The sequence below is a fragment of the Pseudarthrobacter sp. 902506025 genome (genome assembly GCF_040702325.1).
Classification (GTDB): Bacteria; Actinomycetota; Actinomycetes; order Actinomycetales; family Micrococcaceae; genus Arthrobacter.
Genome location: NZ_JBFBKW010000011.1, coordinates 117,030 through 173,830, shown reverse-complemented (window position 1 = coordinate 173,830; position 56,801 = coordinate 117,030). Strand labels below are relative to the sequence as shown.

The 56,801-nt window shown below is 67.4% G+C and carries 47 protein-coding genes and 2 tRNA genes (1 of these 49 only partly in view); 29 read left to right on the top strand and 20 right to left on the bottom strand.

What is annotated here, in order from left to right; all coding sequences use genetic code 11:
* Window positions 1–90: 90 nt before the first annotated feature.
* A complete protein-coding gene (locus AB0280_RS18340; protein ID WP_366368237.1) occupies window positions 91–723 on the bottom strand; it encodes an isochorismatase family protein in 633 nt (210 codons plus the stop codon).
* Window positions 723–2,051, bottom strand: a complete 1,329-nt coding sequence (locus AB0280_RS18335; protein WP_366368236.1) for a nicotinate phosphoribosyltransferase — start codon at window positions 2,049–2,051, stop codon at window positions 723–725. The genes AB0280_RS18340 and AB0280_RS18335 overlap by 1 nt, the downstream gene beginning before the upstream one ends.
* Before the next feature lie 96 nt (window positions 2,052–2,147).
* On the opposite strand from AB0280_RS18335, the gene clpS reads away from it, so the two are divergent.
* The 6 genes from clpS (at window position 2,148) to rdgB (ending at window position 6,477) form a co-directional block, all read left to right on the top strand.
* A complete protein-coding gene (gene clpS, locus AB0280_RS18330) occupies window positions 2,148–2,531 on the top strand; it encodes an ATP-dependent Clp protease adapter ClpS (RefSeq protein WP_159631668.1) in 384 nt (127 codons plus the stop codon).
* Complete coding sequence (locus tag AB0280_RS18325; RefSeq protein ID WP_366368235.1) at window positions 2,524–3,090, top strand: DUF2017 domain-containing protein; 567 nt, start codon at window positions 2,524–2,526, stop codon at window positions 3,088–3,090. Before clpS ends, AB0280_RS18325 begins: the two co-directional genes overlap by 8 nt.
* Before the next feature lie 105 nt (window positions 3,091–3,195).
* Window positions 3,196–4,227: a glutamate racemase gene (gene murI / locus AB0280_RS18320; protein ID WP_370871833.1), complete on the top strand. Its 1,032-nt coding sequence runs from the start codon at window positions 3,196–3,198 to the stop codon at window positions 4,225–4,227.
* On the top strand, window positions 4,224–5,021 hold the full coding sequence (locus tag AB0280_RS18315) for an MBL fold metallo-hydrolase (RefSeq protein WP_159631670.1): 798 nt from the start codon (window positions 4,224–4,226) through the stop codon (window positions 5,019–5,021). Before murI ends, AB0280_RS18315 begins: the two co-directional genes overlap by 4 nt.
* A gap of 53 nt (window positions 5,022–5,074) precedes the next feature.
* On the top strand, window positions 5,075–5,833 hold the full coding sequence (gene rph / locus AB0280_RS18310; RefSeq protein WP_159631671.1) for a ribonuclease PH: 759 nt from the start codon (window positions 5,075–5,077) through the stop codon (window positions 5,831–5,833).
* Entirely contained in the window at window positions 5,830–6,477 is a 648-nt protein-coding gene (rdgB, locus tag AB0280_RS18305) for an RdgB/HAM1 family non-canonical purine NTP pyrophosphatase (RefSeq protein WP_366368233.1), read from the top strand. Before rph ends, rdgB begins: the two co-directional genes overlap by 4 nt.
* A 106-nt stretch (window positions 6,478–6,583) precedes the next feature.
* Here rdgB and AB0280_RS18300 read toward each other — a convergent pair whose 3' ends face one another.
* The gene (locus AB0280_RS18300) at window positions 6,584–7,378 is read right to left on the bottom strand and encodes a VTT domain-containing protein (protein ID WP_307492663.1); all 795 of its coding nucleotides are present in this window, start codon (window positions 7,376–7,378) and stop codon (window positions 6,584–6,586) included.
* A gap of 82 nt (window positions 7,379–7,460) precedes the next feature.
* Here AB0280_RS18300 and AB0280_RS18295 point away from each other — a divergent pair, with 82 nt between their 5' ends.
* Together AB0280_RS18295 and AB0280_RS18290 are read left to right on the top strand one after the other, a co-directional pair.
* On the top strand, window positions 7,461–8,522 hold the full coding sequence (locus AB0280_RS18295; RefSeq protein ID WP_275181278.1) for an exonuclease domain-containing protein: 1,062 nt from the start codon (window positions 7,461–7,463) through the stop codon (window positions 8,520–8,522).
* Between the two features lie 79 nt (window positions 8,523–8,601).
* Complete coding sequence (locus tag AB0280_RS18290) at window positions 8,602–9,081, top strand: DUF4395 domain-containing protein (protein WP_307492666.1); 480 nt, start codon at window positions 8,602–8,604, stop codon at window positions 9,079–9,081.
* Here the strand turns inward: AB0280_RS18290 and AB0280_RS18285 are convergent.
* Window positions 9,062–10,147 (bottom strand): ADP-ribosylglycohydrolase family protein, encoded by a 1,086-nt coding sequence (locus AB0280_RS18285; protein ID WP_307492668.1) that lies wholly within the window; start codon window positions 10,145–10,147, stop codon window positions 9,062–9,064. The genes AB0280_RS18290 and AB0280_RS18285 overlap by 20 nt on opposite strands.
* A gap of 221 nt (window positions 10,148–10,368) precedes the next feature.
* Between AB0280_RS18285 and AB0280_RS18280 the strand changes: the two genes are divergently transcribed.
* The 4 genes from AB0280_RS18280 (at window position 10,369) to AB0280_RS18265 (ending at window position 17,055) form a co-directional block, all read left to right on the top strand.
* Window positions 10,369–11,301: an MIP/aquaporin family protein gene (locus AB0280_RS18280; RefSeq protein WP_307492670.1), complete on the top strand. Its 933-nt coding sequence runs from the start codon at window positions 10,369–10,371 to the stop codon at window positions 11,299–11,301.
* Window positions 11,302–11,358: 57 nt separating this feature from the next.
* Entirely contained in the window at window positions 11,359–12,537 is a 1,179-nt protein-coding gene (locus AB0280_RS18275) for an exonuclease SbcCD subunit D (RefSeq protein ID WP_307492672.1), read from the top strand.
* Entirely contained in the window at window positions 12,534–15,620 is a 3,087-nt protein-coding gene (locus AB0280_RS18270; protein WP_366368230.1) for an SMC family ATPase, read from the top strand. Before AB0280_RS18275 ends, AB0280_RS18270 begins: the two co-directional genes overlap by 4 nt.
* Window positions 15,621–15,714: 94 nt before the next feature.
* Window positions 15,715–17,055: an MFS transporter gene (locus AB0280_RS18265; RefSeq protein ID WP_425328625.1), complete on the top strand. Its 1,341-nt coding sequence runs from the start codon at window positions 15,715–15,717 to the stop codon at window positions 17,053–17,055.
* 57 nt (window positions 17,056–17,112) lie between these two features.
* Here the strand turns inward: AB0280_RS18265 and AB0280_RS18260 are convergent, their stop codons facing one another.
* Complete coding sequence (locus AB0280_RS18260; protein WP_159631679.1) at window positions 17,113–17,847, bottom strand: IclR family transcriptional regulator; 735 nt, start codon at window positions 17,845–17,847, stop codon at window positions 17,113–17,115.
* A 249-nt stretch (window positions 17,848–18,096) separates the two neighbouring features.
* Here AB0280_RS18260 and AB0280_RS18255 point away from each other — a divergent pair, with 249 nt between their 5' ends.
* On the top strand, window positions 18,097–19,431 hold the full coding sequence (locus AB0280_RS18255; protein WP_366368229.1) for an MFS transporter: 1,335 nt from the start codon (window positions 18,097–18,099) through the stop codon (window positions 19,429–19,431).
* 125 nt (window positions 19,432–19,556) lie between these two features.
* On the opposite strand, the gene AB0280_RS18250 is transcribed toward AB0280_RS18255, so the two are convergent.
* Window positions 19,557–20,384: an alpha/beta fold hydrolase gene (locus tag AB0280_RS18250; protein ID WP_224026448.1), complete on the bottom strand. Its 828-nt coding sequence runs from the start codon at window positions 20,382–20,384 to the stop codon at window positions 19,557–19,559.
* A gap of 81 nt (window positions 20,385–20,465) precedes the next feature.
* The gene (locus AB0280_RS18245) at window positions 20,466–21,863 is read right to left on the bottom strand and encodes an amino acid permease (RefSeq protein WP_366368227.1); all 1,398 of its coding nucleotides are present in this window, start codon (window positions 21,861–21,863) and stop codon (window positions 20,466–20,468) included.
* Between the two features lie 293 nt (window positions 21,864–22,156).
* Between AB0280_RS18245 and AB0280_RS18240 the strand changes: the two genes are divergently transcribed.
* From AB0280_RS18240 to AB0280_RS18220, 5 genes are read left to right on the top strand one after another with little or no spacing between them, the layout of a single operon-like run.
* The gene (locus AB0280_RS18240; protein ID WP_159631683.1) at window positions 22,157–22,867 is read left to right on the top strand and encodes an NUDIX hydrolase; all 711 of its coding nucleotides are present in this window, start codon (window positions 22,157–22,159) and stop codon (window positions 22,865–22,867) included.
* On the top strand, window positions 22,864–24,168 hold the full coding sequence (gene nadA, locus AB0280_RS18235) for a quinolinate synthase NadA (protein WP_224026446.1): 1,305 nt from the start codon (window positions 22,864–22,866) through the stop codon (window positions 24,166–24,168). Before AB0280_RS18240 ends, nadA begins: the two co-directional genes overlap by 4 nt.
* Window positions 24,168–25,940, top strand: a complete 1,773-nt coding sequence (locus AB0280_RS18230; protein ID WP_224026445.1) for an L-aspartate oxidase — start codon at window positions 24,168–24,170, stop codon at window positions 25,938–25,940. The genes nadA and AB0280_RS18230 overlap by 1 nt, the downstream gene beginning before the upstream one ends.
* Window positions 25,933–26,850, top strand: a complete 918-nt coding sequence (gene nadC, locus AB0280_RS18225; protein ID WP_224026444.1) for a carboxylating nicotinate-nucleotide diphosphorylase — start codon at window positions 25,933–25,935, stop codon at window positions 26,848–26,850. Before AB0280_RS18230 ends, nadC begins: the two co-directional genes overlap by 8 nt.
* 7 nt (window positions 26,851–26,857) lie before the next feature.
* Complete coding sequence (locus AB0280_RS18220; protein WP_224027170.1) at window positions 26,858–28,024, top strand: cysteine desulfurase family protein; 1,167 nt, start codon at window positions 26,858–26,860, stop codon at window positions 28,022–28,024.
* A gap of 13 nt (window positions 28,025–28,037) precedes the next feature.
* Here AB0280_RS18220 and AB0280_RS18215 read toward each other — a convergent pair whose 3' ends face one another.
* Together AB0280_RS18215 and AB0280_RS18210 are read right to left on the bottom strand one after the other, a co-directional pair.
* Entirely contained in the window at window positions 28,038–28,526 is a 489-nt protein-coding gene (locus tag AB0280_RS18215; RefSeq protein ID WP_159631687.1) for a GtrA family protein, read from the bottom strand.
* Between the two features lie 25 nt (window positions 28,527–28,551).
* Window positions 28,552–29,214, bottom strand: coding sequence for a DUF1684 domain-containing protein (locus AB0280_RS18210; protein ID WP_224026443.1), 663 nt, complete (start codon window positions 29,212–29,214; stop codon window positions 28,552–28,554).
* Between the two features lie 180 nt (window positions 29,215–29,394).
* On the opposite strand from AB0280_RS18210, the gene AB0280_RS18205 reads away from it, so the two are divergent.
* Together AB0280_RS18205 and AB0280_RS18200 are read left to right on the top strand one after the other, a co-directional pair.
* Window positions 29,395–30,222, top strand: a complete 828-nt coding sequence (locus AB0280_RS18205; protein ID WP_366368225.1) for a hypothetical protein — start codon at window positions 29,395–29,397, stop codon at window positions 30,220–30,222.
* Between the two features lie 71 nt (window positions 30,223–30,293).
* Window positions 30,294–31,100, top strand: a complete 807-nt coding sequence (locus tag AB0280_RS18200) for a transglutaminase-like domain-containing protein (RefSeq protein WP_224026441.1) — start codon at window positions 30,294–30,296, stop codon at window positions 31,098–31,100.
* On the opposite strand, the gene AB0280_RS18195 is transcribed toward AB0280_RS18200, so the two are convergent.
* The 8 genes from AB0280_RS18195 to bcp all read right to left on the bottom strand — a co-directional run bounded on the left by AB0280_RS18195 (window position 31,097) and on the right by bcp (window position 41,151).
* Window positions 31,097–31,558 carry a MarR family winged helix-turn-helix transcriptional regulator gene (locus AB0280_RS18195; protein ID WP_224026440.1) on the bottom strand — a complete coding sequence of 154 codons (462 nt, stop codon included), beginning with the start codon at window positions 31,556–31,558 and terminating at the stop codon, window positions 31,097–31,099. The genes AB0280_RS18200 and AB0280_RS18195 overlap by 4 nt on opposite strands.
* On the bottom strand, window positions 31,558–32,667 hold the full coding sequence (locus AB0280_RS18190) for an LLM class flavin-dependent oxidoreductase (RefSeq protein WP_366368223.1): 1,110 nt from the start codon (window positions 32,665–32,667) through the stop codon (window positions 31,558–31,560). Before AB0280_RS18190 ends, AB0280_RS18195 begins: the two co-directional genes overlap by 1 nt.
* 190 nt (window positions 32,668–32,857) lie before the next feature.
* Window positions 32,858–36,088 carry an efflux RND transporter permease subunit gene (locus AB0280_RS18185; RefSeq protein WP_366368221.1) on the bottom strand — a complete coding sequence of 1,077 codons (3,231 nt, stop codon included), beginning with the start codon at window positions 36,086–36,088 and terminating at the stop codon, window positions 32,858–32,860.
* A 69-nt stretch (window positions 36,089–36,157) separates the two neighbouring features.
* Window positions 36,158–37,660, bottom strand: a complete 1,503-nt coding sequence (locus tag AB0280_RS18180) for a malate:quinone oxidoreductase (protein WP_366368219.1) — start codon at window positions 37,658–37,660, stop codon at window positions 36,158–36,160.
* A 79-nt stretch (window positions 37,661–37,739) separates the two neighbouring features.
* A complete protein-coding gene (locus AB0280_RS18175; protein WP_366368218.1) occupies window positions 37,740–39,407 on the bottom strand; it encodes an ABC transporter substrate-binding protein in 1,668 nt (555 codons plus the stop codon).
* A gap of 164 nt (window positions 39,408–39,571) precedes the next feature.
* Window positions 39,572–40,264: a fasciclin domain-containing protein gene (locus AB0280_RS18170; RefSeq protein ID WP_366368216.1), complete on the bottom strand. Its 693-nt coding sequence runs from the start codon at window positions 40,262–40,264 to the stop codon at window positions 39,572–39,574.
* A 235-nt stretch (window positions 40,265–40,499) separates the two neighbouring features.
* Window positions 40,500–40,581 (bottom strand) — tRNA-Leu (locus tag AB0280_RS18165).
* Window positions 40,582–40,677: 96 nt separating this feature from the next.
* Complete coding sequence (gene bcp, locus AB0280_RS18160; RefSeq protein ID WP_224026435.1) at window positions 40,678–41,151, bottom strand: thioredoxin-dependent thiol peroxidase; 474 nt, start codon at window positions 41,149–41,151, stop codon at window positions 40,678–40,680.
* 96 nt (window positions 41,152–41,247) lie between these two features.
* Between bcp and AB0280_RS18155 the strand changes: the two genes are divergently transcribed.
* Window positions 41,248–41,706, top strand: coding sequence for a MarR family winged helix-turn-helix transcriptional regulator (locus tag AB0280_RS18155; RefSeq protein ID WP_159635391.1), 459 nt, complete (start codon window positions 41,248–41,250; stop codon window positions 41,704–41,706).
* 207 nt (window positions 41,707–41,913) lie between these two features.
* Here AB0280_RS18155 and AB0280_RS18150 read toward each other — a convergent pair.
* The 3 genes from AB0280_RS18150 to AB0280_RS18140 all read right to left on the bottom strand — a co-directional run bounded on the left by AB0280_RS18150 (window position 41,914) and on the right by AB0280_RS18140 (window position 44,393).
* Window positions 41,914–41,989: transfer RNA gene (locus AB0280_RS18150), tRNA-Lys, on the bottom strand.
* Between the two features lie 114 nt (window positions 41,990–42,103).
* On the bottom strand, window positions 42,104–43,303 hold the full coding sequence (locus tag AB0280_RS18145; RefSeq protein WP_366368214.1) for a PQQ-dependent sugar dehydrogenase: 1,200 nt from the start codon (window positions 43,301–43,303) through the stop codon (window positions 42,104–42,106).
* Entirely contained in the window at window positions 43,257–44,393 is a 1,137-nt protein-coding gene (locus tag AB0280_RS18140; protein ID WP_366368212.1) for a hypothetical protein, read from the bottom strand. The genes AB0280_RS18145 and AB0280_RS18140 overlap by 47 nt, the downstream gene beginning before the upstream one ends.
* A gap of 257 nt (window positions 44,394–44,650) precedes the next feature.
* On the opposite strand from AB0280_RS18140, the gene ilvD reads away from it, so the two are divergent.
* From ilvD to metG, 8 genes are all read left to right on the top strand, one after another.
* Entirely contained in the window at window positions 44,651–46,369 is a 1,719-nt protein-coding gene (ilvD, locus tag AB0280_RS18135) for a dihydroxy-acid dehydratase (protein ID WP_366368211.1), read from the top strand.
* A gap of 405 nt (window positions 46,370–46,774) precedes the next feature.
* Entirely contained in the window at window positions 46,775–48,682 is a 1,908-nt protein-coding gene (locus AB0280_RS18130) for an acetolactate synthase large subunit (protein ID WP_366368209.1), read from the top strand.
* Window positions 48,683–48,684: 2 nt separating this feature from the next.
* Entirely contained in the window at window positions 48,685–49,197 is a 513-nt protein-coding gene (gene ilvN / locus AB0280_RS18125) for an acetolactate synthase small subunit (RefSeq protein ID WP_141160110.1), read from the top strand.
* Between the two features lie 85 nt (window positions 49,198–49,282).
* Window positions 49,283–50,308 carry a ketol-acid reductoisomerase gene (gene ilvC / locus AB0280_RS18120; RefSeq protein WP_159631698.1) on the top strand — a complete coding sequence of 342 codons (1,026 nt, stop codon included), beginning with the start codon at window positions 49,283–49,285 and terminating at the stop codon, window positions 50,306–50,308.
* A gap of 125 nt (window positions 50,309–50,433) precedes the next feature.
* Window positions 50,434–52,023, top strand: a complete 1,590-nt coding sequence (gene serA / locus AB0280_RS18115) for a phosphoglycerate dehydrogenase (protein WP_018768338.1) — start codon at window positions 50,434–50,436, stop codon at window positions 52,021–52,023.
* A gap of 216 nt (window positions 52,024–52,239) precedes the next feature.
* A complete protein-coding gene (locus tag AB0280_RS18110) occupies window positions 52,240–55,038 on the top strand; it encodes an ABC transporter permease (RefSeq protein ID WP_307492706.1) in 2,799 nt (932 codons plus the stop codon).
* Window positions 55,035–55,790 (top strand): ABC transporter ATP-binding protein, encoded by a 756-nt coding sequence (locus tag AB0280_RS18105; RefSeq protein ID WP_159631700.1) that lies wholly within the window; start codon window positions 55,035–55,037, stop codon window positions 55,788–55,790. Before AB0280_RS18110 ends, AB0280_RS18105 begins: the two co-directional genes overlap by 4 nt.
* A 37-nt stretch (window positions 55,791–55,827) precedes the next feature.
* On the top strand, window positions 55,828–56,801 hold the 5' portion of the coding sequence (metG, locus tag AB0280_RS18100; RefSeq protein WP_224026430.1) for a methionine--tRNA ligase. It continues 583 nt past the right edge of the window; only the first 974 of its 1,557 coding nucleotides appear in the window; the start codon lies at window positions 55,828–55,830; its stop codon lies off the right edge, out of view.

The window sequence follows — 56,801 nt, the reverse complement described above, 5'->3', positions numbered from 1 at the left end:
CTAAACTTCTACAACAACCACCGGCCACACGGCAGCCTCGGAGGCAAACCACCTATCAGCAGGTGCAACCAACCTACTGACTGAGTACACCTAGGCGATGTCCGCCCCGCCGAGTTCCATCTCGGCAACGGCGTCTTCCAGGTCCTCGGCGATACCGGCGGTCAGCGACCGCACCACGGTGACGCCGTAGCCGGCCTGGATGGCGTCCAGGGCTGTGGCCTTCACGCAGTAGTCGGTGGCGATGCCAACCACCACCACGTCCTCCACGTCATGGCTCTGCAGCCAGTCGTCGAGGCCGATGGCGTCCTCGTCGGCTTCCAGCTGTGCCTGGGCGCCGGGCAGGCCGCCGGGCTGCCGTTCCCCGGTGGGGACGGCGTCCTCAGGGGCCAGCAGGCCCTCGAAGCCTGAGTAGGCGGCGGCGAACTGGCCTTTCCGGAAGTACGCATCGACGTACTCCGTGTCCAGGTCCGGATGGAGTTCGGCTCCGCGGGTGCCTGCCACGCAGTGCCGGGGCCAGCTCTCCTTGTAATCGGGCGTATCGGAAAAGTGGCTGCCGGGGTCGATGTGCCAGTCCTGGGTGGCCACCACATGGTCGAATTCGCTGTGGTGGGCGTCCAGGTACTCGCTGATGGCGCCCGCAACGGCGGCTCCGCCGGGAACGGCGAGCGAGCCGCCCTCGCAGAAGTCGTTCTGCACGTCCACGATGATCAAAGCGCGCGACATCAGTGCTCCTCGTAGATGGTGGGGATCGCGGCCTCGCCGCGCTGCAGGCGGTTGACCACCGGCGGCAGCTCAGCCATGGAATCTGCGTGGCGCTGCCGTGCGCGCAGAACGCCTTCGTGCCCGGTCCAGCCCGGCAGCAGTTCGCCGTTCTTCATGAACTGCTGCAGCAACGCACGGTCGTTGCCGTCGTCCTCGGGCCGGTGGCCCACTCCCACTACCTCGGCGGTGGCGGTACCGCGTTCGTCCAGCTTCCGCAGTGCGTACTTGCGGCCGCCCACGCTGGCCTTGTTCTTGGCCGCCTTGGCAACGGAGACGAAGTTGCCGTCGTCGTCGGTGCGGCTGACGAGTTTGTAGACCATGCTCGCCGTCGGGGCCCCTGACCCGGTCACCAGCGAGGTGCCCACCCCGTAGGAGTCCACAGGGGCCGACTGCAGGGCTGCGATGGCGTACTCGTCCAGGTCCGAGGTCACCACGATCTTCGTGTGCTCGTTCCCGAGGTCGTCCAGGAGGCGGCGTACCCACTGGGCCTGGGCCACCAGGTCGCCCGAGTCCAGCCGGACGGCGCCCAGCTGCGGCCCTGCCAGCTCGACGGCCGTGCGGACGGCCTTTTCGACGTCGTACGTGTCCACCAGCAGGGAGGTGCCCGCGCCGAGCGAGGCAATCTGGGCCTCAAAGGCCTCCCGCTCGGTGTCGTGCAGAAGGGTGAACGAGTGGGCTGCAGTCCCCACGGTTTTCACGCCGTAGCGGATGCCCGCCTCAAGGTTGGACGTGCTGTCAAAGCCGGCAATGATCGCCGCCCGCGCCGATGCGGTGGCAGCCTCCTCGTGGGTGCGCCGGGATCCCATTTCGATGCAGGGACGGCCGCCCGCCGCGCTGACCATCCGGGACGCGGCGGAGGCGATGGCGGTGTCGTGGTTGAGCACGGACAGCAGGTAGGTCTCCAGCATGCAGGCTTCGGCGAACGAGGCCTCCACCACCAGGATGGGGGAGTTGGGAAAATACGCTTCCCCCTCGGCGTAGCCCCAGATGTCGCCGGAGAATTTGTAGTTGGCCAGGTACTCCAGCGTTTCCTGGTTGACCACCTGGGTGCGTTCCAGGAAATCCAGTTCCGCCTCGCCGAAGCGGAAATTCGCAATGCCTTCCAGGAGGCGTCCAGTGCCCGCAACAATGCCGTAGCGCCGGCCGTCGGGCAGGCGCCGTGCAAACGCCTCGAACACGGACCTGCGGTGTGCCGCCCCCGAATGAAGGGACGCCTGCAGCATGGTCAGCTCGTAGTGGTCGGTATAAAAGGACGTGCGGGGATGGTCCCAGCCGGCTGAGGTGCTCACGAAAATCACTCTAGTCCCCACCGGCTCCCTCGTCTCGCTTCGCTTCCCCGTGGGGCCCTCGCCGGCGTGGGCCCAACCCCAACATAGAATGGACAGATGACCATAAGCGTTGCGCCCGGCCCTGATACACAGGAGGGCATCCGGACCGGCACAGCAGAGTCCACCGACTCCCTGACCGCCCCGGACATCCCCTGGAACCTGGTGATCTGGAACGATCCCGTCAACCTGATGAGTTACGTCAGCTACGTTTTCCAAAGCTACTTCGGCTACCCGGAAAGCAAAGCGAACAAGCTCATGATGGAAGTCCACAAGAAGGGCCGTTCCATCGTTGCTTCGGGCAGCAAGGAACAAGTGGAGCGCCACGCCGTGGCCATGCACGGGTTTGGGCTCTGGGCCACGGTGGAAAAAGCCAGCGGCGGCACCGGCGGCAGTTCAGGCAAGTCCGGCGGGCCGGGCCAAGGTAAGGGGAAGCGTGGCTAAGGCATTCAAATACGGGCTCAAAGGCATCACGGGCTACCTGGAACCTGCTGAACGGGACCTGCTCCGCAGCCTCATCGATGACGTCATCTCCATGCTCCAGCCCGAGGACCGCACGGGTCAGGACCCGCTGGCGGCCCTCATTGGCCTGGACATGGATGTGGCCGAACCCACGGACCGTGCGGTTAAGCGGCTGCTCCCCAAAGTGGTGAAGGACGACGGCGCCGCGTCCCTTGAGTTCCGCCAGCTCACCGAGCGTTCACTGCGGGAAACAAAGATCGGCGCCCTCCGCGCGGCTGCTTTGGACCTGGACAAGGACGAGATCGTGTTGACCCCCGAGGGGGCCCGGCACTGGTCGATGGCGTTGAACGACGTGCGGCTGGTCCTGGCGGAGCGGCTGGACATCCGCGATGAGGCAGACGCCGAGCACGTCCACCGCATGCAGGACTGGTCCCAGGCCGAGGATGTGGAGAGCTACCTGGCGCTGGTGTACAACTTCACCACCTGGCTGCAGGAGTCACTGGTCCAGGCCATGCTGCAGTCCATGGAACCCCGGCGGTGAGCTCCGGCGGCCCGGGGGAGGCCGTGCGCTGTGACACACCAGACATGAGTTACCGGACACAAGATGATGGCTGACGGTTCCGGGACCCCCTATCCTCGAATAATCATGACAACAGCCCCGAGCATGGAACCACCGGCAGAAACGCAGCCTGACTCCGGCGAAGGCGAGCTGCCGGCCGCTGCCCCGGAAGCCCGCCCCATCGGCGTCTTCGATTCCGGTGTCGGCGGCCTCACCGTGGCCCGCTCCATCATTGACCAGCTTCCCAATGAGTCCATCCTCTATGTGGGGGACACCGCCCACGGGCCGTACGGCCCGCTTCCCATCGCCGAAGTGCGGGCCAACGCCCTGGGTGTGATGGACGAACTGGTGGACTCCGGCGTCAAGCTGCTCACCATCGCCTGCAACTCGGCGTCGGCCGCTGTCCTCCGGGACGCCCGGGAGCGCTACACCGCCAAGTACGGCATCCCGGTCATCGAGGTCATCCAGCCTGCCGTCCGGCGTGCCGTTGCCGCCACCCGCACCGGAAAGGTGGGCGTGATCGGCACGTCCGCAACCGTGGGGTCCCGCGCGTACGAGGACACCTTCGCCGCGGCGCCTGACCTGGACATCACGTCGGTGGCGTGCCCGGAGTTCGTCAGCTACGTGGAAGCCGGCATCACCACGGGCCCGGCGCTGCTCGCCGTCGCCGAGGAATACCTGGCACCGCTGAAGGCCGCCGGGGTGGACACCGTGGTCCTGGGCTGCACCCACTACCCGCTGCTGACGGGCGTCATCTCCTACGTCATGGGCGCCGACGTCACGCTGGTTTCCAGCGCGGAGGAGACCGCCAAGGACGTCTACCGCGCCCTGGCCACCCACAACCTGCAGCGCACCTCGGAGGCGCCGCCCGAGCACCACTTCGTCGCCACCGGTGACGCCGGGCAGTTCGAGGCGCTCGCCCGGCGGTTCCTGGGACCGGAAGTCTTGTCAGTCCGGCACGTGGACCATGTGGCCGCGCAGTACCCCACCGGCAGCCTGGCCCGGATAACCCCTGAGATGATCGCCGCCGCCCAAAGCGCGCGTAACCGTCCCCGGATCTCCAACTTCGTGGGCGGCGGTCTAGCCGGGGCGCGCCGCGGCGGAAGGTCCGCCCAGTGAAGCTGACCATCGTGGGATGCACGGGCTCATTCCCCGGACCCGGCTCCCCGGCGTCGTGCTACCTCCTGACCGCCACCGACGGCGAGCGGACCTGGAAGGTGGTGATGGACCTCGGCAGCGGGGCACTGGGGGCCATCCAGCGCTACACGGACCTGGAGGACATCGACGCGATCTTCCTCACCCACTTGCACCCTGACCACTGCATGGACCTGTGCGGGCTGCACGTTGCCATCCGCTGGAAGCCGGGCGGCTGGGGCCGTGGCCGGATCCCCGTGTGGGGGCCCGCCGCCACGGCAGACCGGATGGCCACCGCCTACGGCCTTCCCCTGGACCCGGGCATGCACGAAGAATTCGACTTCACCAACTGGACCGAACGCGAGCCCGTGACCGTGGGGCCGTTCACCATCACCCCGTTCGCCGTCAACCACCCCATCGAGGAGGCCTACGCTCTCCGGGTGGAAGTGGTGGAACCCGGCAAGGACGGCAGCCCGGTGTCCCGCGTCCTGACCTATTCCGGGGACACCGATTCCTGCGCCGGGCTCGAGGAAGCCGCCAAGGACGCGGACCTCTTCCTGTGCGAGGCAGCCTTCGAAGAGGGCCGTGATGACGGCATCAACGACGTGCACCTGACGGGCAAGCGGGCCGGGGAGGCCGCAGCGGCAGCGGGCGCGCGGCGGCTCCTGCTGACCCACATCCCGGTGTGGACGTCCCAGACCACCGTGATGGCCGAAGCCCGCCCGGTGTTTCCCGGCGACGTTGCGGTTGCCGTGGCGGGCGTGCACTACACGATCTAGCCGCGCGTATCCCGGCGCCTGCCTGCCGCACCGGCACTCGATAAGCTAAAGGCATGACATCTGAAGCAACAGCAGTACCCATTGTGCGCGCCGACGGCCGCGCAGCCGACCAGCTCCGGCCCATCAGCATCACCCGCGGATGGTCCAACCAGGCTGAGGGATCGGCGCTGATCGAATTCGGCAACACCAGGGTCCTGTGCACGGCATCACTGACCGCCGGGGTCCCGCGCTGGCTCAAGGGCGAGGGCCGCGGCTGGGTCACGGCCGAGTACGCCATGCTGCCGCGCGCCACCAACACGCGTTCGGACCGCGAATCCGTCAAGGGAAAGATCGGCGGCCGCACGCACGAGATCTCCCGCCTGATCGGGCGTTCGCTGCGCTCCATCATCGACACCAAGGCACTGGGCGAGAACACCATCGTCCTGGACTGCGACGTCCTGCAGGCCGACGGCGGCACCCGCACCGCAGCCATCACCGGCGCCTACGTAGCGCTTGCCGACGCCATCCGGTTTGCCCGCGACACCAAGCTCATCGCCAGGAATGCCCAGCCGCTCATCGACACCATCGCGGCGGTATCGGTGGGAATCATCGATGGCGTCCCCATGCTTGACCTGCCCTACGTGGAGGACGTCCGGGCGGAGACCGACATGAACGTGGTGGTCACCGGCTCCGGCAAGTTCGTCGAAGTGCAGGGCACTGCGGAGGGTGCGCCCTTCGACCGGGACGAGCTGAACCAGCTCCTGGACCTCGCGCTGCTGGGCACGGCCCAGCTGGCCGCCATCCAGCGCGAGACCCTCGCGGACACCCTGTGACCGGTGTGGCTCCCCGGCTGGTGCTCGCCACGCACAACAAAGGCAAACTCAGCGAACTCCGTGAGCTGCTGCGCGGACAGGTGCCAGGGCTCGACGTCGACACCCAGGTGGTGGACGCCGCTGCGGCGGGTGCGCCGGACGTCGTCGAGACCGGCGTGACGTTCGCCGAGAACTCCCTGCTGAAGGCGCGTGCGGTGGCCGGGGCCACCGGCCTGGTGGCCATCGCCGACGACTCCGGCCTTGCCGTGGACGTCATGGGCGGGGCCCCGGGCATCTTCTCCGCCCGCTGGGCGGGGCGGCACGGTGACGATGCCGCCAACCTGGAACTCCTGCTGAACCAGCTGTCCGATGTTCCCGACGAGCACCGCGGTGCCGCGTTTGTGTGCGCCGCCGCCCTGGCCATGCCCGCGGACGCGCAGGGCCCCGGGCGCGAGGTGGTGGAGTACGGGCAGCTGGAGGGCATCCTCCTGCGTGAACCGCGCGGTGCCGGTGGTTTCGGCTATGACCCCGTGCTGCAGCCGGCGGGCGAGGAACGCAGCTGCGCCGAGCTGTCCGCCGAGGAAAAGAACGCCATCAGCCACCGCGGCAAGGCCTTCCGGGCGCTGCTGCCCTCCATCGTGGCGGCACTGGAAGCCGCAGGCTAGGACAAGGCGCCGGGCCGCGGGAACCCGCAAATCGGACCCAGCAAAAAAGGTGCGCACCCCGGCGGGGTGCGCACCTTTTTGGGTGTCGGGAGCGGGCGGAGGACTGCTACTCCGGCCGGCCGCGATGGATGTTCCGGGGAGTCTTCTGCTCCTCTTCCGGTTCGTGTTCCTCGATGTATTCGTCAACGGCGTCGGTGCCGTAGGCACCGGCCTGGCGCCGTGCGGACAGCCCGCGCAGGAGCTCGATGCCGATGGGGACCACCGAGACCAGCACGATGACGATGAAGATAATGTCAAGGTTGTCGCGGACCCACGGGACCTTGTCGCCCAGCAGGTAGCCGAGGAGCGTGACGCCGCCGCCCCACAGCACGGCGCCGATGACGTTGTAGATGAAGAACTTTCGCTTGCTCATTTGCGCCACGCCGACGATCACGGGCACGAAGGTACGGATGATAGGCACGAAGCGGGCCAGGATCAGTGCCTTGCCGCCGTGCTTTTCGAAGAATGCGTGGGCGCTCTCGACATTTTCGCGTTTGAACAGCTTGGAGTTGGGCCTGTTGAAGATGGCGGGGCCGGCCTTGGATCCGATCAGGTAGCCGGCCTGGTTGCCAATGATCGCGGACACCACGATCAACGCGGCGAACGCGAAGATGTTGAACTTGATGGTGCCCGTGGCCACCAGCAGGCCCGCCGTGAACAGCATGGAATCGCCCGGCAGGAAGAAACCGATGAGCAGGCCGGTCTCGGCGAAGATGATGCCGCACACCAGCAGGACCACCCAGGGGGCCAGCGCGGGATCGGCCAGGAAGACCTGGGGGTTCAGCCAATCGGGCAGGAAGGAAGCCATTTTCGGCTGGACCGGTCCCGCACCGCCCAGCATGGACACAGCGAGGTCATTCATCACAGGAAAGTTCACCCCTCAAGGGTACTTGACGGGCCTGTGCTCCCCGGGGCCGGGGGTCCGCGGCGGTAAGGTAGGGGCCGTGGGTTTGGACTTTACGGCGATCGACTTCGAAACGGCCAACGGCTTCCGTGGCTCCCCGTGCTCGGTGGGGCTGACCAAGGTGAGGGGAGGCCGGATCGTTGAGGAGGCCTCCTGGCTGATGCGTCCGCCGGCGGGATACGACTCCTTCGACCACAACAACGTCAGGATCCACGGCATCACTGCCGCTGACGTCGCCGGCGCGCCCCGCTTTGGCGACCTGTTCCCCGAAATCGGCGCATTTATCGGCGACGACGTGCTGGCCGCGCACAACGCCGCCTTCGACCTCGGCGTGATCCGCTCGGCGCTGGAAGTCTCCGGCCTGCCCGGCCCGGCCTATGACTACGTCTGCACCGTCATGCTGTCCCGTCGCTGCTATTCGCTGGTGTCCAATTCCCTGCCTTTCGCCGCCGAGGAAGCGGGCGTCCCGCTGGTCAACCACCACGACGCCGCGGAGGATGCCCGCGCCTGCGCCGGCATCCTCGTCGACATTGCCGGCCGCAACGGTGCCAACAGCATCGCCGAACTCTACCTGTCCCTGGGGCTGGCCATGCCACGGCAGCAGGCCTTCGACCCCGCCACGGACGACCTGTCCAAAGCCAGCCTCGCGGCGCTGGCAGGCAACTCCGGCAACGGGGCCACCCTGGTCCGCCGGTTCCAGTCCGGCTGGCCGGAGGAAGGACTGAACCCGGAGCCCAACCTTGACGCCGAGCCCGGGCACCCGTTGTACGCCCAGACGGTGGTGTTCACCGGGCAGCTCTCCATCAACCGTCCGGATGCCAAACTGCGGTCGGCCCGGTGCGGGGCGCGGACCGAGAGCCGGGTCACCGCGCGGACCACCGTCCTGGTGGTGGGGGACGGGTTTGTTGCCTCGGACCTTCGCTCGGGCAGGCTCACCGGCAAGGCGCGCCGGGTCCTGGAGCTTCACGACCGGGGGCAGGCCATCGAAGTGCTGTCCGAGGGGGAGTTCCTGCAGATGGTGGGCGGCGCGGATGCCCGGGGGCCGCTCGATGGTCCCGGGGAAGCCTGGGCCGGCGCCCGCGCACCCGCCGTCAGCGCCTGATCCCCGGGCGGGGGCTGCGCACAGTCATCCGGCGCAATAAAGCTTGGCCGCTCCGGCGGGTGGCTCCTACCCTGGCGGGATGGCCTCCCTGTTCACTTTCCCCAACCCCGTCAATGAATACGCCGCCCGCACCACGGCAGCGCTCGTGGTGCTGCTCGCCGTCGTCACCGCGGTGGCAAATTCAGGCTGGGGGCTGGCAGCGATCGCCGCCGGATTCTGGCTGCGGCTGCTCTTCGGCCCCCGGATTTCGCCCCTGGCGCTGCTGTCGGTCAAGGTGATCACCCCGCGGCTGGGAAAGGTGAAGCTGGTTTCCGGGCCGCCCAAGCGTTTCGCCCAGGGAATCGGTGCGGCAGTGTCCACCGGCGCGCTGCTCCTCTTCGCCGCCGGCGCGGCGCCGGCAGCCTGGACGCTGCTGGGCATCCTGGTGATTGCTGCCTCGCTGGAAGCCTTCGCGGGTTTCTGCCTTGGCTGCACCATCTTCGGGTTCCTGCAGCGCCGCGGAGTGATCCCGGAGGACGTCTGCGAAGCCTGCAACAACATCAGCCTTCGCCGGTCGTAACCTTCACCAGCTGATCGGCCATGCCGCGGACCACCTCCGGCGCTTCCAGGGCCCCGAGCCACTGCGCCGGGAGGCAGTCCTCACCGTACAAGGCTCCCAGAATGTTTCCTGCCAGCGAACCCGCGGTATCGCTGGGGCCGCTGTGGTTCACGGCAACGGCCATGGCACGACGGAAATGGTCAACGGGCTGTGTGTCCGCCCCGTCGGCCGGGGCTGTGGCCATGACGGCATAAAGCGCGACGGCGAGGGCTTCCTCCGCTGTCCGGCCCCCGCCCAGCACCTGGAGCAGTTCTTCGGGCCCGACAAGCGCCTTGTCCGCGAGCCGGAGGGCCGCCTCAAGGCGTTCCGGCAGCTCCGGGGCGACGTCCACAAGGTCGCCGGCGTGCGCCGTAACCCCGGCGGCGGCGTCCCGCAGCCCCACACCGGACACCAGCCGGTGGATCAGGAGGCTGAAGATGCCCGCACTCTGCCGGGCTGAAGGGTGCCCGTGCGTCAGGGCGGCGGCGTCGGCACTTAGCTTATAGACGGCGTCGGGCGTGATGTGCGGCACCAGCCCAAACGGTGCCGAACGCATCACCGTGCCGGCGCCCCTGGCTCCGGGGTTCACCGGGCGGCTGATGGTTCCCATTTCACCGCTGGCAAGCCCGGAAATGCATTCCTCCTCGGGGCGCCTGCGCTGCCGGAGCACCTCGTTGCCGTCGATCCAGCGGGGCTGGGGTGCCGGTGCGGACGGCCCGGCCTCCTCACCCTGGGTGGCCAGCCAGCGCAGGTACGCCAGCCAAAGGCAGGCGTTCACGTCCGCGCCCACGCCGGAGTTGGCCCATTCCAGCGCCTCCACCAGCCCATCCACCGTGTACAAGGTCAGCTGGGTGTCGTCGGAAAAATGGCACGGGCCCTGCAGGTCCTCAAAGCCAGCCAGGCCCTGCGCCCCGAAGCGCTGCCGGATCGCCGCGATGGAATCGGATTCCACGGCGTAGCCCAGGGCGTCGCCCAGTGCCCCGCCCAGCAGGGAGCCGTGGATGCGGGACTTGAGGGTGGGCGCGGGGATGCCGTGGTCGAAGCTCATGGAGTAAATTTACCGTCCGCAGCCCGGAGGCCCGCGCTGCATACCGGGGTCCGGCAACCCGACAGACAGCTGCCGTCCAGCAAACGCACAGCCGGGACTGGCATACTGCTCGGGTTGCCCGGCGCCACCATCGACGGGAAGCAGCACGTCGCTGGACGGCCGCGGCGCCCGAGCCACCCCGGCAGCCCGAACCCCAGACCCCCACAAGCAAAGGTCCCATCATGAGCACCCCTGTCCCAGCCCGCGACGCACTGCAGCCCGGCGGCACGCCTGCCGCACCCACCGGCCTGCTGCCCCGCCTGGCGGCCGAGGCCTTTGGCAGCCTTTTCCTGGCGGTGGCTGGCCTGGGCGTGCCTCTGTTCAGTATTCCGCAGTCCAGCCCGGTCCCCTCCGCACTGGCTGCCGGCCTGGCCGTTACCGCCGCCATGCTGGCCTTCGGACATATCTCCGGCGGCCACTTCAACCCTGCCATCACCCTGGGGCACCTCCTGGCCGGGCGGATCCGGGCCGGCGCGGCCGCCGCCTACGCTGCCGCCCAGCTCGTCGGGGCCCTGATGGGCGCCCTGGCCCTGTTCGGCATCCTGCGCACGCTGCCCAGCATCCCGGACAGCCGCACCGCCTTCGATACCGTGGCCGCGGGCTTCGGTGAGCACTCCATCATCCAGGCGCCCCTCGCCGCCGTCGTCCTCCTGGAACTGCTGGGTGCCGTCATCATCGTGGCTGTCTTCCTGGGAGCCTCCGGCCGTGACGGAGGCGCCCGCACGGTGGCGCCCGTCGCCGTCGGCCTGTCATTTGCCGCCCTGCTGCAGGTGGGCCAGTCGGTGGGAAACCTGCCGTTCAACCCCGCACGTGCCGTTGCGTCCGCCGTCTTCAGCTCCGGCTGGGCCGTGGAGCAGCTGTGGGTCTTCCTGGTGGCGCCGCTGGCCGGCGCTGCCATCGCGGGGCTGGTGTTCCGGATCGGCGAGGTGACCGGTTCCCCTGCACCCGTTGCCGACGTGGAGGCTGCCGGGCATGACACCGGCGCTGACGATGACGCCGATGATGACGCCGACGCTGTTGCCGTGAATGAGCCTGCCGCTGCGGCGGCTGCCCGCCAGGAGAAAGCCCGCGGTGTCAGCGAGGCACAGGAGTTCTTTGACGGCAAAAGGTCCTGAGCGCTGTTTGCCGCGGCGTTTTTCTGCACTGTCAGTGGCTGCCGATAGCTTAGGAACATGCGGTTACTTCACACCTCGGACTGGCACCTGGGCCGTTCCTTCCACGGCGTCGGAATGCTGGATGCCCAGCGGGCCTTCGTTGACCAGTTGGTGGCGGCGGTTGAACGGGACAGCGTCGACGTCGTCCTGATCGCCGGCGACGTCTATGACCGGGCGCTCCCGGGCGTGGACGTGGTCCACCTTCTTGACGACGCCCTGGTCCGGCTCACTGCCGCAGGCGCGAAAGTGGTCCTCACCAGCGGCAACCACGACTCCGCCATCCGCCTGGGGTTCGCCTCCCGGCTGCTGGAACGCGGGGGAGTGCACCTGCGCACCAGGGTGGAGGACCTGGACCAGCCCCTGCTGCTGCCGCTGGGAACGGATGCGGCCGGGAAGGAGGCGACGCTGGCGCTCTACGGCATCCCGTGGCTTGAGCCCAGGATGGTCGCCGAACAGCTGGGGGTGGAAACGGCAAGCCATTTCGAGGTCACCCGCGCCGCAACCGCGCTGATCCGGGAAGACATCGCCCGGCGCGCCGCGTCTGGCACCGTCCACTCAGTGGTCCTGGCCCATACCTTCGCCAGCGGAGGCATCAGTTCAGACAGCGAGCGGGACCTCAGCATTGGCGGCGTGGGAGCTGTTCCGTTGGACCTCTTCGACGGGTTCAGCTATACCGCGCTGGGCCACCTGCATGGCCGGCAGAAGCTGTCCGGTTCCGTCAGGTATTCGGGGTCGCCGCTGGCCTATTCCTTTTCGGAGTCCACGCACCAGAAGGGCGCCTGGCTGGTGGAGATCGGTCCGGAGGGCGTCGCGTCGGTGGCGGAAGTCCTCTGGGAGGCGCCGCGTTCGCTGGCCGTTCTCCGCGGACCGCTGGAGGATCTCCTGGGGAATCCGGCATATGCATGGGCTGAAACCGCCTATTGCCAGGTCACCCTTACCGATTCCCAGCGCCCCACCCGTGCCATGGAACGGCTGCGCGCCAGGTTCCCTGACACGCTGGTCCTTGCCTTTGATCCCCAGGGCGCCACTGCCGCCACGGAGGCCAGCTACAGCAGCAGGCTTGCAGGCGCCCCGGACGACCTCGCCGTCTGCTGCGGATTCCTGGACCACGTGCGGGGAAGGAGCGCCGACCCGGCGGAAAAGACCGCGCTCGCGGCCGCGCTGGAGAACGTCAGGCTCCTGGAGGTGTCGCGGTGAGGATCCACCATCTGCGCATTTCGGCGTTCGGGCCCTTTGCCGGAACCGAGGACATCGATTTTGACCGGCTCAGCGCACACGGACTGTTCCTGCTGAACGGGCCCACCGGCGCCGGCAAAACCAGCGTGCTTGATGCCATCTGCTTTGCGCTCTACGGCTCCGTTCCGGGGGCACGGCAGGACGGCAAGCGGCTGCGCAGCGACCATGCCGAGCCCGGGCAGGAACCCGCCGTCACCTGTGAATTTTCCGCCCAGGGCCGCCGCTTCGAAGTGACCCGGTCCCCGGCGTGGGAGAAGCCCAGCACCCGCGGGAAGAACGGCTTCACGGGCCAGCAGGCCAAGACGCTGCTCCGCGAACGGGTGGGCGGGGCCTGGGTGGAGAAGTCTGCCCGCAATGATGAAGCGGGCGCGGAGATCATGGCCTTGTTGGGCATGGACCGCGAACAGTTCACCAGGGTGGTGATGCTGCCGCAGGGTGATTTCGCTGCCTTCCTTCGCTCCAAGGCTGCTGACCGGCTGGACCTGCTGCAGAAGCTTTTCGGTACCCAGAGGTTTGAAGCCCTGGAACAGGAACTGTCCCGGCAGGCCGCCGCCGCGCGGGAGGACGTGGCCGTGCTGTCCGGCCAACTCGGCATCCTGGCCGCGCGTGCCGAAACCGAGGCCGCCCCGCTCCAGCTTCCCGAGGAGGAGGCGCCGCCGGCGGACGATATTCCCCGCCGCCTTGATTGGCTGCAGGCGTCTGCTGCCGTGCGCCTGGCGGAACTCACGGAGCAGGCCGCCGCCGCTGAGGCTCTGAACCAGGCGCGCCGCACAGAGGCTGAGCAGGAGGCTGCCCGCCATGAACGGCACCGCAAACTCGCAGCCGCGACAGCACGGCAAAAGGCCGTCGAGGCAGGGGCGGCGCAGCGGGAACAAACCAGCGCCCGGCTTGGGCGGCACCGCCAGGCAGAGGTTCTTCACGGGCAACTGCAGGCTGTGGACGCTGCAGCTGCCAAAGTCCGTGCCGCCGCCGCGGCCGCCGAATCAGCCATGACGTTGCTCCGCCTGGCCGCCGGGGACGGCGGCGAACTGGCCCAGCTCGGCAGTGGACCGGCAGAGAGTGCCGATGCCAGCCCCGGAACCGCAAAAGACGCTTGGGGGAGCATGCCGGGGGCTTCGGAGGAACTGGGCCGCCTGCGATCGCTGCTGGCCGTCGTCGAGGCACGGCTGCCCGACGAGGACAGGCTCCAGGAGCTGCGGAAGCGGCACCAAGGCCTCACCGGCAGGCTGGGTGAGCTGGAGCTCGCCGTGGAGACACTGGGCCGGCGCACCGAGCGCCTGGTGGCGGAACGCGAACAGCTGGCCAACGGCATGGACCAGCTGGAGGCCCGTTCGGTGGAAGCTGCGCTGCGGCGCAAGGAAGCTGCTGCGGCGGCGGAGCTGCTGGACGTCGTCCGGCGGCACGGGACAGCCATCGAACGCAGGGACCGGGTCAAGAGCCGCCACGGCGACTCGCGGGAGAACCTCCTCGAGGCCAAACGCCGCTGGCTGGACCTGCGGGAGGAACGGCTGGCCAACGCTGCGTCGGAACTGGCAGCGGGGCTGGTTGCCGGGGAACCCTGCCCCGTCTGCGGAAGCGGACATCATCCCGGCCCGGCGGATGCGGGAACCGGAGGCCCGGCCCTGGCCCAGGATGAGGAACGGGCCCACGGTCTGTACGAAGCCGCCGAGGCAGCCCATGCCCTGGTCGCCGCAGACCTTGCCGAGGCAGAGCAGGCAGTGGCGGTCCTCGCCGGTCAAGGCGGGACTACGCCCGTGCAGGAAGCCCGCTCCGGCGCGGAGGACGCCCTTGCTGCGGCGGCGGACGCCGAGCAGGCTGCGGAGGAACTGCAGGACAGGCGGCAGCGGCTGGACGCCCTGGACGCCGGCCTTACCCAGGCGCGGGCCACGCTGTCCGAAACGGAAGTGGAGCTGTCCCGGACGGCGGCGTCCCTTGCCGACCTGGCCGAACAGATTGCGTCGCTGGACACGGCGCTTACCGGCCTCCGGGGCGGCCACCGCAGCCTGGAACGCCGGCTGCGGGCACTTGAGGAGGCCGTGGCTGTACTGGACAAAGCCGTCGAAGCGCAGGCGCGGCTGGATGGGGCCAGGCTGCAGGCCGCCGAAGCGCAGGAACACCTGGAACTGGCCCTGCCAGATGCCGGCTTCGCAAGCGCCGACGATGCCCGCAGCCAGCTCCTCGGGCCCGCTGAACTGGCAGCCCTCGAGTCCGCCATCCGTGCAGCCCAGGACGAGGCAGCCCGCGTGGCAGGGCTGTTTGAGTCGGAGGACATAGTGCTCGCCCTGGACGAAGCCGCCGGCGGCTTCACAGCGGATGAGGAGCGGCTGGCGGCGCTGCGCCTGGACGCGGCGACAGCCAGGAATGAGGCGCGGGAAGCCGATCTGGCTGCCGGCATGGCTGCCCGCTGCCTGGCGTCGTTGAAGTCCATCGCCGCCGAATATGCAGCGCTGGCAGGCTCCTCGCGCGAGCCGGCGGAACGTGCGCAGATGCTTGCCGGGTTGGCCGATGCCGCCGCTGGCCGGGGCGAAAACACCTACCGGATGAGCCTGACCAGCTATGTCCTGGCCGCGCGGCTGGAGCAGGTGGCCCTCGCGGCCTCCGAACGCCTGGTGGCCATGAGCGACGGCCGCTACCTTCTCCAGCACACTGACGCCAAGGCAGCCCGCGGAGCAAAGTCAGGGCTGGGCCTGGAAGTAGTGGACCAGTGGACGGGATTCCGCCGGGACACCTCCACGCTGTCCGGAGGCGAATCCTTCATGGCCTCCCTCTCGCTGGCCCTGGGCCTCGCGGACGTGGTCCAGCAGGAATCCGGGGGCGTGGAAATCGAAACCCTGTTCGTTGACGAGGGCTTCGGGAGCCTGGACGACCAGTCCCTGGAGCAGGTCATGGATGCCCTCGAAGGACTCCGCGACGGCGGGAGGGTCGTGGGACTGGTCAGCCACGTGGCCGAAATGAAACAGCGGATCGGCACCCAGCTGCAGGTGGTCAAGAACCGGAACGGCTCAACCCTGCGGATCTCCGAAAGCCTCGACGCCCTCCTCTGACCAACCCCTGACGGGGGCCGATATACTGATCGGTGTTACCGGGTTGCGCGCATCGGGAGGAGGGACGATGCGCACGTACTGAACGAGCCCCGACGTGACACCACAAACGACCCCCTCATCCACCGGCACCGCCCCTGTCCAGGCATCTCCATCCCGGGAAACCCTTGACCCGGACATGGCGGAAGCGGCAGCGCGGGGACGCTTTTCCCGCCTTCCCCAACTGGCCGGCAGGGGTTTCATTCCCCTGGGCCTCTTTGCGCGGCTTCCCTTGGCCATGCTGGCCATGGGCACGCTCACCCTGGCCACATCCGCCAGCGGCTCCTTTGCGGCCGGTGGAGCCGCAGCAGGCGCCGTTGGTATCGGGTCCGCGTTGGGGGCTCCCGTGCTGGGATCCCTTGCGGACAGGCGGGGACAGCGGCCGGTCCTGTTGCTGGCGGCCGTACTCAACACAGTGGCCGTGCTGGCCCTGGTCCTCGCCGCCCATACCGCTGGCGTTTCGGGCGGTTTCCTGCCCGCTGTCCTCGCGGCTGCCTTCGCGGCCGGTGCCACCTGCCCACAGGTGGGGCCCCTGGCCCGGGTCAGGTGGATGTCGCTCACGGCCGACGCCGGAGATCCAACGGCACCATCCGGTGGGGCTGCCCGTGACCTGGACACAGCGCTTTCCTACGAGAGTACGGCCGACGAGGTGACTTTTGTCCTGGGACCGGCCCTGGTGGGGATCCTGGCCAGCCTTGTGGCGCCGTGGCTTCCGCTGGTCCTGGCAGCGGCGATGACCATCATTTTGGTGCCTCTCTTCGCCGTTCATCCAACCCACCGGGCTGTCCCTGCCAGCCGGCCGGCGGCACGCGGGACCCGCAAGGATGCTGCGCAGGGCACCAAGCTGCCGTGGACCGTGGCACTGCCCGTCCTTGCCATGGCCTGCATGGGCACATTCTTTGGTTCCACCCAGGCCGCCCTGAGCGCCTTCTCTGCCGGGCTTGCCGGCGCGGAAATCGCCGGGCTGCTGTATGCCGTCATGGGCCTCAGTTCCGCCGCTGCGGCGCTCTCGGTTGCATACTGGCCGCGCCGTGCGGGACTGGCGCTGCGCTGGGTGTCCTGCGCAGCCCTGATGGCAGGTCTCGCGGTCCTGCTGCTGGTACCGTCATCGCTGCCCATGATGGCGGCAGTCCTGCTGGTCCTGGGACTCCCGGTGGGTCCCGTCATGGTCACTGTCTTCGCCGTGGGCGGGAAAGTGGCACCCGCCGGCAGGCTCGGCACCGTGATGACTGCGCTGGCCAGCGGCATTGTCGCCGGTACAGCCATCGGGTCCTCTGTTGGGGGACAGCTGGCCCAGCTCCAGGGGGCCGGAGCCGCGTTCCTCGTCCCGGTCTTCGCGGCGGCGGCGCTGGCCGTGCTCGGCGCGGGAACCGCCGTCGTCCTCCGCCGCAAAGCCTGACACGGCACGTCCCTGCGGGCGGCGCCGGTCCGCTACGGCGTTACTCCGGCAGAGCGGTTACGCCAGCTGGCGCTCGATCCTCGCCGCACTTTCGGCGATGGCAGCTCCCACGGCATCCGGATCATGGGCGGAACGGATATAGACCACTGCAAGTGCAGCCGGACGCCCACCCGGCACCCGCACCGGTGCTGCCAGCGATGAGACCCCGGCGATCACCTCGTCGTGGCTGGCCGAGTAGCCTTTCCGGCGTGCCTCCGCAGCCTCCGGGCGGTACGGCACGCCGGTGGCCAACCGGTCCCATTCCTCCTCCGAGAGGGCGGACTGGATGGCGATCCCGGGGGCGCCGGCATTGATGGGGTGCCGTGTGCCCGGGTGCTGGGCAACGGTTGCGCCGGAATGCCTCGGCTCGACCGTGACGAGCGTAATGCAGTCATGGTGGTCCCACACCGCCACGAATGCAGTCATGTTCAGGGAGTTCGCCAGCTGGGTAAGTTCGGGCAACGCGGCGCTCTGCAGGTTGCGCGACACGCCCCGTGCCAGGACCGCCAGGCCGGGGCCCGGCTGGACCCGTCCGGCATCATCGCGCACCAGCAGCGAATGGTCTTCGAGGGTGCGCAGGATCCGGTAAGCCACCGACCGGTGGACACCCATGGCATCGGCAAGCTCAGCGATGGTCAGCGGGCCAGGGGCGGCTGCCAGGATTTCGAGGGCGCGGATGCCGCGCGAGAGGGTCTGGGACGGCGAAGCCTGTGCCGCCGCTCCCGTCCCGGCTGCGGCTGCTGGAGGAGTCATGATGTCCATCCTAGGTTGGCGGCCCCGGAGTTCTATGACTCTTGTCCCAGCCACTCGCTGCCGGTAGTGTCCTCTATACGAACTTGCAGTTCAAATATAGAACTTCAGTTCCAGTTGCCGTTCACCGCAAATATTGACCATTCCGTGTCCCGCATCACACTTCCGTAGTACTCTACTAACTAACTGACCGTTCTGTCGGTAATTCTGAAGGCGTACGGGCACCGCTGCCCAATGAACAATGGAGTTTCAATGACCACACCTTCCAAGGTGGATACGCTCGCCGGTCCCAGCAGCAGGCGGGAGGAACGCAAGGTCCTCGCCGGCACCCTCGTCGGCACCACGATCGAGTGGTACGACTTCTTCATCTTTGCCCAGCTGACCGCAACGCTGCTGTCACCGCTGTTCCTGGCACCCCTGAACGAGTCCAACCCGGGCCTGGCGCAGATCCTTTCCTTTGCCCTCATCGGCATCAGCTTCCTGTTCCGCCCCCTCGGCGCAGTTATCGCCGGGCACCTCGGTGACCGCCTGGGGCGGAAGGCAATGCTGGTCTTCACCCTCGTGATGATGGGCGCGGCCACCGCCCTCATCGGCGTGCTGCCCACCTACGCGCAGATCGGCGCCTGGGCCCCCGTGCTGCTGATCCTGCTGCGGGTTATCCAGGGCTTCTCGGCCGGCGGTGAATGGGGCGGAGCCGCCCTCATGGCCGTCGAGCATGCGCCGGTCAACCGGCGCGGCCTCTTCGGTGCCTACCCGCAGATCGGTGTGCCCGTGGGCATGATCCTCGCCACCGGCCTCCTGTTCTTCCTCAACACCGGCATGTCCAAGGAAGACTTCGCTGCCTGGGGCTGGCGTGTGCCGTTCCTGCTCTCCATCGTCCTGATCGTGGTGGGCTACCTCATCCGCCGCGCCGTCGCCGAGAGCCCGGTCTTCCAGGAGATGGCCCTGCGGAAGAAGGAAAGCAAAGCACCGCTGGGTGAGCTGGTCCGGAACCACAAGCTGCCCGTCCTGTACTCCACCCTGATCTTCATCGGCAACAACGCAGCGGGCTACCTGCTGATTGCGTTCTTCATCTCCTACGCCACCAAGACCCTGAAGATGCCCACGCCGCAGATCCTCCTGGCCACCACACTGGCGTCCTTCGGCTGGCTGATCTTCACCCTGGTAGGCGGATGGCTGTCCGACCGCATTGGCCGCGTCAAGACCTTCCTGATCGGCTACGCCATTGTCTTTGCGTGGATGATCCCCATGTTTGCCCTGATCGACACCAAGGACATCATGCTCTACGGCGTCGCCCTGTTCGTCCTGACGATCGGCCTGGGCCTGTCCTACGGACCCATGTCCGCCATGTACGCAGAGATGTTCCCCGCCAACGTCCGGTACTCCGGCATCTCCATCGGGTACGCCTTCGGCGCCATCCTGGGCGGCGCCTTCGCAGCAACCATCGCGGAGACCCTGCTGCAGTCCACCAAATGGACCGGTTCCATCGGTATCTACATCATGATCCTCTGCGTCATTTCCGCCGTCGGCGTGGTGCTGGCCAAGGAGACCAAGGGCCGCCCGCTCGGCGTCAGCAGCCACCACTGATCCCACCGGCACCCTGACCCCGCCAAGATCAGCGAAGCCGCATGCACCAGCAGCCCGGACCGCCAGGTCCGGGCTGCTGGTGCATGCGGGGTAAGTCTGCCGACTGCCCGGGAGGTCCGTGCCGCCTAAACGCCCAGGAATGAAATGGCGGCCTGCTTGAACGCCCTGCTGGTGATGGCGTTGGTGTGGTTCCGGCCGGGCAGGACCAGTTGCTCGGCCATGGAGCCGGCACTTCGGGCCAGTTCGGCGAGCCTGGGCAGGGTGTGGGCCCGCTCGTCCTTGTCGCCCACCACCAGCAGCATGGGAACGTGGGGTACCGCTTCGGAGGGGTCGTAGGGTTCCGCTTTGATGGCCTCCACCAGGGACAGCAGGGCGAAGATGTTGTTGCTCGGCAGCAGCAGGGCCATTTTGAGCAGCTGGGCGGTGGATTCGTCGTTGATCGGCGTGCCGTCCGCCAGGTAGTCCTGGGCGGCCCGAAGGTCGAATGCGGCCAGGGGGTCGGCGTCGTTGGGCCCGCCGAGCACCAGCCGGTGCACCAACTCCGGCTGGGTCGCGGCGAACTCCCACGCGAGCCGGGACCCCAGGGAATAACCCACTACGTCCAGCCCGCTGGCAGGGTCGCCGTCGTGCAGGGGGCGCGCTCCGGCGTCGAACGCTGCCTGGAGCAGGTCCGCCCTGATTTTGCTGGGGGAGTAGGAATCCCGGTCCTCCGGCGCGCCGCTGCGGCCGTGGCCCGGCAGGTCAACGGTAATAACCCGGCGGCCGGCGTCAAGCAGGGCCGACACCCAGCCAGTGTCCTCCCAGTTGAGTTTGGAGGAGGAGGAAAAGCCGTGCAGCAGCAGGACCGGCCGGAGGCCGGCGTCGCTGGCGGGTTCATGGACCGCCACGTACAGCTGCGGGTCGGTCCCTTCAACGGTGTGCGCCTGCTGCTGTCCGGTGTGCCTGCCGCTCATGGTGTCAGTTCCCCAATCAGGTACGGCGCCTGGGCGGGCCCGGCGCGTCGGTGCGTCTTCCTTGGAAAGGTACGCTCCACTCTACCTGTTGGCGGCCCGGTTCCTGGCGGTCAGCCGGGCCCCGGCGGCGCACGCCAGCGCAATTCCGGCGATCAGGGCGAAGGTGCTGAAGAGCTGGATGCGGCTGCCCTCGGCGCTGAAACCGACGGCGAAGATGAGTCCCAGCAGGACCAGGCCCAGGATGGTCAGGCCGGGGAAGCCCCGCATCCGCAGGGGCAGCGCGGTGCCGCCCCGGTCTGCCCGCCGGCGCAGGATCAGCTGGGAGACCAGGGCACTGCCCCACACCACCAGGCACGTGGAACCCACCAGCTGGAAGAGGGCCGGCAGGATCCGTTCCGGGAACAACAGCTCCAGGACCGTGGCGATGAAACCGAAGGCCACGGAGACTGCGACCGCGAGCAGCGGCACGCCGGCATTGTTGAGCCGGGTGAGGACGCGGGGCGCCTCCCCCCGCTGCGAGAGCGAATACACCATGCGGGAGGCGCCGTAGAGGTTCGCGTTCAGCGCCGAGAGGAGTGCGACGACGGCCACGAGGGTGATGGCGGTGGAGGCGCCGGGGATCCTGGCAGCGTCCAGCACGCCGGCGAAGGGCGAGGCAAGGCTCTTGGACGTGGCGGGAAGCACGGCGGCAATGACAAAGACGGAGCCGATGTAGAACACCAGGATTCGCCACACCACGGTCCGGATGGCCTTGCCGACGCTGCGCTCGGGATCCTCGGTTTCGGCCGCGGCCACGGAGACGATCTCCGTCCCGCCGAACGCGAAGATCACCACGAACAGGGCCGCAGCAACCCCACCCAGGCCCTGGGGGGCGAAGTTTCCGGTCAGGTTTTCCGCCCCGGGGGAGTCGACGCCGGGCAGCAGGCCCAGGAGCAGGGCGGCGCCGACTGCCAGGAACAGGACGATGACGGCCACCTTGAGGATGGCGAACCAGAACTCGAACTCACCGAAGTTCCGGACGCCGGCCAGGTTGATGCCGGTGAAGACCACCATGAACAACAGCGCCAGCGCCCAGACCGGCACCACGGGCCAGACGGAGAAGAGCAGGCCGGCGGCACCCAGGGCCTCGGCCGCAATCACCACCACGAGCTGCAGCCACCACAGCCATCCGATGGTGGCTCCTGCCGTCCGGCCCAGCGCCCGCTCCGCGTACACGGAAAAAGCCCCGCTGGTGGGATGGGCAGCGGCCATCTCGCCCAGGGCCCACATCACCAGGATGATCAGCGTTCCGGCAACGAGGTAGGAAAGGAGCACTGCCGGACCGGCCGCCTGGACGCCGGCACCGGATCCCAGGAACAACCCCGCGCCGATGGCGCTGCCCAGCCCCATCATGGTGAGCTGCCGGGGCTTCATGCTGTGGCCGGCTGTGGCTTTGGTGGGGAATGTGGCGGACGTGGTCGCGCCGGACTTCGTCGTCATGGGGCAATGCACCTTCTGGGGCTGGTTGGGGGTCCGGCCTCTGGGGTCCGGGGTCCTCGTGGGACCTCTTGAATTTACCGCCTCCGGAACCCGCCCGGAAATGGACGGGAGGACGGGGGCCGCGGGATGCGGGAAGAGGGTTTCGGAGGCGGCAGGCCGCGGCCGCGACTGGGATGCAGAAATATTTCCGTTTCGGGGGCGCCCGGCCGTAGAATTAGTTTTGGTCAAGGTGACTATAACTAAGCGAAAGAATACCCGGGGGCGGTCGAGGGTGACGGAAGGCGGTGGATCGGGTGTACTACAGTTCGGCGAACGTTTCCGAGCGGCAGGCCGCGCCGCCGTCGCTGGCCATCTCCACGGTGATCTTCGCGCTGCGGCCCAGCGAGTCCTCAGGCCGGCCAACTTTGTGGCTTCCCCTCGTGCGCCGCATCCGGGAACCCTTCAAGGGGCTGTGGGCGCTGCCGGGCGGACCCCTCAGCCACGACGAGTCCCTCCAAAGCGCCGCCGCCAGGAACCTGCAGGAGACCACGGGCCTGGCGCCCCGCTACCTGGAGCAGCTGTACGCCTTCGGCGGCCTGCACCGCTCGCCCACCCAGCGCGTGGTCTCCATCGTCTACTGGGCCCTGGTCCAGCCCACGGAGGCAGCGCTCGCGGACGAATCCGAAAACGTGAAGTGGTTCCGGGCCGACCGCCTGGGTGACCTTGCCTTCGACCACAACGCCATCGTGGACTACGCCCTCTGGCGCCTCCGCAACAAGCTGGCCTACGGCTCGGTGGCCTACCACCTGCTGGGCGAGTACTTCACCCTGGCCCAGGTCCGCGAAGTCTACGAAGCCGTTTTGGACCGCCAGCTGGACCCGGCCAACTTCCGCCGCCAACTCAAATCGACCCCGGAAATCGAAGAAACCGGGGAATACCTCCAGGGCGGGAAGCACCGCCCGCCCCGCCTCTACCGCTACACCGGCCGGCCAGGCCTTGACCCAGACAACAGGAGCACACCATGAGCAGCGTCAACACGGCAATCCAGCTGATCACGCGCGAACAGGCCGAGAAGGGCGCGGCCGCTAAAGGCAGCACCTGCAGCCCGGCGCTGGCCAAGGGCCCGTGGGACTACGACCTGGCCGAGGCACTGGCGGGCGTTCCCGCCTATGGCCCGGGTGCGTCAAGTGCCGATCCTGCTCCTGCCGGCACCCCGCGCCAGGGCCAGCTGCCCGAGGAGTACAAGCGGGCCAGCGACGCCGAACTCGGCGAGCGGATCAGGGCCGCCAAGGCCGCCTTGGGGGAGCGGGCCGTCATCCTGGGCCACTTCTACCAGCGGGACGAGGTCATCCAGTACGCCGACTTCGTGGGTGATTCCTTCCAGCTCGCCAACGCCGCGCTGACCAGGCCGGAGGCGGAAGCCATCATCTTCTGCGGCGTCCACTTCATGGCCGAAACCGCGGACATCCTCTCTACCCTCGACCAGGCTGTCATCCTGCCCAACCTGGCCGCCGGATGCTCCATGGCCGACATGGCGGACGCGGATTCCGTGGAGGAGTGCTGGGAACAGCTCGCGGAGATCTTCGGCGCCGAGCCCGACGCCGAGGGCCGGGTCCCGGTCATTCCCGTGACCTACATGAACTCCTCCGCAGCCCTGAAGGCGTTCTGCGGTGAACACGGCGGCATCGTCTGCACCTCCTCGAATGCAAAGACGGTCTTGGAGTGGGCTTTCCAGCGGGGCCAGCGGGTCCTGTTCTTCCCCGACCAGCACCTGGGCCGCAACACGGCCAAGGCCCTGGGGGTGCCCCTGGACCAGATGCCCATGTGGAACCCCCGCAAGGACCTGGGCGGCAACGACGAACAGGCGCTCCTTGACTCCCGCGTGATCCTCTGGCACGGGTTCTGCTCCGTCCACAAGCGCTTCAGCGTGGCCCAGATCGACAAGGCCCGGGCGGACTTCCCCGGTGTCCAGGTCATCGTGCACCCGGAATGCCCCATGGAGGTGGTGGACGCCGCGGATTCCGCCGGCTCCACGGACTTCATCAAGAAGGCCATCGCCGCCGCCACCGAGCCCACCACGTTCGCCATCGGCACCGAAATCAATATGGTCAACCGGCTGGCCGCAGAGTACCCGCAGCACACCATCTTCTGCCTGGACCCGGTGATCTGCCCGTGCTCCACCATGTACCGGATCCACCCCGGCTACCTCGCCTGGGTACTGGAGGAACTGGTGGCCGGCCGCGTGGTCAACCGCATCACCGTGGACCACAACGTGCAGGCCAACGCCAGGACGGCGCTCGAGCGCATGCTCGCCGCGAGGCCGTGATGACGCGCCGCCTGGCCGTCGTCGGAAGCGGCATCGCAGGGCTCTACGCCGCACTGCTTGCCTCCGATGCCGGCGCGGACGTGGTGCTGCTGACCAAGGGCGCGCTGGACCACAGCAACACCTGGTACGCGCAGGGCGGCATTTCGGCCGTTCTCGCCGAACCTGCACCTGGGGACACCGTTGCCGCGCACATCGCCGACACCCTGCGCGCCGGGGCCGGGCACTGCAACGAGGCCGCAGTCCGGCTGATGTGCACGGAGGCGCGGCGGGACATTGCCGGCCTCCAGCGCTACGGTGTTGCCTTCGATGCGGGCCACGCCGGGGCGGTGACGGCCGGGGCCACGCACGACGGCGGCCCGGCCCTTGGGCTCGAAGCAGCCCACAGTGCCCCGCGGATCCTGCATGCAGGAGGAGACGCCACAGGTGCACGCGTCGCCGGGGCGCTGATCCAGGCCGTCCTGTCGCGGCGGGATGACGGGAAGCTCACCATCCTCACGCACGCCCAGGCCACCGCCCTGGTGACCCGGGACGGGCAGGTGGCAGGAGTCCACTACCTCCAGGACGGCCGGCCCGCGGACCTGGATGCGGATGCCGTCCTGCTTGCCTCGGGGGGAGCAGGACAACTGTTTGCCCAAACCACCAACCCCGCTGTTGCCACCGCCGACGGACTGGCGCTCGCCGTCCGCGCCGGAGCGGCAGTGGCAGACCTCGAGTTCTTCCAGTTCCACCCCACCTGCCTGGTCAGCTCCGCCACGGCGCACCCGGCCCGGCTGGACGGGCCACTGCTGATCTCCGAAGCCGTCCGCGGCGAAGGAGCCATCCTGCTGGACTCCGGCGGACGCCGCTTCATGCAGGCCTACCACCCCGATGCCGAACTGGCGCCCCGCGACGTCGTATCCCGCAGCATCGCCCTCCACCTGGCCAAGCTGGGCGATCCCAACGGCCACGTCTACCTCGACGCCCGGGGTGTCGAGCAGGCCAAGGGCGCGGGCTTCCTCCGGCAAAGGTTCCCCACCCTCACCCGCAAAACCCTCGACGCCGGCATCGACTGGACCCGCGAACTGGTTCCCGTCGCTCCCGCAGCCCACTACTGGATGGGCGGCGTCACCACCGACCTCTCCGCCCGCACCACCGTTCCGGGCCTTTACGCCGCCGGGGAGGTCGCGTGCACCGGCGTCCAAGGGGCAAACCGGCTGGCCAGCAACTCCCTCCTCGAGGGACTCGTCTTCGGCCGCCGCGCTGTTGAAGACTTTCTGGAGGGCAGCTCCGCAGGTCCCTCGGCGCCTGCGCTCGCGCCTCGCACCGGCGAACGCCTCGCAAGCTCGGCGGCCGATGCGGACGCTCACGCGACAACGGCGCTTTCGGGACCTCCGAAACTGCCGCACGATTCCGCACCCCTGCCGCGAAACGCGAGTACGCACGTCACCGTCCTTGCTGGTTTTGAAGGTGCGGGCGGGTCTGGGCCGTTTTCCCGGGAGGCTCTACGCCGCCTCATGACCTCGCACGCCGGAGTGCTGCGCTCCGGGCAATTGTTGGCCGAGGCCGGCCGGACGCTTGAGTCCTGGGCCGCCGTCGTCCGTCCTGATGCCGTTGAGTCCGCTGCTGACCCTGTTGCCTGCGAGAACCGGAACCTCCTGCTGGCCGCGCAGCTGCTGGTGGGCGCTGCCCTCAAACGCTGTGAATCACTGGGGGCGCATTATCGCAGCGACGAACCCGTCGAAACTGACAACCCGACTTCCCTCCGCCCGAAAGCGAGCCTGCTCCATGACTGAACCCGCCGTGATCGACCAGGCCGTGTTTCGGCGCCCACCGCTGGACCTTACCCTTCCGTCGGCCCCCGTCAGGGACATCCTGGAGCGGGCCTTCGCCGAGGACGCACCCTCCGGCGACATCACCTCGCAGCTGCTCATCCCCGCCGGTGCCCGCGCCACCGCCGTCCTGAACGCCCGCGTGCCGGGCGTCCTTAGCGGAGCCACCGTCTTCCGCGACGCCATGGAGCTGGTGGACCCCGCCACGCAGGTGGAGTTGCTGGTGGCGGACGGGGAATCGTTCGACGCCGGAATGCACCTTGCGCGGGTCACCGGCAGTGCCCGCTCGGTGCTGCTGGCAGAACGCGTGGCGCTCAACCTTGTCCAGCGGATGTCCGCCATCGCCACGAAGACCGCCGAATTCGTGCGGCTCGCCGAGGGCACCCGGGCCCGCATCACCGATACGCGCAAGACCACCCCCGGCCTGCGCATCCTGGAACGGTTCGCGGTCCGTTGCGGCGGCGGTGCAAACCACCGGTACAGCCTCTCCGACGCCGTGCTGGCCAAGGACAACCACCTTGCCGTGATGACCGGCGGGGACCCGGCCAAGCTCACGGCCCTCCTCCTGGCCGCCAAGGCACAGCTGGGACACACTACCCACTTCGAAGTCGAGGTGGACCGCATGGAACAAATCGAACCCGTGCTGGCCGCTGGCGTGGACACCATCATGCTGGACAACTTCAGCATCGAAGAGCTCACAGCCGGGGTTGCCCTCGTGGCCGGACGTGCCCGGGTGGAGGCCAGCGGCAACGTGAACACCGGCACGGTCGCGGCCATCGCGGCCACTGGTGTGGATGTCATCTCCGTTGGCGCACTCACCCACTCCGTGGCCGCGCTGGACCTGGGCCTCGACGTCGAACTGGCCGCCGGGTGAGGCTGCCGTGATCTTCCTTGACGCCGCCGCCACCACCCCGGTCCGCCGTGAGGTGCTGGACGCCATGTGGCCCTACCTCACCGGTGGATTCGGGAACCCCTCCAGCCACCACACCCTGGGCGAGGCGGCGGCCGCGGCTCTCGCGCAGGCGCGGAGGGCCGTGGCGGATGTCCTTGGCTGCCGGCAAGGCGACGTGGTGTTCACCTCGGGTGGAACCGAAGCGGACAACCTGGCGGTAAAAGGCATTGCCCTGGCCCGGCAGGCGGCAAACCCGCTGCTGGACCGGGTGGTGATCAGCGCCGTCGAACACCCCGCCGTGGAGGAATCCGCCCGCTACCTGGAGCGCTTCCACGGCTTTACCGTCGACGTGGTCCCGGTGGATTCAACCGGCCGCGTCACGCCCGAAGCACTTGCCCGGGTGCTGCGCCCGGAAACCGCGCTGGTGAGCATCATGTACGCCAACAACGAGGTGGGAACCATCCAACCCATCGCCGGGCTGGCGGAACTGGCCCGCGCCCAGGGCATCCCGTTCCACACCGACGCCGTCCAGGCCGCCGGCTGGCTGCCGCTCGACACCCGCCCGCTGGGCGTGGATGCGATGAGCATCTCGGGGCACAAGCTGGGCGCACCCAAAGGCTGCGGAGTGCTGTTTGTCCGGAGCCGTACGCGCCTGGAACCGGTCATCCACGGCGGCGGCCAGGAGCGGGGCCGCCGGTCCGGAACGGAAAATGTTGCCGGCGCGGTGGGGCTCGCCGCCGCCCTCACGCTTGCCCGGGACCGGCAGGCAGGGGAGCAGGCAAGGGTTGCAGCGCTGCGGGACCGGTTCATTGCAGCCGTCCTGGCAGGCGTGCCGGATGCCGTCCTCACCGGGCATCCGTCCGAGCGGCTGCCATCAGTGGCGTCGTTTTGCTTCCCCGGTACCAGCGGCGAGTCGGTGCTCCTCGAGCTGGAACGCCGCGGCGTGGTCTGCTCCAGCGGCTCGGCATGCGCCGCGGGCTCGGACGCGCCGTCGGCCGTGCTCACCGCCATGGGTATTCCGGCAGAGGTGGCCCAGACGGCGGTCCGCTTCAGCTTCGACGCCGCGGTGACGCAGGAGGACCTCGACGCTGCCGCGGCTGCCGTCCAGGCGGCCGTCGCCGGGGTCAGGAACCTGGGAGCGGGCCAGGGCCGGTAGCCCCCGGACGACCCTAGCGGTGGCGCGCGCGGCGGAAAATCCAGTGCCGCAGCATGCTGAAGCGCACGGCGGTGGCCAGGAAGCCGGAAAGCGTGGTGGCCACCAGTTCGTCACCCACGGTGGCGTCCGGGTTGAACCAGTGCAGCACGCCCAGGCTGCTGCCGGTGATCACCAAGGCCACGGCAATCACCACCAGGCCGTTGAGGTGGTCGCGGGTTCGGCGTTGCTGGCCGGCAATCTTGAAGGTCAGCCGCCGGTTCAGGGCCGTGTTCAGCAGCGATGTGAGGACCAGCGCCACGGCGTTGGCCAACTGGGCGCCCAGCCACGGCCGCAGCAGCGCGTAAAGCCCCAGGGACGCCGCGGTGCAAATAACCCCGACGCCGGAAAAACGCAGCAGCTGCCGGATGACCGGAAAGCGCAGGACACCACGGTAGTGCCTGGTGGCGGGAAAGCGCCGGGTAGCGGTCTCCGTGGCGGCGGGTGCGGACAGGCCCTCCCTCACGCGGCGTTACCGGGGACGGCCGGCATCAGTACAGCTCGCCCACGGGAATTTCCACTGCCAGCCGGTTTGATGGCCCGGGCAGCGGGCAGGCCCACGCCTCGTTGTAGGCGCAGGAGGGGTTGTAGGCGAAGTTGAAGTCCAGCACAAAGGTGGCGCCGGGACCCGTGCCGCTGACCCCGTGGAACGCGCCCTTGATGGTGTCCAGCAGGTAGCGGCCGGCCCCATAGGTTCCACCCGGCTGGCCGGCCGTGGCGTCGCGGAACGGAACAAAGATGCCGCCGCCGTACCCATGGATCTTCCACACCCCCAGCTGGCCCATTTCCGGCAGGTCGAACGTTCCCAGCCGGACGAAGTTGACCACGCCGTCGGTTCCCGTGTCCACGCTCATCTCCCGGCCTGCACCTTCCTTGGTGAGCGGGACATGGAAGCGGTAGATGGGATCGTAGTCAGCAGTCTTGAGGCCGGAAAAGCGCGCCTTGTCCGCCGCTGTCAGGGCGGAGGCCGGGTGCGTTGCGAACATCAGGTCCCGCTGGTGGCGCCAGTACGAGTGCGCCTCGGACGGGCTTTCGGCGGAGATCCGGCGGACATTGTCGTAGAGCGCAAACGTCCGCAGCCGCCAGTCGGCAATGTCCAGGGCGGAAATGTCCGCGGGATTCTCTTCGGCTGCGCCGTGCTGCTCTTCCGACATAGCCTCCAGCCTAGTCCCAGGCCGGGGTGGTAAACGTCCGACGGCGACACGCCGGTCCGGGTGCCCGGCCTGCGGCTGGGCGGGGGCCGGTTGGGAGGAGCCGTGGGCGGAGGTGCGGGATGCAGGAAACACCGCCGCGGCAGGCGGGAGAGGGGGATGGGTCCCGTTAGGCTGGGCCTCATGACAGGCGCGCCAGTAAAGGCTGTTCTTTCCGGTATTTCCCTCGTCGCCGGCGCGGTTCTGCTGGCAGCGTGTTCCGCGCCGCAGGCGGCCGGCCCCGGATGGACCGCGCAGCCGGACCCTTCAGCGCCAGCGGCGTCCGGAACGGCCTCTCAGGCCGACGGGGCGGGCGCCGGCGCCACGGCAGCGGCGCCGGCCGGCAGTGCAACAGCATCAGCACCGGCCTCCGGCGAACCCCAGGCGGTGCCCACCGCAACGTCCTGGAAGACGTTCTCCGATCCCGCAAAGACGGTCAGCTTCGATTTGCCGGCGGACTGGATCGCCCAGTCCGTGGCGCCGGAGGAAGACGTCCTTCCCGGCGGACTCAAGATTGACGTGAAGAAGCCCGACGGAACCTTCATGGCTTCGCTCAGGACGGGACTGCCGCCGTCGTCCGTTGACTGCCCGGACAGCGCGCAGCGCCCGTACACGGTGATCAGCAGCGTACCGTTCGACCTTGCCGCGCAGGGTGGGGAGGGAACCATCCCGCCACGCATGGTCTACCGGGTGATCCAGGGTTACCGCTACTTCGGTTCCTACGGCATCACCAACCTGGTGGGAGGAACCGACGGGAAGGCGTGCGAGCTGCGCAACGTGGTGCGTGGTCCGGCCGGGAAGGGGGACTACTCGTTTGGGGACCTGGTGGCCCTCAAGGCCTTCGCGCCGGACGAAAAGGTGGCCCCGGCGAAGGCGTTCGACACGCTGGACCAGGCGGCCCAGTACGTCAACGGGAGCCCTGACTTCGCCAACGTGCAGCGGATGCTAATGTCGCTGAAGGTCAAAAACTAGTCCCGCTGCCCGCGCCCACCAGGTGCCGGTGCGCCCGACTTGCCTTCCACCCCCAACACCCCCGGAGATTCATGGAACGCTCTGTTTCCGCACGCCTGGCCTTCAAGACAATCGCCAACACCAAGGTGGCCATGGCCATTGCCGTGGCGAGGAACAGCGGCTACTCATCCTTTGACGAATCCCTGTCCGTGACGGCCGGGGGTGCGGAGGTTCCCCTGACGGAAATTTCGGACCACCACGGCGGCCGGTTCCACTACATGGAGTTCGCCGAGCCTGCCGAAGTCACGGTGGAATACTCGGCCACGGTGACCGGCCGCGCCGTGCCCGAGGAGGCGTGCCTGGCCGACCGCATCCGCTACGTGCGTCCCAGCCGGTATGCCGAGTCGGACCGGCTGCTGCCGACCGCCTACGCGGAATTCGGCGGGGTCCACGGGGCCGACCTGGTGCATGCGGTCCGGGAGTGGGTCAATGGCGAACTTCGGTACATCAGCGGCTCCTCCCGTGGCACGGATGGCGCGGTGGAGACGCTCCTGAGCAGGCGGGGCGTCTGCCGGGACTTCGCGCACCTGGCCATTGCCCTGCTGCGGTCCAAGGACATCCCCGCCCGCCTCACGGCTGTTTACGCCCCCGGCTTGAATCCCATGGATTTCCACGCCGTGGCCGAAGCCTATGTGGAGGGTGCCTGGCACGTCATCGACCCCACGGGGCTTGCCCCGCGGGAGTCGATGCTGCGCATCACTGCGGGCCGGGATTCGTCCGACACGGCCTTCCTTTCCACGGTGGGCGGCAGCCTGGTGTTGAACCAGCTGCGCGTGACCGCCGTGGTGGACGGGGACCTGCCGGCAGAGGACCCCGCCCGGCTGGTGCAGCTGGGCTAGCGCTTCCCCAGCGAGTTCCGCAGCTTGTCGGTAAGGCGCATGAGTTCCTTCTGCTCAGCGGCCGTCAGTGCAGGCCCCACCAGGGCCGAGATGTCCCGCACGTGCTCGCGGCCGATCTCCTTCTGCAGTTCCCGGCCCTCGTCCGTCAGCTTGAGCAGCACGCCGCGGCCGTCCTCCGGCGCCGGCATCCGGGCCACCAGTCCCCGCTTTTCGAGCCGCTCCACCAGCCGGCTGAGGCTGGACTGGCTCAACAGGACGTTGTCGTTGAGCTCGTTGAGCCGCAGCCAGCCGGACGGGCAGCGGGAGAGCGTGAACAGGACGTCGTATTCGTTCACCGCAAGCTTCCGGAACGCCGGTCCGGACTGCAGCTTCCGCATGACAGCCACCTGCGCCCGGAACAGCGATTCCCAGGTTTCCGCCGCCAGCCGCACCGGCGATTCCGATCCCCCCGCAGCCATTACGCCACCGGGGTGGCTTTGCCGGCGTCCTGTGACGCCAGCAGGGCGGCCACGCGGCCTGCGTGGGTGGGCGGTTCCGGAACGTGCGCGGGCTTCAGTGCCGCGTACTCCTTGCGGAGGACCGGCAGCACTTCCTCACCGAACAGGTCCAGCTGCTCCAGGACGGTCTTCAGCGGCAGGCCGGCGTGGTCAATCAGGAACAGCTGCCGCTGGTAGTCGCCGAAGTACTCGCGGAAGGCCAGGGTCTTTTCGATGACCTCCTGGGGGCTGCCCACGGTCAGCGGTGTCTGCGAGGTGAAGTCCTCCAGGGACGGGCCGTGGCCGTAGACGGGGGCGTTGTCGAAGTACGGGCGGAATTCCTTCACCGCATCCTGGGAGTTCTTGCGCATGAAGAACTGGCCGCCGAGTCCCACGATCGCCTGGTCCGCCTTGCCGTGGCCGTAGTGCTCGTACCGCTCCCGGTAGAGGCCGATCAGCTGCTGGTAGTGCTCCTTGGGCCAGAAAATGTTATTGGCGAAGAAACCGTCACCAAAGTAGGCGGCCACCTCGGCGATCTGCGGCGTGCGGATGGAACCGTGCCACACGAAGGGGGCCACGCCGTCGAGCGGGCGGGGGGTGGAGGTGAAGTTCTGTAGCGGGGTGCGGAACTTGCCGGACCAGTTCACCGTGTCCTCGTCCCACAGCTTGCGCAGGAGGCTGTAGTTCTCGATGGCAAGTTCCACGCCGTCCTGGATGTTCTTGCCGAACCACGGGTAGACCGGCGCGGTGTTGCCGCGGCCCAGGACCAGGTCGGCGCGGCCGTCGGACAAGTGCTGAAGCATGGCGAAGTCCTCGGCGATCTTCACCGGGTCATTGGTGGTGATCAGCGTGGTGGCCGTGGAGAGAATGATGCGTTCGGTCTGGGCCGCGATGTACGCCAGGGTGGTGGTGGGGGAGGAGGAAAAGAAAGGCCGGTTGTGGTGCTCGCCGATGGCGTAGACATCCATGCCGATTTCCTCGACCTTTTTGGCAATGGCCACCGAGGCTTTGATGCGCTCGTGTTCGGTGGGGGTGTGGCCCGTGGTGGGGTCCGTGGTGATGTCGCTGACGCTGAATACACCGATCTGCATGACGTGCCTTTCCGTTCCTGGACTTGCTGGCTTGGTTCCAGTGTAGACCAATTTAGATGCATTTGCATCTATTGCCTTCTGTAACACCATGTCCCGCGGATTATTCCCGGGTCCTGCTTCCGTGCCATGCCCTGGAACGCAGCGATGCCCGCACCAGGATCTGGTACGGGCATCGCTGCAGCGTTGGGCCTTATCCGGCGCCGGGCGCTGCCCGGCGGCCGCTGACTTTGGGGACCTGGCCGGTGGTCCAATCCCTGAATTCGGCGTCGATGTCCGAACCGGGCCCGGGTTCCGGGCGGGCCTGCAGGTCCCGCAGCAGCGCCTTCTTCTCGCGCCGGCCTTCCACCAGGCGGTAGAGCACCGGAACCAGGATCAGGGTCAGCGCCGTGGAGGACACCAGGCCGCCGATGACCACCACCGCCAGCGGCTGGGAAATGAATCCGCCGCCGCCCGTGAGGCCCAGGGCCATGGGGGTCAGGGCAAAGACCGTGGCAAGTGCCGTCATGAGGATGGGCCGGAGCCGCTGCCGGGCGCCGTTCGTGATGGCGTCCGCCACGTTCATGCCCGGCCGGCCGTCGCGTGGTTGCCTGTACTGGTTGATCAGGTCGATCAGCACGATGGCGTTGGTGACGACGATGCCCACGAGCATCAGCATGCCGATGAGCGACGGCAGGCCCAGCGGCACGCCCGTGAGCAGCAGCAGGGCCACGGCACCGGTGGCCGCGAACGGAACCGAGACCAGAAGGATCAGCGGCTGGATAAGTGACTTGAAGGTGGCCACCATGATCACGTACACGATGGCGATGGCTGCCAGCAGGGCCAGGCCCAGTTGCCGGAAGGACTCTGCCTGCTGGGTGGTGGCGCCACCGATGGTGGCGGTGACTCCCGGCGGCAGCTGGACGTCGGCCAGGCGCTTTTGGACTTCGGTGTTCACTGCGCCGAGGTTGGAGGCCGACGGCGTGATGGACACCTTGGCGGTGCGCTCACCGTTGCTGGCAGTGATGAAGACGGGGACGTCCACCTGCTCCACGGCCGCGATGCTTCCTAGCGTCACCGGCCGCCCGCCCGCCGGAAGCGGGATGTTGCGGACGGCATCGATGCTGGTGAACTTGGTGCCCTGGCCGATCCGGACGGGGAAGTCGTTGGTGTCGATCCGGACCGTGCCGGCCGGGATGGGGCTGATGGTGGAGGCCAGGACGCCGGCCACCTGTTCCTCGTTCAGGCCGGCGGCCGCGGCTTTGGCCCGGTCCACCTTGACCTGCACCACGGGGTTGCTGGCAGCAAGGTTGCTGGCCACCTCGCTGGTCCCGGGGACGCCCGTCATGGCGGCCACCATGGTGTCGCTGGCCGACTGCAGGTCGGCGCTGGTGGCAGCCTTCAGCGTGATGTCGACGGTGGACGAGGTGCCGAACCCGCCCTGCTGGGTGCCTACGGAGATCTTTCCGGCATCGGGGACCTTCGCAAGCTCCGAGCGCACAGTGTCCTGGAGCCGTTCCTGGTTGGCCTTTTCGTCGGTCACCACCGTGAACGTCGAGTTGGAGGAGCCGGTGGAGGTCAGTGCGGCGAAGCCTGCCTGGGCGTTGCCGGACGTGACCTGGACATCCTTGATGCCGTCGATGCCGCGGAGGACCCCTTCGAGGCGGATGGCGGCGGCACTGGTGTCGGCCAGGCTGGTTCCGGCCGGCAGTACCTGGCGCACGGTCAGGCTGTTTTGCCCGGAATTTCCCAGGAGGTTGGTGGCCAGCAGCGGGGTCATGGCACCGGTGGCTCCGAGCACCAGGACAGCCGCCACCAGGGTGATGACGGGGTGCTTCTGCGTGGACCGGAGGATGGGCAGGTAGCCGCGCTGCAGCCGGCTGCGCTGCTCGGCGTCGTGGGCCCTTGCCTTGGCCTCATCGGCAATGCGCCGCGCCTCGGGGGAGCCTGCGGCCGCGCCGGCGGGGCCGCTCTTGGGGTTCTTCAGGAACCAGTAGGCCAGCACCGGAACGATGGTCAGGGATACCAGCAGCGACGCCAGCAGGGCCATGGTGACTGTCAGGGCGAACGGCCGGAACAGTTCACCGGCCAGTTCACCGACAAACGCGATGGGCAGGAACACCGCCACCGTGGTCAGGGTGGAGGCGGTGATGGCGCCGGCCACCTCCCTGATGGCGGTGAGGATCGCCGTCGACTTTTCCTCGCCGTAGCTGAGGTGCCGCTTGATGTTTTCGATGACCACGATCGAGTCGTCCACGACCCGCCCGATCGCGATGGTGAGGGCGCCCAGCGTCAGGATGTTCAGTGAGTAGCCGGTGGCTGACAGGCCGATGAACGTGATCAGCAGGGACAGCGGAATGGAGACGGCCGTGACCAGCGTGGACCGGGCAGACATAAGGAAGAGCAGGATGACGGCGACGGCGAATCCCAGCCCCAGCAGGCCTTCCGTGGTGAGGTCCTTGATGGACTTTTCGATGAACGGCGCCTGGTCGAAGACGGGGGTGAACTTGGCGTTCGAACCCAGTTCCGTCTCGAGTTCATTCAGGGAGTCCCGCACCGCGTGGGAGATCGCCACCGTGTCACCCTCGGGTTTCTTGGTCACGGAGACGGCCAGCGTCTCGGCGCCGTTGGTGCGGGTGATGGAGGTGCGCTCGTCGTCCTTGAGGGAAACATCGGCCACCGAGCCGATGGTCGCCGCGTTCTTGGCGCCGGAAAGGGGCAGGGCCTTGATGGCATCGAGGGAATCGACGGGGCTGCCGATCTGCAGCGAGAGAGTCTTGCCCTGGTCCTCGAGTGTTCCGGCAGGGATCAGTGCGCCGTTGTTGGACAGGGCGTCGCGGATGGCCGTGACGCCTGCCCCCGCCGCTGCCATGGCGTCGGTGCGGGGGAGGATCTCGATGTGCTGGGAGGCGCCGCCCGTGACGTCGGCGCTGCGGACGCCGTCGATCTTCTGCAGCCTGGGCACGCTGAGGCGTTGGAGGTCCGAGTTCAGTTCACTGAGTGGCTTGTCCGAGGAGACGGCGAGGAAAACAATCGGGAAGTCGCTGATGCTTCCGGCGATGGCCTGCGGCTGGACGTCGCTGGGCAGCGTCCGCTTGGCATTGGAAATGGCCCGGTCGATCTGGTTCCGGGCCCGGTCCAGGTTCGATCCGTAGGTGAACACCATGGTGATCTGGGAGACGCCGGTCCGCGACGTGGAGGAGGTGGATTCCAGCCCCTCCACGCCGTTCAGCGCCTTTTCCAGCGGACCGCTGACCTGCTTGTCCACCACTTCGGGCGACGCACCCGGCATGGAGGTGAGCACTGTGATCTGCGGGAACTCAATCGAGGGAATGAGTTCCTGCTTCAGCGACGACATGGTGATCACGCCGAAGACCGAGGCGAAGACGGTGATCAGCGCGATCAGGGCCCGGTTCGCCAGGGAAAGGTGCGCCAACCGGAACATGGGTGGTCTCCTGGGGGTCTAAGTGACTGGTACAAGCCCTGGGGGTGCCAGCCGCTGGCCCCGGCAGGGTCAGTGGCTGGCGGAAACACTCTCCAGCTGGAGGGACGCGGCCGTTGCCCGTTCCAGCTCCGCGGCAAGGTCAGGATTCTCATCCAGCTTCACCCCGTAGCCGGGCATCATGTCCTTGAGCTTGGACTGCCAGCCCTTGAAGTTCTTGGGGAACGTCTTCTGGAGCAGCTCGATCATGATGGGGACAGCGGTCGACGCCCCCGGCGAAGCGCCCAGGAGCGCACCGATGGAGCCGTCACGGCCGGCAATCACTTCAGTACCGAACTGGAGGATGCCGCCCTTTTGCGGGTCTTTCTTGATGATCTGTACACGCTGGCCGGCGGTGATGAGTTCCCAGTCCCCGCCCTTTGCCTCGGGGTAGTACTCGCGCAGCGCCTCGACCTTCTGGTCATGGCGCTTGACCACTTCCTTGACCAGGTAGGCCGTGAGGTCCATGTTGTCCTTGGCCACGGCCAGCATCGGAATGATGTTGCCGGGGCGGATGGACAAGGGCAGGTCCAGGTAGGAGCCGTTCTTCAGGAAGTTGGTGGAGAAGCCTGCGTACGGGCCGAACAGGAGCGAACGCTTCCCGTTGACGTAGCGGGTGTCCAGGTGCGGAACGGACATCGGCGGCGCGCCCACGGAGGCCTGGCCGTAGACCTTGGCGCTGTGCTGGGCGGCGATGGTTTCGTCCGTGCAGCGGAAGAACTGGCCGGAGACCGGGAATCCGCCATAGCCCTTGCTTTCCGGGATGCCGGAGGCCTGGAGTAGGTGCAGGGCACCGCCGCCGGCGCCGACGAAGACGAACTTGGCGTGGATCTTGCCGTGTTCCCCTGACCGGGGGTGCTTCAGCGTCAGGTCCCAGCCGCCGTCGGAGGCGCGGGAGATCCCGGTGACATCGTGGCCGTAGTTGATTTCGACGCCGTTGTTCCCCAGGTAGCTGGTCAGCTCGCGGGTGAGTGCGCCGAAGTCCACATCGGTGCCCTCGGCGGCGCGGGTGGCGGCAATATGCTGCTGGGGGTCGCGGCCCTTGACGATCAGCGGTGCCCACTTGGCGATCTGGGCGTGGTCCTCGGAGTACTCCATGCTCCGGAACAGGGGGTGCGGCTTCAGTGCCTCGTACCGGGTCTTCAGGAACCTGGTGTGGTCTTCGCCGATCACGAAGCTCATGTGCGGGACGGTGTTGATGAAGCCCTTGGGGGAACCGATGAGGTTGTTGTCCACCAGGTGGGACCAGAACTGGCGGGAGAGCTGGAACTGTTCGTTGATGAGCAGTGCCTTGTTCGGGCTGACGGAGCCGTCTTTGGCTGCGGGCGAGTAGTTGAGTTCGCAAAGGGCGGCGTGGCCCGTTCCTGCGTTGTTCCAGGGGTCCGAGCTTTCGAGGCCAGGCTGGTCCAGCCGCTCAAACAGGGAAATGGTCCAGTCCGGCTCCAGCTGCTTGAGGAATGCCCCCAGCGTGGCGCTCATGATGCCGCCGCCTATCAGGACAACGTCGGCGTGTGGGGTCTTGGAAATGAAGGTCACGATCAGTCTCCGATTGCAGCGGCTCTGGCTGTCACAGAATATCCCCGCGCGGCCCGCATACTGAAATTGGCCCGGGCCGTCAAGGCTTTAGCTGGACCTTCGTGAAAACTTCGTTTAAGACCGGTGAAGCCGGGTAGCTGAGCACGCGGTCTGACAGGGCAAGTGCGGAGATGGGGAAGGCGATGGGAACCGCCGGTACCGTCGCGGCGATCTGGGCGTTGATGGTGTGATAAAGCTCATCCCGCTCTTTCCCGTCAGGGAGCCCCCGTGCACGGTTGATCTTTGAGAAGACCTGGGGATCCTGGTAACCGAACTCGCCGTTCTTCTCCCCGAAGAGGGGGCCCACGAAGTTGTCGGCGTCGGAGTAGGAGCCGTTCCAGCCAAGGATGTGGAGGGCATGGTCGCCGGCCGACTGGACCTTCTGCAGGTAGCCGTCCGACCAGTCAACCGGCACGGGCCGGATGTTGAAGCCGACGGCGGTGAGCTGGCGGCTGAGCTCGGCATAGACCTTTTCAGGGGTGGGTAGGTACGGCCGGGTGACGTTCAAGGGGTAGTAGAACTTCAGTTCCTCGCCCGCGTAGCCGCCCTCTTTGAGGTAGTCCTTGGCCTTGGCCGGATCGTGTCCAAGTTCCGGCGCGTCATTGTTGAAGCCGCTGATCTTGGGCGGGACAAACTGCGTGGCCTTGGCGGTGTTGTCGATAAAGAACTTCCGGATCAACGTTTCCTTGTCGATCGCAAGCTCCACCGCCTGCCGGATCTTCTGGTTCTGGAGTATCGGGATGTCCTGGTTAATGCCCACGTACATCACGGAGAACGGGTCGCGCTGCACGATCTGTTTGCCTCGCTTGACCAACTGGTCGAAGTTTCCCACGGTGACGGCGTCGTAGCCGTCGATCGTGCCGTCCAGCAGCGCCTGGAGGCGGGTCTGGGGGTGGTTGTAGGCCAGGAAGTTGATGGTGGCGATCTGGCCGCGGTCGCCCCAGTAGGTCTTGTTGCTGGCGAGGGTGACGTTGGCGGTGCCCCAGGCGGCAAGCGTGAAGGGCCCGGTGCCGACCGGATTCGTGGCGAAGGCCGACATGGCCTGGCCGCCCCGGTTCTGGTCCAGGACGTCCGCTTTACCCGAGGCCAGGGCGGCCGGGGATGCGATCGCGAAGGCCGGGAGGGTCAGTGCCTGGAGGAAGGCAGTGAATCGCTGGGTGAGGTCGATCTGTACCGTGTCCGGTGCCACCGCGGTGCAGCTCTTGAAAATCGAAAGCCCGGGCTCGTCGGAGTGGGCCTTGAACACGCCCTTGAAGGAGCTGCCGGGAGCCTGCTTCCGCAGCTCGGCAGGGAAGGTAAACCAGCGGTTGAAGTTGGCGCAGACGGCGTCGGCGTTAAACGGGGTGCCGTCCTGGAAGGTGACCCCGGTGCGGAGCTTGAAAGTGTAGGTCCGGCCCTCGTTGGACTCGTTCCATTCGGTTGCCAGCAGCGGCGTGGGTTTGCCGGTGGTCTGGTCCACGCCCACCAGGCCTTCGAGGATCTGGCGGGTGATGCGCTGGGATTCCACGTCGTTGGACAGGGCCGGGTCCAGGCCCAGGGGCTGGGCCGCGGTGCCGAAATTGAAGGTGGCCTGGGGCTCGGCCGGAGGGGAACTGGGCGTGCCGGACGTGGGGGAGGGGGACGGCATGCCCGTGCACGACGTCACGCCCAGCGCCATGAGGACGGCGCCGGCCTTGATGACCGTCCGCCGCGATGTACTGCTGGGCACTCGTTTATCACCTCTGGATGCTGCCGGCTCCGCCGCTTGCGGGCCGGGACCAGTCTAGAGGACGGGGCTTGCGGCCGGCCCCAGGCTGGCACATGACGCGCCAGGGCCGGGTCCGCCGGTCTATTGGCGGACCCGGCCCTGGGTTGGGGGGGCGGAGAGAGGTCCTACTTGGGCATGAGGACCGAGTCGATCAGGTAGACCGTCGCGTTCTTGGTCTTGACGCCGCCGCAGACCACGTTGGCGTTGTCCACCTTGAGGTTGTCGCCGCTGCCGGTCACCGTGACGGAGCCGCCCTCAACCGTGGCGTGCGTGCCGGCGATCTTGTCCGGGGTGATCTGGCCAGGGACTACGTGGTAGGTGAGGATCTTGCTCAGCAGCGCATCGTCCGTCTTCAGCGTTTCGATGGTGGCGGGGTCGATCTTCTTGAAGGCGTCGTCCACCGGTGCGAACACGGTGAACTCGCCACCGTTGAGCGTGTCCACCAGGTCAACCTTGGGGTTCAGCTTGCCGGAAACTGCCGCGGTAAGCGTGGTCAGGATGGGGTTGTTGGAGGCTGCGACGGCGACCGGGTCAAGGGCCATGCCCTCCACGGAACCCGCACCGGTGGGAACCTGCTTGGCGTAGGCGGCGCAGCCGGGGCCAATTAGGTTTGCTGCCGGGTCCATGGTGCCCGCCGAGGAGCTGGCCATTGCGCTTGAGGACGGGGACGCCATGCTGGAGCTGGGCGCCGATGACATCGGCGCGGAGGAGGCCGAGGAGCCGGAGGTGCTGCCGGAACCGCCGCACGCGGTGAGGCTGAGCAGAGCAGCTGCTGCAACGCCTGCGACGGTGAAAGTGGTGCGCTTGAAGGTCTGCATTGTGGTTCTCCTTGGATCGATTGCTGCCGACTGCGGACTGTGTGTTCGTGGTGTGCAGCCTGCCTGGGGGGGTGGGCACCTGCCCGTGGCTGGTGTCTCAATGGCTATTCGGCCGGTGGGCAGCAATGGATGGGTGGATCTTTGGAGTTTTTCGATTCGGGGCACTAACCAGCCGGCAGGGCCGCCGGGCGTTTAACGCAGGAATCCCCCGGCCGGAGCCGGGGGATTTCCAGTGTGCGCAAGGGGGGACTTGAACCCCCACGCCCGAAGGCACAGGAACCTAAATCCTGCGTGTCTGCCAATTTCACCACTCGCGCGCGGCTTCCTGACGGGAACGCCAAGCGTTCGACGCCGGATGCCAGAGTCCATTGTAGCGTTGCGCCGGGCGGTGTCCGCGGCAGGCCCCGGCGGGGTCAGGCGTCCAGGTTCAGGTCCCGCCGAAGCTTGGCCACGTGGCCCGTGGCCCGGACGTTGTACTGGGCCAGTGCCACCTTGCCGTCCGGGTCCACCACGATGGTGGACCGGATCAGGCCTTCGTACGTCTTGCCGTAGTTCTTCTTTTCGCCCCAGGCGCCGTAGGCCCCGGCCACGGCGTGGTCGGCATCCGAAAGCAGCGGGAAGGTCAAGGACTCTTTGTCCGCGAATTTTGCCAGCTTCTCCACGGGGTCGGGGGAGATCCCCAGGACGTCGTAGCCGGCGGCCTGCAGGGAGGCAAGGCTGTCCCGGAAGTCGCACGCCTCCTTGGTGCAGCCCGGAGTGGAGGCTGCCGGGTAGAAGTAGACGATGGTGGAGCGGCCGGGCCGGGGAGCCAGGCTGACGTCCTTGCCGGTGGAATCCTGCAGGGTGAAAGCCGGTGCCTTGTCGCCGGTAACGAGTCTTTCAGCCATTGTTTTTCTCCTTGTTGCGGGCGGGACACAACAGCCTAGTAAGCAGGTGGGACGAGTGCTAATCGGCATTTGGCTATACTGGCTGCTATGCCTGATATGGATCACTGGCCCACAGGGCGCCTTCTGTCCACTGCTGCGCGACTCGTTGAGCACTCCTGGAACGAAAAACTCGGCGCCATCGGCCTCACCCATGCCGGTGTTATCGCCATCGAGGTCCTTGCCGCGCAAGGGCCCATGACCCAGGCCCAGCTTGCCCAGTACGTCCGCGTGCAGGCCCAGACCATGGGCAAGACCCTCAGCCGCCTTGAGTCCCACGGCCACATTGCCCGGGTGCGCAGCACCTCGGACCGCAGGAGCCACGTCGTGTCGCTGACCGAGCAGGGCAAGGAAGCCGTTGCCCAGGCCGTGGAGATGGAGCGATCCGTCCTGGCATCGGCGTCAATCGATCCTGAGCTGCTCCGCCAGGAACTCAAAGCTGTGGTCCGGGAGCTGGCCAGCCAGTTCTCCACGACGCCCAGCAACGCCGGAGCCCTGATGGACAACGTCGCCAAGTAACCGTTGACGCTGCAGGCAGCGTCAGGAAAGCGCGGCCCTGGTTTGGAAAAACCAGGGCCGCGCTTTTTTGTGCCCGGCCACCATCGATTGCTCCGTACTTGCCGTTTTGAGCCCTGATAAAGACAAGTACGGAGCAATCGATGATGGGGGCACATAACAAAACAGCCCCCGGTCTGTGTTTCCACAAACCGGAGGCTGTTTTCCCAGTGGTGCACCCCCCGGGACTTGAACCCGGAACCCATTGATTAAGAGTCAATTGCTCTGCCAATTGAGCTAGAGGTGCATCTTTTTTGCTTCCATCCCCGGGCTTTTTCTTTCCCGTTGATCTCCGCAACGACATGAAACTCTACACGAACTTTTGGTGCAAGTGAAATCGGCGCTCCCGTGGGTTCCTGATTCACTGTGGGAGCCGCAAAATCAGCGCAAAATCAGGGTTTTTGCCGTTCGTGAGCATCCATAAGCTGCCGTTGGGTGCCCGGATGACGTCCCGGATCCGGCCGTATTGACCTGTGAAATAGGCCACAGGTTGCCCGGTGTCTGTTCCCTTGAGCGGCACGGTCCAGAGCCGTTCGCCCCTGAGCGCACCCAGGTAGGCGGTACCGCCGGATATTTCCAGCCCGCTGGGGGAGGACTCACGGGTGGAGGGCCAGACGACTTTTGCGTCCTCGAAGCCGGCGCGGTGCGGTGCCCCGGTGACGTCCGGCCAGCCGTAATTGGCGCCGGGCAGGATCAGGTTCAGCTCATCGTCCACGTCCGGTCCGAACTCGCTGGCCCACAGCCGGCCTGCTTCGTCCCACGCCAGGCCCTGGACGTTCCGGTGGCCAAGGCTGTAGACGGCGTTCCCGAACGGGTTGCCGGGCGCGGGGACGCCGTCCGGAGTGAGCCGAAGGATCTTCCCGCCCAGGGCGGCGGGGTCCTGGGCCTGCTCGCGGCGCTGGGCGTCGCCGGTGCCCACATACAGGAACCCGTCCGGGCCGAACCGGATCCTGCCTCCGTTGTGGGTGCCGGCTTTGGGTATTCCCGTAAAGACGGCCTGCGGCCGGCCCAGCGTCAGTGAACCATCAGCGCCGCGTTCGACGGTAACCCGGACCACCCGGTTGTCCTCTCTGGTGGTCGTGTAGGCATAGAGGGAGTGGTCAGCCTCAAAATGCGGCGAAAGCGCCAGGCCCAGCAGGCCTCCTTCTCCTGCGGGCGCCACGTCGGGCACCTTCCCCAGTGTTGTGGCGGCGCCGTCCCGAACAGCCTTCAGCAGGGCGGTCCCGCGCTCGGAAATGATGGCGGTCCCGTCGGGGAGGAAGACCGCCGCCCAGGGCGTGTCCAGCTGCAGCTCCAACCGTTCCTGCACAGCGGGTGGGGCGGGGACCGGGGCTGTGCCGGCGGATTCGGTGGCCGGGGGAGCGGAGCTGGCGACGGCGGCTCCCGGCGGGGTGCCCGCGGCGGCTGGGTTTGTGCTTGGTGCAGGCGGCCCCGGTGTGCCCGTGCAGGCGGCCAGCACCAGGAACAGGGCAAGGCGCGGAAGGCCCGCCGCAATGCGGCGGGCCTTCCTCCTGCTAGAGCCGTCTGCGCCGTGGAGCGCGGAAGCCTGCGGCCTCCGCATGCGCGGCAGATTCGAACCAGACTTCCGCCCGGGTCTGCTCATAGTCCGGATGTCCTTCTTCGTAGTAGACCATTGCGGCGGCATCGCCCTTGACCGTGTAGTCCGCCGGTCCGCTGCCGTCGGGGCCGGGTGCAGCCGAGCCCGCGCCGTAGGGCTCATCGGCTGCAAGGTGTCCGGCAGGCTCGGCGGCAGTGGTGCCATGGCCGGGTGTGGATCCCTGCGGGAATCCCTGAACAGCGTCCTGTCCCTGGCCGGACGGCTGGTGGTGGTCCGCGCCGTTTTCCACCAGTGCGGAGGACTGGGCGCGCTCCAGCGTTTCGGCATCGCCGGCGTCGCCGAGGCTGCCGCCGGAGACCGGCGCGGGCTCGTGCTGGTCTGCTGCGCCGTAGCCGTTTGTCAGGTGCTGGGGCGCCTGCCCGCGGGCTGCCGTGCCGCCGTCGTCCACGCCCTCCACTGCGGCTGTTTCGGCGCCGGGAAGCGTGGGGGCATGGGGGGCCGTGTATTCGTCGTGGTGGACGGGGCGGGTCGCCGCTGCGGCTGCCTGTCCGGACGGTGCATCCGTACTGGTCCCTGGGTGGGGCGCGACCTCTGGGGCGGCTGCCGCCCCACCGGCAACCGAGGAGCCGGACCGGGAGCCGGAGCCGGCCTCGGACCACTGGGTTTCCCATTCGGCCTGGTCTGCATGCAGGTCCTGCGACCGTGGTTCGACGTGTCCGGTGGCGCTGGCGGGCAACCCGGCGCCGGAAGCGCCGTGGCCTGCCTCGCCGAATGCCTCACTGGACGCGGGAGTGGAGGCACCGGCCGCCGGCGAGGCCGTGGCGGACGAGTCGGCTGGCTCTTCGGCCGTGGCGGGCGTTGCCGGTTCTGCGGCTTTTCCGAATCCGGCTGCTGTTGGAATGCCGGTGGTCCCGGCGGCCGCGGCCGACGCGGCGGCGCTGCCCCCTTCGAGGGCTCCATCGGCGCGGGGCCGATCAGTCGTCGCGCCGGCTGATGAGCCACCCGGCGCGTTGGCAGACTTGTTGCGGTTGACCAGCCACCAAATGATGACGGCGACGACGACTATGAGGATGATCCAGAAAACAATGTCCATGGCAGGCCCTTCTCTACGGGTGGCGGGTGTCCTGTCCCGACGCTACGTCGGGTCACCACTGCTGTCCAGAGATGCCGCGGCACGCGGGACAGGCCCGCTGGAAACACCGGCCGGGGCGCTGCCGTGGATCGCAACGTCGTCCGGGTCTCACAGTATGAGATCACCGTCCATCGGCTGGTCCGGGATCTTTCGGGATTTTCGCCGGATCCGGCCGCGGGAGGTCGTTCAGGCAGCATCCGAGCCCTAGACTTTCCCCTATGAGTGACGCCCAGACCACAACCGGAAGCACGCCGGACATCAAGCCCCGCAGCCGCGTCGTCACCGACGGCATCCACGCCGCCCCCGCCCGCGGCATGTTCCGGGCCGTCGGAATGGGCGATGACGACTTCGCCAAGCCCCAGGTGGGCGTCGCAAGTTCCTGGAACGAGATCACCCCCTGCAACCTTTCGCTGAACCGGCTGGCGCAGGGCGCCAAGGAAGGCGTCCACGCGGGCGGCGGTTTCCCCATGCAGTTCGGCACCATCTCGGTGTCCGACGGCATCTCCATGGGCCACGAAGGCATGCACTTCTCACTGGTCTCCCGCGAGGTCATCGCCGACTCCGTGGAAACCGTCATGCAGGCCGAGCGGATTGATGGCTCCGTCCTGCTGGCCGGCTGCGACAAATCCCTGCCCGGGATGCTCATGGCCGCCGCCCGGCTGGACCTTGCCAGCGTCTTTCTCTACGCGGGGTCCATCATGCCCGGCTGGGTCAAGCTCGAGGACGGCTCCGAAAAGGAAGTCACCCTCATTGACGCTTTCGAAGCGGTGGGCGCCTGCGCCGCCGGCAAGATGAGCATGGAGGACCTCACCCGCATTGAAAAGGCCATCTGCCCGGGTGAAGGTGCCTGCGGCGGCATGTACACGGCCAACACCATGGCCTGCATCGGCGAGGCCCTGGGCATGTCACTCCCCGGATCCGCCGCACCGCCCTCGGCAGACCGCCGTCGTGATGAGTTCGCGCGCAAGTCCGGCGAAGCGGTGGTCAACCTGCTGCGCCTGGGCATCACGGCCCGCGACATCATGACCAGGGAGGCGTTCGAGAACGCTATCGCCGTCACCATGGCCTTCGGCGGCTCCACCAACGCCGTCCTCCACCTGCTGGCGATTGCCCGCGAGGCAGAGGTGGAACTTACCCTGGACGACTTCAACCGCATCGGGGACAGGATCCCGCACCTGGGTGACCTCAAGCCGTTCGGCCGCTACGTCATGACCGACGTCGACAGGATCGGCGGCGTGCCGGTCATCATGAAGGCACTGCTCGACGCCGGCCTGCTGCACGGCGACTGCCTCACCGTCACGGGCAAGACCGTCGCGGAGAACCTCGCGGCCATCAACCCGCCGGACGTCGACGGCAAGATCCTGCGCGCACTCGACAACCCGATCCACAAGACCGGTGGCATCACCATCCTGCACGGCTCGATGGCTCCGGAAGGCGCCGTCGTGAAGAGCGCAGGCTTCGACGCCGACGTCTTCGAGGGCACCGCCCGCGTCTTCGAGCGCGAGCAGGGCGCCCTGGACGCCCTGGACAAGGGGGAGATCAAGGCCGGCGACGTCGTCGTCATCCGCTATGAAGGTCCCAAGGGTGGACCGGGCATGCGGGAGATGCTCGCCATTACCGGCGCCATTAAGGGCGCGGGACTCGGCAAGGACGTTCTGCTGCTGACGGACGGACGCTTCTCCGGCGGCACCACCGGGCTGTGCATCGGCCACGTGGCGCCGGAAGCGGTCGACGGCGGCCCCATCGCCTTCGTGAAGGACGGTGACCGGATCCGCGTGGACATCGCAGCTCGCAGCTTCGACCTGCTGGTGGATGACGCTGAGCTTGAGGCCCGCAAGGTGGGCTGGGAGCCGCTGCCCGCCCGGTACACCAAGGGCGTGCTCGCCAAGTACGCGAAGCTGGTCCACAGCGCCAGCCAAGGCGCCTACACCGGCTGATGTGAGTTCCTCAGTGCCTCCCGCGGAGTAACTGCCCGCTGTAGGCGGCAGGGTTTAATAAGGGCTGATCCGAGGGGCCCCGGTCGGACGGCGCTCGCGCCGGGCGGCCGGGGGCGGATCATCCCGCCGGCGGGATAGGATCAAAGGGTGGACAACGGAGTCCACATGGTGAGATAGGGTTGTTGCTCGTTGACACCCATCTTGCCAAGAGGGAAAACTGAACGCATGACTTTCGTTACCGCCGGCACCGTCGTCGTCGTCCTTACCAAGCGCGTGGCACATTAGCCCCTGGTAACGAACAGTCACGCGCAAACCCCTCACCAAGCCGCCAGGCCGAGGGGTTTTTTTATTCCCACCGTTCCAAACCAGTTCCAGAACCAGAGAAGATCCACAAGGAAGAGTCCGATGAGCAAAGGATCGCCCATCAGCCCCTCGCTGATGGCCACCAAGTCCGCTGGAGCCCCCAAGGCTCCGGAACGCGCCGACCGGACGGCTGACCATGCCGCCGTCGTCGCCAACCTTGCTGCCGTCTCTCCTGTCCTTGGGCCGAACAACGTCGTACCCCCGACGGTGATGACCGGCTCGCAAGCAATCGTCCGCTCGCTCGAAGAACTCGGCGTCGACGACATTTTCGGTTTGCCTGGTGGCGCGATCCTGCCCACCTACGACCCCCTGATGGCCTCCACCATGAACCACGTGCTGGTCCGTCACGAACAGGGAGCCGGCCACGCCGCGCAAGGCTACGCCATGGTCACCGGGCGGGTGGGCGTCTGCATCGCCACCTCGGGCCCCGGCGCCACCAACCTCGTTACCGCCATCATGGATGCCCACATGGACTCCGTGCCCCTGGTGGCCATCACCGGCCAGGTATCCAGCGGCGTGATCGGCACCGACGCGTTCCAGGAAGCCGACATCGTGGGTATCACGATGCCCATCACCAAGCACTCCTTCCTGGTGACCGACCCCAACGACATCCCGCACGTCATGGCAGAGGCCTTCCACCTGGCCTCCACCGGCCGTCCCGGCCCCGTGCTGGTGGATGTTGCCAAGGATGCCCAGGTGGGCCAAATGACCTTCTCCTGGCCGCCGAAGATCGACCTGCCGGGCTACCGGCCGGTGACCCGCGGGCACAACAAGCAGGTCCGCGAAGCGGCCAAGCTCATTGCCGCGTCCACCAAGCCTGTGCTGTACGTGGGCGGCGGCGTGGTCAAGGCGCACGCCTCGGCCGAGCTGCTGGCCCTCGCCGAAGCCACCGGCGCTCCGGTGGTGACCACCCTGATGGCCAAGGGTGCGTTCCCGGACTCCCACCCGCAGCACGTCGGCATGCCCGGCATGCACGGCAGCGTCTCCGCCGTCACGGCCCTGCAGCAGTCAGACCTGCTGATCACGCTCGGCGCCCGCTTCGATGACCGCGTCACCGGCGTGCTGAAGACCTTCGCGCCCAACGCCAAAGTCATCCACGCCGACATCGATCCTGCCGAAATCTCGAAGAACCGCACCGCTGATGTGCCCATCGTCGGGTCGGTCAAGGAGATCATCCCGGAACTGACCGAGGCCGTGCGCAGCCAGTCCGATGCTTCCGGGACTCCGGACCTCACCACGTGGTGGGCCTTCCTGAACAATCTCAAGGAAACCTACCCGCTGGGCTGGACGGAACCGGACGACGGCCTGATCGCACCGCAGAAGGTCATCAAGCGGATCGGCGAGCTGACCGGCCCCGAGGGCGTGTATGTGGCCGGCGTGGGCCAGCACCAGATGTGGGCCGCCCAGTTCATCAAGTACGAGCGCCCGCACGCCTGGCTGAACTCCGGTGGCGCCGGCACCATGGGATACGCCGTCCCGGCAGCCATGGGCGCCAAGGTGGGCAACCCGGACCGCGTGGTCTGGGCCATCGACGGCGACGGCTGCTTCCAGATGACCAACCAGGAACTGGCCACCTGCGCCATCAACAAGATCCCCATCAAGGTAGCTGTCATCAACAACTCCTCGCTGGGCATGGTGCGGCAGTGGCAGACCCTCTTCTACGAGGGCCGCTACTCCAACACCGACCTCAACACCGGCCATGACACGGTCCGCATCCCGGACTTCGTCAAGCTGGGGGAGGCCTATGGCTGCGCGTCGTTCCGTGTTGAACGCGAAGAAGACATCGATGCCACCATCCAGAAGGCCCTCGAAATCAACGACCGCCCCGTGGTCATCGACTTCGTGGTGAGCCCCAACTCCATGGTGTGGCCAATGGTGCCCGCCGGCGTGAGTAACGACCAGATCCAGGTTGCCCGCAACATGACCCCGGAATGGGAAGAGGAAGACTGAGCATGACCCGCCACACACTTTCCGTCCTGGTTGAGGACAAGCCCGGCGTCCTGACCCGCGTGGCCAGCCTCTTTGCCCGCCGCGCCTTCAACATCAACTCCCTGGCCGTGGGCCCCACCGAAGTGCCGGGCGTGTCCCGCATGACGGTGGTGGTCGACGCCGACGGCGACCTCATCGAGCAGGTCACCAAGCAGCTCAACAAACTGGTCAACGTCATCAAGATCGTTGAGCTGACCCCAGAATCTTCCGTACAGCGCGACCACATCCTGGTCAAGGTACGTGCGGATGCCGCAACACGCCTGCAGGTAACCCAGGCCGCAGACCTGTTCCGTGCCTCAGTGGTCGACGTGTCCACAGACTCCGTCGTCATCGAGGCCACCGGCCACCCCGAAAAGCTCACAGCCCTGCTTTCAGTGCTGGAGCCCTTCGGCATCCGCGAAATTGTGCAGTCCGGCACCCTGGCCGTTGGACGGGGATCCCGCTCCATGAGTGACCGGGCGCTCCGCTCCGCCTAGGCATTTGCGTCCAGGCGGGACCACGCGCCCGTAACCGCAGCACCGCAAGACCACTATCTACAACCACTCAAGAGGAGTTACGCAAGTGACTGAAATGTTCTACGACGATGACGCCGACCTGTCGATCATCCAGGGCCGCAAGGTTGCCATCGTTGGCTACGGTTCCCAGGGCCACGCCCACGCGCTGAACCTGCGCGATTCCGGCGTCGAGGTCGTCATCGCCCTGAAGGACGGCTCCAAGTCCACCGCCAAGGCCGAGGACGCCGGCTTCACGGTCAAGAACGTTGCCGACGCTGCCGAATGGGCCGACGTCATCATGATCCTCGCGCCGGACCAGCACCAGCGCGCCATCTACAACGACTCCATCAAGGACAAGCTGACCGCCGGCAAGGCCCTGGCCTTCGCCCACGGCTTCAACATCCGCTTCGGCTACATCAAGGCACCGGAAGGCGTTGACGTCATCCTGGTGGCCCCGAAGGCTCCGGGCCACACCGTGCGCCGCGAGTTCGAAGCTGGCCGCGGCATCCCGGACATCATCGCCGTCGAACAGGACGCATCGGGCAACGCCTGGGAGCTGGCCAAGTCCTACGCCAAGGCCATCGGCGGCACCCGCGCCGGCGTCATCAAGACCACCTTCACCGAAGAGACCGAAACCGACCTCTTCGGCGAGCAGGCCGTTCTCTGCGGCGGCGTTTCCCAGCTGGTCCAGTACGGCTTCGAGACCCTGACCGAGGCCGGCTACCAGCCGCAGATCGCCTACTTCGAGGTGCTGCACGAGCTCAAGCTCATCGTCGACCTCATGTGGGAGGGCGGCATCGCCAAGCAGCGCTGGAGCGTCTCCGACACCGCAGAGTACGGCGACTACGTCTCCGGCCCCCGCGTCATCACCCCCGAGGTGAAGGAAAACATGAAGGCCGTCCTGGCCGACATCCAGTCCGGTGCATTCGCCAAGCGCTTCATCGAAGACCAGGACAACGGCGCCGTCGAGTTCAAGGAACTGCGCGCCAAGGCTGAGCAGCACCCCATCGAGGCTGTCGGCCGCGAACTGCGTTCCCTGTTCTCCTGGCAGCAGCAGGACGTGGACTACGTGGAAGGCTCCGCAGCCCGCTAAGGCTGCCAGCGCAACCGCATAGACCCCAATGGTGAGGCCGGGTTCACACTTAACAATGTGAGCCCGGCCTTTCCGTCGGCCTAGACTTGTTTCCATCCCCAGGACTGCAACGCAGAGGATCAGCCGTGTCAAAACCCGTAGTACTGCTCGCCGAAGAACTTTCCCCCGCCACCGTCGAGGCCCTTGGCCCGGACTTTGAAATCCGACAGACCGACGGCGCCGACCGTTCCCAGCTGCTCTCGGCGATCAGCGACGTGGATGCCATCCTGGTCCGCTCCGCCACCCAGGTGGACGCCGAAGCGATCGCCGCGGCCAAGAACCTGAAGGTCATCGCCCGCGCCGGCGTCGGCCTGGACAACGTGGACATCAAGGCCGCCACCCAGGCCGGCGTGATGGTGGTCAACGCCCCCACGTCCAACATCGTGTCCGCCGCGGAACTCACCGTGGGGCACATCCTCAGCCTGGCCCGCCACATCCCGCAGGCCAGCGCCGCCCTCAAGGACGGCGAATGGAAGCGCTCCAAGTACACCGGCATCGAACTGTTCGAAAAGAAGATCGGCATCATCGGCCTGGGCCGCATCGGCGCCCTGGTGGCCGCCCGCCTCAAGGGCTTCGACACCAAGATCCTGGCCTACGACCCCTACATCACCTCGGCCCGCGCCGCGCAGCTCGGCGTGCAGCTGGTCACCCTGGACGAGCTCCTGGCCCAGTCCGACTTCATCACCATCCACATGCCCAAGACCCCCGAGACCGTGGGCATGCTTGGTGCGGACGCATTCAAGAAGATGAAGTCCACCGCCTACGTGGTCAACGTGGCCCGCGGCGGCCTCGTTGACGAAGAAGCGCTCTTCACGGCCCTGCAGGACGGCGAAATCGCCGGCGCGGGCGTGGACGTCTTCGCCAAGGAACCCAGCACCGACCTGCCGTTCTTCAAGCTCGACAACGTGGTGGTCACCCCGCACCTGGGCGCCTCCACCGACGAAGCCCAGGAAAAGGCCGGCGTCTCCGTGGCCAAGTCCGTCCGCCTTGCCCTCGCGGGAGAGCTGGTCCCGGATGCCGTCAACGTCGCCGGCGGCGTCATTGCCCCCGACGTCCGTCCGGGCATCCCGCTGATCGAGAAGCTCGGCCGCATCTTCACCGCGCTGACCCACGCGTCCCTGACGCAGTTCGACGTTGAAGTCGCCGGCGAAATCTCCTCCCTCGATGTCAAGGTGCTGGAACTTGCGGCGCTGAAGGGCATCTTCGCCGACGTCGTGACCGAACAGGTTTCCTACGTCAACGCCCCGGTCATCGCCGAGCAGCGCGGCATCAACGTCCGCCTCATCACCACGCCGGAGACCGAGTCCTACCGCAATGTCCTGACCCTGCGTGGCGCCCTCAGCGACGGCAGCCAGATCTCCGTGGCCGGCACCCTGACCGGCCCCAAGCAGATCGAGAAGCTCGTGGGCATCAACGGCTTCGAGGTGGAAATCCCCATCAGCGAGCACCTTGTGGTGGTTGCCTACACCGACCGCCCCGGCGTCATCGGAACCATCGGCCACATCCTGGGCATGAACAACATCAACATCGCCGGCATGCAGGTGGCCCGCTCCAACGAGGGCGGCCAGGTCCTGGCCCTGCTCACCATCGACAGCTCCGTTCCCCAGCAGGTGCTGGACGCCATCAAGGCCGGCATCGGCGCTGAGATGGTCCGGGAAGTGGACCTGGAAGACTAACGCGACACACCGGCCGAAACGCCGAAAGCCGCTCCTCCGCAGGGTACGTCCGTGCGGAGCCACGTATGATTGGCCGGTCTGCTTACAATGGCTACGTCCTGATTCAGGACCATAGCCGGCAGACCGGCCAATACCTTTTGCACATCCGTCCGTCATTGCCCACGTCTGCCCGGGGGATGGATGTGCGCGCACGCAATCCAGGTTTCAGGGAGTTCCATGAACGCCGTCCAGAGGTTCATCAGAAGCAGGGTGCTGCTGTTGACCGCGGCCATCTTGATCGCAGCCATGTGCTTGTCGGTCGTCGTCCAAAGCCAGTCACAGGCTGCGCTCAACCGGACGGTCAATGAAAATTCGAGGGGGCTCTACGACATCCTGGTCCAGGCGAAGGCGCCCTCCGGGGCGCTGCTGCAGCCCGAGATCGCCAACGGCGCGGGCGGCATCGGCTTTGACCAACTGGACTCCATCAGGAAGCTGTCCGGCACGTCCGTGGCGGCCCCCATCAGCCTGGTCTCCCGCGTCACCCAGAACCTTGAGACCCCCCGCCTCGACGCCATGGACTACCTCGGCTACAACGCCGGGCTGGCAGGCACCGCCACGGCGGACCAGGCTGCCGGCGCCACCGCCCCGGACAAGTGGCCAGCCGCTGAATCGGTGCTGACCGATGCTGCCAAGAAGTACCGCCTGACCGCCAGCGCCGTGAGCTCCGACGGACACTCCGAACAGACGCTCTTCAAGACCACGGCCGAGGGCAGCCTGGGCAAGGCCCGCCTCGTGGAGGAAAAGGCACAGGGCGGCAGCAGCATCCGCATCGCCCCGGCGCAAGGGGAGACCGGCATCAAGTTCCCCGCCCCCGCCGGCGGCTCCGAGCACAACCTCTTCAACCTCTCCGTGGCCTTGCCGCTGGCCCCTGAGGTCACCGAGTCCGTCGTCGCCGTCGACCCTGCCGCCGAACGGGCACTGCTCGGCTCCGCCGGTGATTTCCTTGCTCCGCTGGAGAAGGCGCCGCCCGCTGATGCACGGGACGCAGGCGCCGTGGGCCGCTACCTCGAAGGGCTCTTCACCAAGGGCATCAGCATGGACCAGCTCAAGGAAGGGCCGGACTTCCTGGGCGTCAAGCTCAAGTACTGGGCCCCCTTGATGACCCAGTACCAGCAGGCCAAGCGCACCGGCCAGCTGACCAACGGCTCGCAGGCAGTTCCGCTGATTGTCCGCTCCGGTACGTCGCTGGACCTTAAGTACAACGTCAAGATCGAGGAAATTGACGACGCCGGCAAGGTAGTCAAGGACATCGGGACCGTTTCGAAGTCCCTGGGCAAGGACTACCTGCCCTTCGTTTCCAAGGACCCCTTCGTGTTGTCCTGGCCCGGCTCCACGGACCACTCGTCCCTGCTGGGCAGCAACGGGAACTTCAACCCCGGCCTGTACACGCCGGCCAAGTGGAGCACCAACTTTGCCGGTGCCCCCAAGTACACGGACGGTGACACGGCCGCCAACGGCGCCGTGGACAAGACCGCCGTTCCCGGCGAATGGGTCACCGTCAACCGGCTGCCGGACAAGGCCGCCAACGGCGCCCCCGTTGACCAGACCCAGCGCGACCCCGTGGACGAGCGGTCCTACCGGGACAACCTGCCCACCGGCCAGCAGCAGGCCGCTACGCCGCTGCCCATGGTCTACGGAACGTTCGACCCCGCCGCCGTGGAGGCGGCCTCCGGTGACGTCAACAAGCTTCCGCTGGGCGGGTACGACCCCACGCCGTTCACCCTGGAGAAGGACGCGGCCGGCAAGGACGTGCCGGCGGCGGAACTGAAGCCATCACTCAGTGCCACCGGCCTGGCCAGCCAGTCCGCCGGTGCCATCACCGACTACTACGGACTCGCCGCAGCGCGTGGCTACAAGCAGAACGCCGCCGTCATCGACGCCGTCCGCGTCCGCGCCAAGGCGCCGGGCAGCTGGAAGGACGCCCAGCCCGAGGTGGAGAAGCTTGCCGCCGAAATCCGGGACATGGGCCTGGACGCCACCGTGGTCGCCGGCTCGGCCCGTGAGGACACCAGCATCTTCGTTCCGGGCTACTCCAAGGACGGTGCCGGCAAGGAATCGGCACTCGGCACGGTCCAGCAGTCCTGGGTCCGGCAGAACGCCGCCGAAGCCGTGGCCGGAGCTCTTTCCGGGACCAACATCACCCTGCTCTTCCTGACGCTGTGCGGGGCCGCCCTCCTGACGGGCGCATCGACCGTGAGCTACATCCGCAAACGCCGCAGCGAGGCCGGAACACTGCGGGCCATGGGCTGGACCCAGCGGCGGATCCGCACCTGGGTGCTGGAGGAATTCGGCGTCGGCGCCGTGCTGCTCGCCGCAGCAGGCATCGTGCTGAGCCTGCTGAGCTGGAGCCTGGCCACCGCCCTGGTGTGCGCCGCCGTCCTGGTGCTCTACTGCGCTGCGGCCCTGTTTGCCGCCCGGCAGCTCCGGCACCGCGACGTCATTGACCAGGAACCGCAGCACGACGAACGCCTCATTCCGGTCGACTCGCCACTGACGTTCGCCAACCGGCAGCTGAGCACCAACAAGTTCAACACCTTGTCCCTGGCTGTCGCGGTTGGTGTCTTCGGTGCCGCGGTCGGCGGCCTGATCGCCCTGCTGATCGACATTCCGCGCGCCGCCGGTGCGAGCGCCCTGAGCGGGCTGGCCGCAGCGAGCGTGACGCTGCCCAGCATCCTGCTGGCACTTGCCGGCGTGGCCGTGGGGCTGGTGCTGACCCTGGTGACGGGCCGGTTCGAGCTCAATGCCAAACGGCAGTACCTTGGCATCCTCCAGGCCATGGGCTGGAACCCGGACATGCTCCGCCAGGTCCGGTTGTTCGAAAACGCACTGGTGGGAACCGTGGCCCTGCCGCTGGGCGTGCTGGGCGCCCTGGGCATCGGCCTGCTGCTGGCCCCCTATGCAGCCATCTGGGCTGCCGTGGCCGGGCTGGTGGCTGTAATTTGCTGGATACCGATTGCAACGAAAGTGGTCCAATGACAAACCCGACGAACGTCCAGCGCAGCCGCAGGAGCGGCTCCAACGAGGTCCCCCTGCAGACCCGGGCCAACACCATCGTCAAGTCGGCCGACCACGCCACCCCGCTGGAGATGCGCGACATCACCATCCGCTATGGCGGCGGAAAGGGCGGCGCCGAGGCCGTCAGCGTGGTGGAAGGCTTCGACCTGACCCTGCACGCCGGTGAGATGCACTGCGTCGCCGGCCGAAGCGGCTCCGGTAAGACCAGCATCCTGACCGTCGGCGCGGGACTTACCCTGCCGACGTCGGGCCGGGTGTTCTGGGAAGGTGATTCGCTCGAAAGCATGGGCGACGACGAAATCGCCGACCGCCGTCGTGCCCTGATCGGTTACGTGGACCAAGGGGGCGCCCTGATCGACGGCATGAGCGCACTGGAGAACGTCCTCCTGCCCGCCGTTCCGGACGGCGAAGTGGAGCAGCGGCGGGACATGGCCAAGGACCTGCTGGACCTGGTGGGCCTGGGCCGCCGCATGCGGCACCGCCCCGCCCAGCTGTCCGGCGGTGAACGCCAGCGCGTGGCCATCGCCCGGGCACTGATCCTCGGCACCAGGGTGCTGGTGGTGGATGAGCCCACCGCCTCCCTGGACCGTGCTTCCGCCAACCGCATCATCAGCATCCTGAAGGACACCACCTCCGACGGCATCGCCGTCCTGGTGGCCTCGCACGACCACGAACTGGTGCGTCTGAGCGATACCCTGACAGAACTGATCTAGTCCGCCCCCTTACGCACCGAAGGTAACCGTCCGCACCGTGACTGCTCCAGAGAAAACGCCGTTCTACATCACCACGGCCATCACCTACCCCAACGGCGTGCCGCACATCGGGCATGCCTACGAGTACATTGCCACCGACGCCATGGCCCGCTTCAAGCGGCTGGACGGCTTTGACGTGATGTTCCTGACCGGCACCGACGAGCACGGCATGAAGATTGCCCAGACGGCGGAGAAGGAAGGCATCACCCCCAAGGAACTGGTGGACCGGAACGTTGCGGTCTACAAGGGCGCGCACTCCGCCCTGGGCATCAGCTACGACCGGTTCATCCGCACCACGGACACCGACCACTACGCTGCCTCGCAGGCCATCTGGAAGAAGATGGAAGCCAACGGCGACATCTACCTCGACAAGTACGAGGGCTGGTACTCCGTCCGGGACGAGGCCTTCTACGCCGAGGATGAGACGGTGGTGAAGGACGACGGCGTGCGCTACTCGAAAGAGACGGACACCGAGGTCACGTGGACGGCGGAGGAGAGCTACTTCTTCCGGCTCTCCGCCTACCAGGACAAGCTGCTGGCCCTCTACGAATCCCACCCGGAGTTCGGCGCACCCCAATACCGGTTCAACGAGGTCATCAGCTTCGTCAAGCGCGGCCTGGAGGACCTGTCCATCAGCCGGACCACCTTCGACTGGGGCGTCCCCGTCCCGGGCAACGACAAGCACGTCATGTACGTTTGGGTGGACGCGCTGACCAACTACCTGACCGGCGTGGGGTACCCGGACGTGGACTCGGAGAAGTTCCGGAAGTACTGGCCCGCCGATGTCCACATCATCGGCAAGGACATCTCCCGGTTCCACGCCATCTACTGGCCCGCCTTCCTGATGAGCGCCGGGCTGGAACTGCCCAAGCGCGTCATGATCCACGGCTTCCTGCACAACAATGGGGTCAAGATGTCCAAGTCCCTGGGCAACGTGGTGGCACCGGCGGACTTCGTTGCCCGCTACGGCCT

What these genes read in the sequence shown, in the direction of transcription:
- clpS (WP_159631668.1), top strand. Translation starts at nt 2,148, where the DNA reads ATGACCATAAGCGTTGCGCCCGGCCCTGATACACAGGAGGGCATCCGG.
- AB0280_RS18210 (WP_224026443.1), bottom strand. Translation starts at nt 29,214, where the DNA reads ATGTCGGAAGAGCAGCACGGCGCAGCCGAAGAGAATCCCGCGGACATT.
- bcp (WP_224026435.1), bottom strand. Translation starts at nt 41,151, where the DNA reads ATGGCTGAAAGACTCGTTACCGGCGACAAGGCACCGGCTTTCACCCTG.
- AB0280_RS18245 (WP_366368227.1), bottom strand. Translation starts at nt 21,863, where the DNA reads ATGACGACGAAGTCCGGCGCGACCACGTCCGCCACATTCCCCACCAAA.
- AB0280_RS18170 (WP_366368216.1), bottom strand. Translation starts at nt 40,264, where the DNA reads ATGCAGACCTTCAAGCGCACCACTTTCACCGTCGCAGGCGTTGCAGCA.
- AB0280_RS18110 (WP_307492706.1), top strand. Translation starts at nt 52,240, where the DNA reads ATGAACGCCGTCCAGAGGTTCATCAGAAGCAGGGTGCTGCTGTTGACC.
- ilvD (WP_366368211.1), top strand. Translation starts at nt 44,651, where the DNA reads ATGAGTGACGCCCAGACCACAACCGGAAGCACGCCGGACATCAAGCCC.
- AB0280_RS18145 (WP_366368214.1), bottom strand. Translation starts at nt 43,303, where the DNA reads ATGCGGAGGCCGCAGGCTTCCGCGCTCCACGGCGCAGACGGCTCTAGC.
- nadA (WP_224026446.1), top strand. Translation starts at nt 22,864, where the DNA reads ATGAGCAGCGTCAACACGGCAATCCAGCTGATCACGCGCGAACAGGCC.
- AB0280_RS18130 (WP_366368209.1), top strand. Translation starts at nt 46,775, where the DNA reads ATGAGCAAAGGATCGCCCATCAGCCCCTCGCTGATGGCCACCAAGTCC.
- AB0280_RS18260 (WP_159631679.1), bottom strand. Translation starts at nt 17,847, where the DNA reads ATGACTCCTCCAGCAGCCGCAGCCGGGACGGGAGCGGCGGCACAGGCT.
- rph (WP_159631671.1), top strand. Translation starts at nt 5,075, where the DNA reads ATGACATCTGAAGCAACAGCAGTACCCATTGTGCGCGCCGACGGCCGC.
- AB0280_RS18230 (WP_224026445.1), top strand. Translation starts at nt 24,168, where the DNA reads ATGACGCGCCGCCTGGCCGTCGTCGGAAGCGGCATCGCAGGGCTCTAC.
- AB0280_RS18275 (WP_307492672.1), top strand. Translation starts at nt 11,359, where the DNA reads ATGCGGTTACTTCACACCTCGGACTGGCACCTGGGCCGTTCCTTCCAC.
- AB0280_RS18280 (WP_307492670.1), top strand. Translation starts at nt 10,369, where the DNA reads ATGAGCACCCCTGTCCCAGCCCGCGACGCACTGCAGCCCGGCGGCACG.
- AB0280_RS18250 (WP_224026448.1), bottom strand. Translation starts at nt 20,384, where the DNA reads ATGAGCGGCAGGCACACCGGACAGCAGCAGGCGCACACCGTTGAAGGG.
- AB0280_RS18255 (WP_366368229.1), top strand. Translation starts at nt 18,097, where the DNA reads ATGACCACACCTTCCAAGGTGGATACGCTCGCCGGTCCCAGCAGCAGG.
- AB0280_RS18285 (WP_307492668.1), bottom strand. Translation starts at nt 10,147, where the DNA reads ATGAGCTTCGACCACGGCATCCCCGCGCCCACCCTCAAGTCCCGCATC.
- AB0280_RS18155 (WP_159635391.1), top strand. Translation starts at nt 41,248, where the DNA reads ATGGATCACTGGCCCACAGGGCGCCTTCTGTCCACTGCTGCGCGACTC.
- ilvN (WP_141160110.1), top strand. Translation starts at nt 48,685, where the DNA reads ATGACCCGCCACACACTTTCCGTCCTGGTTGAGGACAAGCCCGGCGTC.
- AB0280_RS18195 (WP_224026440.1), bottom strand. Translation starts at nt 31,558, where the DNA reads ATGGCTGCGGGGGGATCGGAATCGCCGGTGCGGCTGGCGGCGGAAACC.
- AB0280_RS18190 (WP_366368223.1), bottom strand. Translation starts at nt 32,667, where the DNA reads ATGCAGATCGGTGTATTCAGCGTCAGCGACATCACCACGGACCCCACC.
- AB0280_RS18300 (WP_307492663.1), bottom strand. Translation starts at nt 7,378, where the DNA reads ATGAATGACCTCGCTGTGTCCATGCTGGGCGGTGCGGGACCGGTCCAG.
- AB0280_RS18140 (WP_366368212.1), bottom strand. Translation starts at nt 44,393, where the DNA reads ATGGACATTGTTTTCTGGATCATCCTCATAGTCGTCGTCGCCGTCATC.
- AB0280_RS18185 (WP_366368221.1), bottom strand. Translation starts at nt 36,088, where the DNA reads ATGTTCCGGTTGGCGCACCTTTCCCTGGCGAACCGGGCCCTGATCGCG.
- murI (WP_370871833.1), top strand. Translation starts at nt 3,196, where the DNA reads ATGACAACAGCCCCGAGCATGGAACCACCGGCAGAAACGCAGCCTGAC.
- nadC (WP_224026444.1), top strand. Translation starts at nt 25,933, where the DNA reads ATGACTGAACCCGCCGTGATCGACCAGGCCGTGTTTCGGCGCCCACCG.
- AB0280_RS18290 (WP_307492666.1), top strand. Translation starts at nt 8,602, where the DNA reads ATGGCCTCCCTGTTCACTTTCCCCAACCCCGTCAATGAATACGCCGCC.
- AB0280_RS18200 (WP_224026441.1), top strand. Translation starts at nt 30,294, where the DNA reads ATGGAACGCTCTGTTTCCGCACGCCTGGCCTTCAAGACAATCGCCAAC.
- AB0280_RS18340 (WP_366368237.1), bottom strand. Translation starts at nt 723, where the DNA reads ATGTCGCGCGCTTTGATCATCGTGGACGTGCAGAACGACTTCTGCGAG.
- AB0280_RS18205 (WP_366368225.1), top strand. Translation starts at nt 29,395, where the DNA reads ATGACAGGCGCGCCAGTAAAGGCTGTTCTTTCCGGTATTTCCCTCGTC.
- AB0280_RS18105 (WP_159631700.1), top strand. Translation starts at nt 55,035, where the DNA reads ATGACAAACCCGACGAACGTCCAGCGCAGCCGCAGGAGCGGCTCCAAC.